Origin of the sequence: Pseudomonas sp. KD5 (assembly GCF_012932895.1) — a bacterium.
Lineage (GTDB): Bacteria > Pseudomonadota > Gammaproteobacteria > Pseudomonadales > Pseudomonadaceae > Aquipseudomonas.
The window spans coordinates 1-56,788 of record NZ_JDWJ01000011.1 but is presented as its reverse complement, the minus strand read 5'-3'; the positions used below and the strand labels follow the sequence as shown (position 1 = coordinate 56,788).

Here is a 56,788-nt window from a genome sequence, read left to right as displayed (position 1 = left end):
TCTGGCCGGCGGCGAGCTGTTCGGTTTTACCGGTGTGCTGCTGGCATTGCCGGTGGCGGCGGTGATCATGGTCCTGGTGCGCCATGTGCATGATTTGTATAAAGATTCGGATATATATGGCGGCGTCGATGACCCTGAGCTGTAAGGCTTCTTGATCGCTCGTCGCGGGCAGCCCGGTTTCACGCCGGGTTTGCCCGTATCCCTCGCGCGGCTGTCACATGCACCGCCAAAGAAACTGTCATAAAACCAGCATGTTAACGCAAACCTTTGATTTTGCTTGTGGTCTGTCGCATTGTGCCGTCAGCTTCACGGGTATAAACTTCGCAAACTTTACACAGAGGCCACTAACGGTTCCTTTGGAACTGTTCAGTCAGCATGAAACCGATTCAGCTGCCCCTAGGTGTGCGTCTGCGTGATGACGCCACCTTTATCAATTACTACCCAGGCGCCAATGCCGCTGCACTCGGCTATGTCGAGCGGCTGTGCGAAGCCGACGCCGGCTGGACGGAAAGCCTGATTTACCTCTGGGGCAAGCACGGGGTAGGGCGCACGCATTTGTTGCAGGCGGCTTGCCTGCGTTTCGAGCAGATGGGTGAACCGGCGGTGTATCTGCCGCTGGCCGAGTTGATGGACCGTGGCATCGAAATCCTCGACAACCTCGAACAATACGAACTGGTTTGCCTGGACGATTTGCAGGCGGTCGCCGGCAAGGCGGATTGGGAAGAGGCGTTGTTCCATCTGTTCAATCGTCTGCGTGACAGCGGTCGACGTCTGCTGATCGCTGCCTCGACATCCCCGCGCGAACTACCGGTGAAGCTGGCGGACCTCAAGTCGCGGCTGACACTGGCACTCATCTTCCAGATGCGTCCACTCTCTGACGAAGACAAGTTGCGTGCCTTGCAGTTGCGCGCTTCCCGTCGTGGCCTGCACCTGACTGACGAAGTCGGGCATTTTATTTTGACTCGCGGTACTCGCAGCATGAGTGCGCTTTTCGAGCTGCTTGAACGCCTCGATCAGGCCTCCCTTCAAGCTCAGCGCAAGCTGACAATCCCGTTCCTGAAAGAGACGTTGGGCTGGTAAAAGCCAGGTTTTTCGGGGGTTTCGGCATATTTAAGGCGCCAGAAAATCCGCTTTCCTGCAGGGTCGCAGGCTGCGCTAACGTCTAGAACGGGCTTAAGCGCTTAGATGGAAACGAGAAACCGATAAGTCACATAAAGATCGATTGAATTTGCAAATGAGATCGATAGCGGGCATAGTCTCGGCTTCTTTACAACTATCAGCCACGGTCGTGCCCATGCTAAATCGCTTCGCACCCCTCGTGCCTCTCGCACTCGTCACCCTGTTGTTCGGTTGCGCTGCTCACTCTCCAGTGTCCCAGCAAGAGCCACAGCATCAGGTTTCAAATTCAGTTACCGCACAGTCTTCTTCCGTTCTTTTCCAGGAAGAGCTGGCAACCAATAAAGAACTGGCAGACTTCGCCGGCGGCAAGTCGTACCAGCTTCCGGTTCTGGCTGACAGCATCCTCGAGCGTGGCATGTCCCTGATCGGTACCCGTTACCGTTTCGGCGGCACCTCCGAGGCAGGCTTCGACTGCAGCGGTTTCATCGGTTATCTGTTTCGTGAAGAGGCTGGCATGAACCTGCCGCGCTCCACTCGCGAAATGATCAACGTTGACGCTCCGCTGGTGGCTCGCAGCGCCCTCAAGCCGGGTGATCTGCTGTTCTTCGCCACCAATGGCCGTCGCGGTCGTGTCAGTCACGCCGGGATCTATGTGGGTGACAACCAGTTCATCCACTCCAGCAGCCGCAAAAGCGGTGGTGTCCGGGTCGATAGCCTGGGCGACAGCTACTGGAGCAAGACCTTCATCGAAGCCAAGCGTGCACTCGCAATGGCGCCGGCTGCAGCGCCTATCGTCACTGCGCGCAAATAAGCGGACAGTTTACAAGGCGAACTTAAAGTCTTACTTGAAGTTTGCCGCGTAGCCGCTAGAATCCTGATCTATTATTGATGGCAAACCGCCTGCGTTCTGCGCAGGCGGTTTTCTTTTCTGTCTTTGTGGCAGAAAAAAGCCGCAGCCAGATCAGGATGTTCTGTTTATGACGATGTCGGCCCGCCTCGCACTCATGTTCTTCGCAGCGCTGCTCAGCGCCTGCGCCAGCCGCACACCGCCTCCTGCGCCGGTGGTTCGCGCACCGATTGTTTTCGGTTCTCCCCAAGCCTTTTCCCCTGCGGCAGAAGACGTGCTGTTTCGCGCGCTCGGTCTGGTGGGGACGCCTTATCGTTGGGGTGGCAACACGCCGGATTCCGGGTTCGATTGCAGCGGTTTGATCGGTTACGTCTATCGTGATGTCGCAGGCATTTCCTTGCCGCGGTCCACACGCGAAATGATCGGCATGCAGGCTCCGAACGTCGGCAAGGAAGGCCTGCAAACCGGCGACCTGATTTTCTTCGCCACCAATGGTGGCTCTCAGGTCAGCCATGCCGGGATCTATGTCGGCGAAGGGCGCTTCGTCCATGCACCGGCCACGGGCGGCACGGTGAAACTGGACAGCTTGTCCAAGGCTTATTGGCAGAAGGCTTATCTGAGCGCCAAGCGCGTCTTGCAACCTGAACACTTGGCACATAATCCCTAGGGGTTTGTCATGATCGCTCTGGCGGAGTTGTAGGAGCGAGGCTTGCCCGCGAAGGCGGCAGCACAGTCAACATTGATGTCGACTGACACACCGCTTTCGCGGGCAAGCCTCGCTCCTACGGACAGACTTTACTTGGCCGCGGAAACGCGCCACACCTTGTTCCCCACATCATCCGCCACCAGCAAGCCGCCCTGCTGATCGATCACCACGCCCACCGGCCGACCCATGGCTTTTCCCTCGTCGTTGAGGAAGCCGGTAAGCACATCCAGCGGCTGCCCGCTCGGTTTGCCGGCGCTGAACGGCACGAAAATCACTTTGTAGCCGCTGTGCGGTTTGCGGTTCCACGAGCCATGCTGGCCGATGAAGGCGCCTTGGGTGAACGGAGCGGGCAACTTGCTGCCTTCGGCGAATGTCAGGCCCAGCGATGCGGTATGGGGCCCCACTGCGTAGTCCGGTGCAATGGCCTTGGCGACCAGATCAGGGTTTTGTGGCTCGACGCGAACATCGACATGTTGCCCGTAATAGCTGTAAGGCCAGCCATAGAACCCGCCGTCCTTCACTGACGTGATGTAGTCCGGCACCAGGTCGCTGCCGATTTCGTCACGCTCGTTGACTGCGGTCCACAGAGCACCGCTTTGCGGCTCCCAGGCCAGGCCGTTCGGGTTACGAATCCCCGAGGCGAAGATTCGATGGTTGCCGGTGGCGCGATCCACTTCCCAGATCGCCGCGCGACCTTCCTCCTGATCCATGCCGTTTTCGCCGACGTTGCTGTTCGAACCCACGGTGACGTACAGCTTGCTGCCGTCCTTGCTGGCGATGACATTTTTGGTCCAGTGGTGATTTCGCGTTCCGCCCGGCAAATCGACCACTTTGATTGGCTGTGACTTGATTGCTGTCTCGCCGTTTTCATAGTGAAAACGCAGCAAGCGGTCGGTGTCGGCGACATACAGGTCTTTGCCAACCAGGGTCATGCCGAAAGGCGAGTTGAGGTTTTCCAGGAACACCGTGCGGGTTTCGGCGACGCCGTCGTGGTCCTTGTCCCGCAGCAGAGTGATGCGGTTCGGGCTGGGGACGCCGGCTCCGGCGCGGCCCATGACTTTGCCCATGATCCAGCCGCGAATGCCATTGCTGTCATCGGATTTGGACGGCGCGTTGGTTTCGGCCACCAGTACGTCGCCGTTGGGCAGCACGTAGAGCCAGCGTGGGTGTTCGAGGCCTTCGGCAAACGCTACTACTTGAGTGCCTGCGGCGGCGACGGGTTTTTTACCCTGAGGCCAGCCGATCGCCGGGGCGATGTTCACCGTCGGGATCAGGGTTTTGTTCGGTTCCGGCAGCTTGGGCGACGGTCCGGTGCCGTCCGAGACTTGCAGGCTGGAGGTTTCACCACAGGCGGCGAGCCCCCCGGCGAGCGCGATGATGAAAATGAGCTGGGGTTTGCGCATTACTGATCTTCCCTATGAATGCATTGACGTAATCATAGAGAAGCGTAAACACCCGATGGTTCAACCGGTCAGCCGCGGGCCTCCTTGAACAGCACGGCGATCCCCGGATGGTAGTTTCCGGCTTCATTGCGCAATTTGCGGTAGGCGTAAGGGAAATACCAGGCCACGGCGCAGGTGTGTTCCTTTTGCAGGTCGTCGAGCATGTCCTGGAGTTCTTCTGGGGTAGCGCTGTGCTGGGCTTTTTGTGGGGCGACAAACAGGCAGCCGAGTTTCAGGTCGCTGGCGTAGCTGATGCGCTTCGCGTCGCTGGTGATGTCCGCCAGTGCCTGGGTCAGGTTCAAGCTATTGACCCGTGGCCAGCGCTGGGTGGCCTGCAGGTAAGCGCGTTCTTCGCTGGTAGCGATAAACAGATCGGCGCGGGCGTTGCGTTCGCCTTCTTCGGTCTGTTTGCGCGACGGTGTTTGCTGCAGCGTGACCATTTCCGCCATCCAGGCTGCGGCAGAGAGCAGGCCGAGGTTGGCGTTTTCGTCGTACCAGTAAGGCGTATCGTTATCGCCGCGCACGGCGTTGTAGCGGTCGATACAGTCAAACCAGCGTTCCAGCACCGGGCGCAGGAATTCCAGCTTCGGATTGCTGATGATCATGCCTTGCATGTGGCTCACCCTTGTTATTGTGTTATGAGGTTGTGGCTCTTTGATATCACTGCTGGCAGTGTGGCACAAGATTGGCGTCAGATAATTGATCGGCGGCAGTTATTCGCCGCAAGGCGTCCCGTCTTTAATTGACGCTCCACCCCCAACCCTCTAACCTTCGCGGCTTGTTTCAGGTGCTCTGTGGCCTTGGTCGACAGAGTGAAACAGGGAAGCCGGTGAGTGGATTTCTTCCAGCGAAGAATGATCACGATCCCGGCGCTGCCCCCGCAACGGTAAATGAGTGAAGACTGCGCATTGAGCCACTGTGTCTATTTTTGGCATGGGAAGGCGCGCCGTCGGGCCAATCGCCGCTCATGAGCCCGGAGACCGGCCTGATCCATTCAGCGGCATCACGGTGGGCGATGCCAGGCTTCTTGCCGTCTATTCTTGTGCCTGCCCGCCGTTATCCAGCCTCAACGGAGAGCTCCCCCATGACTGATACCCCTGATCGTGACGAACGCCATCTGGCGCGCATGCTGCGCAAAAAAGCCGTGATCGACGAACGCATCGCCAATTCGCCGAATGAATGCGGCCTGCTGCTGGTGCTGAGCGGCAACGGTAAAGGCAAAAGCAGTTCGGCGTTCGGCATGCTGGCGCGCTCCATGGGCCACGGTATGCAATGCGGCGTGGTGCAGTTCATCAAGGGGCGCAGCAGCACCGGCGAGGAATTGTTCTTCCGGCGTTTTCCGGAGCAAGTGCGTTTTCATGTGATGGGCGAGGGCTTCACCTGGGAAACCCAGGACCGCCAGCGTGACATCGCCGCCGCCGAAGCTGCGTGGGCGGTGTCCCGCGAACTGTTGAGCGATCCGTCGATCGGCCTGGTGGTACTTGATGAGTTGAACATCGCCCTCAAGCACGGTTACCTCGATCTCGATCAGGTGCTCAGCGACTTGCAGGCCCGTCCGCCGATGCAGCATGTGGTGGTCACTGGCCGTGGCGCCAAACCGGAGATGATCGAACTGGCTGACACCGTCACCGAAATGGGCATGATCAAGCACGCTTTCCAGGCCGGGATCAAAGCGCAAAAAGGCGTCGAGTTGTGAATCAACCACGTCAATGCCCGGCGGTACTGATTGCCGCGCCGGCCTCCGGTCAGGGCAAGACCACCGTCACCGCCGCGCTCGCCCGTTTGCATCGCAATCAGGGGCGCAAGGTGCGCGTGTTCAAATGCGGCCCGGACTTTCTCGACCCGATGATTCTCGAGCGCGCCAGCGGTGCGCCGGTTTATCAGCTGGACATGTGGATGGTTGGCGAGCAGGAAAGTCGTCGTCTGTTGTGGGAAGCCGCTGGTGAAGCTGACCTGATCCTCATCGAAGGCGTCATGGGGCTGTTCGACGGTACACCGTCCAGTGCCGACCTGGCGCGGCATTTTGGTGTGCCGGTGCTCGGCGTGATTGACGGCACCGCGATGGCGCAGACCTTTGGCGCACTGGCCCTGGGGCTTGCGTGCTATCAGCCGGATTTGCCGTTTGCCGGTGTGTTGGCCAACCGGGTTGGCACCCTGCGTCATGCGCAATTGCTCGAAGGCAGTCTGACAGAAGGCTTGCGTTGGTACGGCGCGTTGTCCCGGGAGACCGGCATCGAATTGCCGAGTCGGCACCTCGGTCTGGTACAGGCCAGCGAATTGAATGATCTCGATCTGCGCCTCGATGCAGCCGCCGCCTCGCTGGCCAGCAGTTGCGACGTGGCGTTACCGCCGGCCGTGGAATTCGCCGCACCTGAAATGATCGCCGCTGAACCGTTGCTGGCCGGTGTGCGGATTGCCGTGGCCCGGGACGAAGCCTTCGCGTTTACCTACGGCGCGAGCCTGGATCTGCTGCGGGCCATGGGCGCCGAGTTGTCTTTCTTCTCGCCGATCCGCGACCGCGAGTTGCCGGCGGCAGACAGCCTTTATCTGCCGGGCGGTTACCCTGAATTGCACCATGTGGCGTTGTCACAAAACACGCCAATGCTGACCGCCATTCGCGATCACCACGCGGCGGGCAAACCGTTGCTGGCCGAGTGTGGCGGCATGTTGTACCTGCTGGACTCGTTGACCGATGTCGAGGGTACTCGCGCTGAACTGGTTGGCTTGCTGGCCGGTGATGCGGTGATGCAGAAGCGTTTGGCGGCGTTGGCTTTGCAGGCGGTGGAACTGCCTGAAGGTTTGCTGCGTGGACACACTTATCACCACTCGCTGACCAGCACCGAGCTTGAGCCGATTGCGCGTGGCCTGAGCCCCAATGGCGGGCGAGGGGCGGAGGCGGTTTATCGTGAGGGGCGGATGACGGCCTCTTATGTGCACTTTTATTTTCCGTCCAACCCGGCGGCGATTGCTGCGTTGTTGGCGCCCGATCGTGAAGCCGCCATCGCGAGCAGGCCATGACAGAAAACGCCTTTTCCGAAGCCGAGCGCGATGCGGTCTACCGAGCCATCGGCGAACGCCGTGACATGCGCCACTTCAGTGGCGGTACAGTCGAGCCCGAGTTACTGAGGCGCCTGCTCGAAGCCGCGCACCAGGCGCCGAGCGTCGGCCTGATGCAGCCCTGGCGGTTCATCCGCATCAGCGACCGAGCGCTGCGCGGCAAGATCCAGCAACTGGTGGAGGAAGAACGCGTCCGCACCGCCGAAGCCCTCGGCGAGCGCTCCGACGAATTCATGAAGCTCAAGGTCGAAGGCATCCAAGACTGCGCCGAAGTGCTGGTCGCCGCGCTGATGGACGATCGCGAGCGGTATATCTTCGGCCGTCGTACGTTGCCGGAAATGGACATGGCCTCGCTGTCCTGTGCCATCCAGAACCTTTGGCTGGCGTCCCGCGCCGAAGGCCTGGGCATGGGCTGGGTGTCGCTGTTCGATCCGCAAGCCCTGGCAGACTTACTGGGTTTACCGGTCGGGGCCAAGCCCTTGGCTGTTCTTTGCCTGGGGCCGGTCAAGGAATTCTATCCAGCGCCGATGCTGGTACTCGAAGGCTGGGCGCAAGCGCGTCCGCTCAACGAGTTGCTGTATGAAAATTATTGGGGAGTGAGTCAATGAGTGTGGCGTTGTTGAGTGTCGCCGCGGTCGCGCTGGATGCGCTGCTGGGTGAACCCAAGCGCTGGCATCCGCTGGTGGCGTTCGGTCGTTTTGCCGATCGCATCGAACAACGTTTCAACTCCGCTGGCCGCGGCTGGCGCAGTCACGGGGTGACGGCTTGGGTGATGGCGGTCGTGCCGCTGACCTTGCTGGTCACCGCGCTGTCCTGGGCACCTTACGTTGGCTGGATCGTCGAGATTCTCGCGCTCTATTGCGCGCTTGGCATGCGCAGCCTCGGCGAGCATGTCGAGCCGGTGGCCAAGGCCCTGCGCAGCGATGATCTGGTTGAGGCGCGCACACGTGTCGGTTATCTGGTCAGCCGCCAGACCAGCGAACTGGACAAAACCGAAGTCGCCCGCGCCGCCACCGAATCGGTGTTGGAGAACGGCAGCGATGCAGTGTTCGCCGCGCTGTTCTGGTTTGCTGTGGCGGGTGCGCCCGGTGTGGTGCTCTATCGTCTGAGCAACACCCTGGATGCGATGTGGGGTTATCGCAACGAACGCTTCGAGCGTTTCGGCTGGGCTGCCGCAAAGATCGACGATGTCCTGAACTACATTCCTGCACGCCTGGTGGCGTTGACCTACGCACTGTTGGGCAAAACCCGACTGGCGCTGAAATGCTGGCGCACCCAGGGGCCGACCTGGGACAGCCCGAATGCCGGGCCGGTGATGGCGGCTGGTGCCGGTGCGTTGGGTGTCGAGTTGGGCGGAGCGGCGATTTATCACGGCGAACTGCATCAGCGTCCGCAGTTGGGCGAAGGCGTGCCGGCGGATGCCGATTCCATCGACCGTGGCTGGCAATTGGTCCAGCGCGGGGTATGGTTATGGCTGCTGATTCTCTGCGTGGGGGCTGAATTCTATGCTTGAACACGGTGGCCGGTTGCGCAAGGCAGCACTTGAATACGGTATCGCCGAAGCCGATTGGCTCGACCTGTCCAGTGGACTTGCGCCCTGGCCATTCCCGGTCCCGGACATCCCGCTGCGGGCCTGGGCACGTCTGCCGGAAACCGATGACGGTCTGGAGCAAGCCGCCTGTGACTATTACGGTGCGGCCCAGGTGTTGCCAGTGGCCGGTTCGCAAATGGCGATTCAGTTGCTGCCGCGTTTGCGCCGGGCCGGCAAGGTCGGTGTGCTGTCACCGTGTTACGCCGAGCACGCCGAAGCCTGGCGTCGCAACGGTTATGTCGTGCGTGAAGTCCTGGAGTCGGAAGTCGATTTCTTTCTCGACAACCTCGACGTGCTGGTGGTGGTCAATCCGAACAATCCCACAGGCCTGAGCCTGACCCCGGCCCGCCTGCTGGATTGGCATGCGCGGCTGGCCCAGCGCGGTGGCTGGCTGGTGGTGGACGAAGCGTTCATGGACAACACACCGCATTTGAGTCTGGCACCGTTCACCAACCAGATCGGCTTGATCGTGCTGCGTTCCTTCGGCAAGTTTTTCGGCCTGGCCGGTGTGCGGCTAGGGTTTGTGCTGGCCGAGCGCAAGTTGCTCAAACTGTTGGCCGAGCAGGTCGGACCCTGGGCGGTCAGTGGGCCGACCCGCGTACTGGGCCAGGCTTGCCTGACGGATACGCACGGGCACACCCGACAGCGCATTCGCACTGACGAAGCTGGCGAGCGTCTGGCGTTGCTGCTTGAGCAGTATGGTTTCAAGCCACAGGGCGGTTGCGCGTTGTTCCAGTGGTTGATCACCGAGCGCGCCGAAGCGCTGCATGAATTCATGGCCCGGCGCGGCATTCTGCTGCGGTTGTTCACCCACAACAGCAGCCTGCGTTTTGGTTTACCTGCGGATGAAGCGGACTGGTCGCGCCTCGAACAAGCCCTGCAAATCTATGCCAAGGAAAACCCATGACAACGTTGATGGTGCAAGGCACCACATCCGACGCCGGTAAAAGCACACTGGTGACGGCACTGTGTCGCTGGGTCACGCGCCAAGGCGCGAGGGTGGTGCCGTTCAAGCCGCAGAACATGGCCCTCAACAGTGCGGTGACCGCCGACGGTGGCGAGATCGGTCGCGCTCAGGCGGTGCAGGCCCAGGCTTCAAACCTTGAACCGCACACCGACATGAACCCGGTGCTGCTTAAACCCAACAGTGATACCGGCGCCCAAGTGATCATCCATGGTCGCGCCGTCACCACCATGAATGCCGTGGCCTATCACGACTACAAAGCCATCGCCATGCAGGCGGTGCTGGCCTCCCATGAACGGCTGAGCGCGGCGTATCCGCTGGTGATGGTCGAAGGGGCGGGCTCGCCGGCCGAGATCAACCTGCGTGCCGGCGACATCGCCAACATGGGGTTTGCCGAGGCGGTGGACTGCCCGGTGGTGCTGATTGCCGACATCAATCGCGGCGGAGTTTTCGCGCATTTGGTCGGTACGCTGGAGCTGCTGTCGCCGAGCGAACAGGCGCGGGTCAAAGGCTTCATCATCAACCGCTTTCGCGGCGACATCGCCTTGCTGCAACCGGGGCTGGACTGGCTGGAGGCGCGCACCGGCAAACCGGTGATCGGCGTGTTGCCTTATGTGATGGACCTACACCTTGAGGCCGAGGACGGCCTCGATCAGCGTCAGACCGACAAGGCCGATCAAGTGCTCAACGTGGTGGTGCCGGTACTGCCGCGCATCAGCAACCACACCGATTTCGATCCACTGCGCCTGCATCCGCAAGTGGACCTGCAATTCATCGGCCCCGGCCAGGCAATTCCGCCGGCCGACCTGATAATTCTCCCTGGCTCGAAAAGCGTGCGCAGCGACCTCGCGTACCTGCGGAGCAACGGCTGGGACTCGGCGATCGCGCGGCACTTGCGCTACGGCGGTAAAGTGCTGGGAATCTGCGGCGGCCTGCAAATGCTCGGCGAACAGGTGCATGACCCGTTGGGCCTCGAAGGCGCGCCGGGTTCCAGTGCCGGTTTGGGTTTGCTGGCGTTCGAAACGCAGCTCGAAGAAGAGAAGCAGTTGCGCAACGTACGTGGGCGTCTGGCGCTGGAAGATGCGCAGGTCAGCGGCTATGAAATTCATGCCGGCGTGACCACCGGGCCGGCGCTGGAAAACGCCGCCGTGCAGCTGGACGATGGTCGCTGCGATGGTGCGCAAAGTGCCGATGGGCAGATTTTCGGTACGTACCTGCATGGCCTGTTCGAATCACCGGCGGCGTGCAGTGCACTATTGCGCTGGGCTGGTTTGCAGGAGGTGCAGGAGGTGGATTACCACGGGTTGCGCGAGCGCGATATCGAGCGGTTGGCGGATCTGGTGGAGAAGCATCTGGATACCTCGCTGTTGCGTGAGCTCTGCGGTTTTTGAGGTGGCTGCACTGGCCTCATCGAAGATTTTAAGGAATGAACCATGCTGCAACTGATCCTCGGCGGCGCCCGCTCCGGCAAAAGTCGTCTGGCTGAAAAGCTGGCGACGGACAGTCAGCTCCACGTCACTTACATCGCCACCAGCCAACCCCTGGACGGTGAAATGAACGAGCGGGTGGCCCATCACCGTGCCCGTCGTCCGGCCGAATGGGCGTTGATCGAGGAACCGCTGGAGCTGGCTCGCGTACTGCGCGAAAGCGCCAATGCCGATCGTTGCCTGCTGGTGGATTGCCTGACGCTGTGGCTGACCAATCTGCTGATGCTCGATAACGCCGAGCGCCTGTCGGCCGAGCGCGAAGCCCTGCTGGACTGCCTGGCGTCGTTGCCGGGTGAAATCATTTTTGTCAGCAACGAGACCGGAATGGGTGTCGTGCCGCTGGGCGAATTGACTCGCCGCTATGTCGATGAAGCCGGTTGGCTGCATCAAGCCTTGGCCGAGCGCTGCCAACGTGTCGTCCTGACCGTCGCCGGCCTGCCCCTGACTTTGAAAGGAACTGCGTTATGACTCACACCTGGTGGCTGAACCCGTGCAAGCCAATCGATACGCAAGTGGTCGAACTGGCGCAGGCACGTCAGCAGCAATTGACCAAGCCCGCCGGTTCCCTCGGCCAGCTCGAAGCGGTGGCGGTGCAACTGGCCGGGTTGCAGAGGCAGGTCAAGCCGACCCTCGATCAGCTGTGGATCGCGATTTTTGCCGGTGACCATGGCGTGGTCGCCGAAGGGGTGTCGGCGTTTCCGCAGGAAGTCACCGGGCAGATGCTGCACAACTTCGTCAGCGGCGGTGCGGCGATCAGCGTGTTGGCGCGGCAGTTGGGGGCGTCCCTTGAAGTGGTCGACCTCGGCACCGTTACGCCGTCGTTGAATCTGCCGGGTGTGCGTCACCTGAACATCGGCCCGGGCACGGCGAATTTCGTCCAGGGCCCGGCGATGACTCAGGCCCAGGGCGAACTCGCCTTGCAGGCTGGTCGCGACAGTGTGCAGCGCGCCATTGCAGCAGGCGCGCAGTTGTTCATCGGTGGCGAAATGGGCATCGGCAACACCACGGCGGCCAGCGCGTTGGCTTGTGCTTTGCTCGATTGCCCGGTGGTGCACCTGGTCGGGCCGGGCACCGGATTGAACGCGGCGGGTGTCAGCCACAAAGCCCTGGTTATCGAGCGCGCCTTGGCGTTGCATGGTGCTCAGCGTGACGATGCGCTGCAAACCTTGTTCAACCTCGGTGGTTTCGAAATCGCTGCGCTGGTTGGCGCGTACCTGGCTTGTGCTCAGGAAGGTGTCGCGGTGTTGGTCGACGGGTTTATTTGCAGCGTCGCCGCGCTGGTGGCGGTGCGTCTGAATCCGGCCTGTCGTGAGTGGTTGCTGTTCGGTCATCGTGGTGCCGAGCCGGGTCATCGCCATGTGCTGGAAACCTTGAACGCCGAACCGTTGCTGGACCTCGGTCTGCGGTTGGGCGAGGGCAGTGGTGCAGCGTTGGCCGTGCCATTGCTGCGCCTGGCCTGCGACCTGCACGGGCAGATGGCAACATTCGCCGAAGCCGCAGTGGCGGATCGCCCGGCATGACCTTGCACCTGGACCTGTTGCGTCATGGCGAAACCGAACTCGGTGGCGGCCTGCGCGGCAGTCTCGATGACGCGCTGACCGGCAAGGGCTGGGAGCAGATGCGCGCTGCGGTGGTCGAGCAGGGCCCTTGGGATCGCTTGGTCAGCTCGCCGTTGCAGCGTTGCGCACGCTTTGCCGAAGAACTTGGGGCGCAACTGGGGTTGCCGGTGCAGCTGGAAAAGGATCTGCAAGAGCTGCACTTCGGCGCCTGGGAAGGGCAGAGCGCCGCGGCACTGATGGAAACCAGTGCCGAGGCATTGGGCTTGTTCTGGGCCGATCCCTATTCGTTTACGCCGCCTGATGGTGAGCCGGTTGCCGACTTTTCGACGCGGGTGTTGGCGGCCATTGAGCGGTTGCACGCGGCCTATGCGGGTGAGCGGGTCCTGCTGGTCAGCCATGGCGGCGTCATGCGATTGTTGCTGGCGCAAGCGCGCGGATTGCCGCGTGAGCAGTTGCTCAACGTTGAGGTCGGCCATGGCGCGTTGTTCTCGTTGACGGTTGAATCCGGCGCCTTGTTAAGGGAAGCGATCTGATCATGTTGCCGTTCTGGATCGCCCTGCAATTTCTGAGCAGCCTGCCGATTCGCCTGCCGGGCATGCCGACGCCCGAGGAGTTGGGCCGGTCGCTGCTGTTTTATCCGCTGGTCGGCGTGCTGTTCGGTGCCATTCTGTGGGCGTTGAACGGGCTGTTGCAGGGTGCGCCAGTGTTGCTTCACGCGGCGTTGCTGCTGACCGTGTGGGTGTTGCTCAGTGGCGCGTTGCACTTGGATGGCCTGGCCGATAGCGCCGATGCGTGGCTCGGCGGTTATGGCGACCGTGAGCGCACTCTCACGATCATGAAAGACCCGCGCAGTGGGCCGATCGCGGTGGTGACGCTGGTGCTGGTGTTGCTGCTCAAGTTCGCTGCGTTGCTGGCGTTGATCGAGCAGCAGCACAGCGTGGTGTTGATCATCGTTCCACTGATTGCTCGCAGCGCGCTGTTGGGATTATTCCTGACCACACCTTACGTGCGTCGCGGTGGATTGGGGCAGGCGCTGGCCGATCATCTGCCGCGTTTGGCCGGGAAACAGGTGTTGGTGATCGGTGCGGTGGCCTGTGTGTTGATCGCGGGCCTCAGCGGTGTGTGGGCGCTTGCGCTGGCAGCGGTGGTGTTTGTCTGGTTGCGGCAAGTCATGATGCGGCGATTGGGCGGGACGACTGGCGACACTGCCGGAGCGTTGCTGGAGTTGCTGGAAGTGGCGTTGCTGGTGGGATTGGCACTGCTCTGAATTTTCGTAGAGGCGAGGCTTTAGCACACTCTTTGTAGCAGCTGCCGAGCTCGCGAGGCTGCGTTCGGCTGCGAAGCAGTCGCGAGTTCGGCTGAGGCGGTCTGCCTGATGCACCGCAAGTTCTGATTTTACGACTGCTGCGCAGCCGAACGCAGGCTTCGCCAGCTGCTACAGGTAAAATGCGTCGAAATATTTGCTTTCATTTAACCGCGGGTATATACACGCACCATGCTTCCTTCTCAATGTTTGTGCACTAACCTGCGTCGCGCCGCTCGTGGCGTCAGCAGGCATTACGACGGCGCGCTCGACGGCTTCGGGATCAACGTTGCCCAGTATTCTCTGCTGTGCAACCTGCAGCGTCTGGATCAGCCGAGCATCTCGACACTGGCCGAGGCCATGGGCCTGGATCGCAGCACCCTGGGGCGCAATCTACGGGTGCTGGAAGGTGAAGGTCTGGTGACGCTGGTCGAGGGCGAAGACATGCGCAATCGCATCGTCCTGCTCACCGAGACAGGGCGCGAACGTCTGGCAGCGGCCTTGCCGGCCTGGGAAGCGGCGCAACAGCGGTTGATCGACCGTCTGGGTGCCGAGAAGCGTGAAACCTTGCTGAAACTGCTGGACGAACTGGCTTGAGGCCAGTTTTTTCGATCTTAAGCGGGTATATACCCGCTACCGGAGAACAACAATGACATCGATGTGGCGTACGTGCGGTTGGGTGCTGTTGGGCAGTGCGCTGATTCTGGCGTTGTCTCTGGGGGTGCGCCACGGCTTCGGGCTGTTTCTGGCGCCGATGAGTGCCGAATTCGGCTGGGGCCGCGAAGTGTTTGCCTTCGCCATTGCCCTGCAGAACCTGATCTGGGGTTTGGCTCAACCGTTCACCGGCGCATTGGCCGACCGCTTTGGCGCCGCGAAGGTGGTGTTGATCGGTGGTGTTCTGTACGCCCTGGGTCTGGTGTTCATGGGGTTGTCCGATTCGGCGGTGACTTTGTCCTTGAGCGCCGGGTTGTTGATCGGTATCGGCCTGTCCGGCACCTCGTTCTCGGTGATCCTCGGCGTGGTCGGCCGTGCCGTACCACCGGAAAAACGCAGCATGGGCATGGGGATCGCCAGTGCTGCCGGTTCCTTTGGTCAATTCGCCATGTTGCCCGGCACACTGGGGCTGATCGGCTGGCTGGGCTGGTCTGCGGCATTGCTGGTGCTGGGGCTGCTGGTGGCGCTGATCGTGCCGCTGGTGAGCATGCTTAAAGACAAGCCGTTGCCGGTGCTCGGGCATGAGCAAACCCTCTCTGAAGCGCTACACGAAGCCTGCTCCCATTCAGGGTTCTGGTTGTTGGCGTTCGGCTTTTTTGTCTGCGGTTTTCAAGTGGTGTTCATCGGTGTGCACCTGCCAGCGTACCTGGTGGATCAACACCTGCCAGCCTCCGTCGGCACCACGGTATTGGCGCTGATCGGGCTGTTCAATATCTTCGGTACCTATACCGCCGGCTGGCTTGGAGGGCGGATGTCCAAGCCGCGTTTGCTCACCGGTTTGTATCTGTTGCGGGCGGTGGTGATTGCGCTGTTCCTCTGGGCGCCGGTCACTCAGGTCACGGCCTATTTGTTCGGCATGGCCATGGGCTTTCTCTGGTTGTCGACGGTGCCCTTGACCAACGGCACGGTGGCAACCTTGTTTGGTGTCCGAAATCTGTCCATGCTCGGCGGGATTGTTTTCCTGTTCCACCAGCTGGGCTCGTTCCTCGGCGGCTGGTTGGGCGGGGTGGTGTATGACCGAACCGGGAGCTACGACTTGATCTGGCAGGTGGCGATTCTCTTGAGTCTGATGGCCGCAGCCCTGAACTGGCCAGTGCGCGAGCAGCCGGTGGCGCGCCTGCAAACTCAAGTGAGTGCCGCATGAACAGTCTTTGGCCGCGGATGGCAGCCATCGCCGTCGGCGTATTGCTGCTGGCCCTGGTTTGGTGGGGCTGGCATCAGGGTGGGCTGGCATTGATGCAGCTGGGCATGGGTGCTTGCTAGCGAGCTGCTTGCTAGCGAGCGGCGAAGGCGAGTAGTTTCGCGTTCTGACGATTGCTCAAGGATGCACCGACATGCCGATGCGCTGGCTTGCAGTTCCTGCGTTGCTGATGTTTTTTTCCGGGCTGGCTCAGGCAGCAGAATGCCCGGAGCTGTTGCAAGGCTCATTGCCGAAGCTGCGCGCCAAGGAATCCATCGATTTGTGCCAGCGCTTCGCCGGCAAACCGTTGGTGGTGGTCAATACCGCAAGCTTCTGTGGCTTCGCCCCGCAGTTCAAAGGTCTTGAGGCGCTGTATCAGCGTTACAAGGATCAAGGGCTTGAAGTGATCGGTGTTCCATCCAATGACTTCAGGCAAGAGGCCAAGGATGGCGCAGAGACTGCCAAGGTCTGTTACGTGAACTACGGCGTGACCTTCACCATGACCGAACCGCAGAAAGTCCGCGGCGATGACGCCACGCATTTGTTCAAGGTCCTTGCCGAGCAAAGCAGTTCCCCAAAGTGGAATTTCTACAAATACGTGGTCGATCGCCAAGGCAACGTGATCGCCAATTTCTCCAGCCTGACCAAGCCCGACAATCCCGAGTTCATCGAGGCGGTGGAGAAAGCCCTGGCCTCGAAGCGCTGATCGACGCGCACTAAAAAGCCCCGCCTCTGTACAAGAGTGCGGGGCTTTTTCAATTCAGGCGGCGAGGGGTTCAGGTTCGCCGTGAATGATCAGAAACGGTAGGTCGCGCCTACACCGAAACCGTTCGCCCAGTTTTCATACTTGGCGTTGTAGCTCTGGCGGCCGTTGCTGTTGTTGACCTTGACCGACTCTTCGCGCAGGTACGAGTACGCTACATCGATGGTCAGATCGTCGGTCGGGCTCCAGCCTGCACCAATGCTGAAAATCTTGCGATCACCAGTTGGAATGCGCGGGGAGCGGTTTTCGTTGTTGGTTGGTGCCTGGTCGACGGACAGACCGGTACGCAGAACCCATTGTTTGTTCAACTGGTACGAAGCACCGATGGCGTGAGCCCAGGTGTCATGCCAGTTCTGTTCTTCGGTGATGGTACCAAAACGGCCGTTCAGGGCAGCAGGAACGCCACTGTTCTCAACGGAGATTTCTTTCAGGCGGCTCCAGCGAGTCCAGGTGCTGCCCGCGTAGAGGGTCCACTTGTCATCCAGTTGATGAGTGAGCGAGATATCAACCGATTCAGGAGTCGTTATGTCCAGGGATGCATCGTACTTCTGGTTAGGGTTCTGACCCAGAGCCCCGAGGAGGCTGTAGTTGACCTTGGTGTCACCTTCGAGCTTGTACTTCACTTTCGAGTGGTAGGTCAGGCCAACGCGAGTGCTGTCGGTCGCTTGTACCAAGATGCCGATGTTATATCCCAGCGCGGTGTCGTCACCTTTGATCTTGACGTTACCGTCCGCTGCGCGCGGGTTTAGCGACAGGTTCGATTCCAGGGTGCCGTCAATGCGGTTGATGGTCGGACCGAAACCGATCGACACCTTGTCGTTGAAGGCGTAGCTGATGGTTGGCTGGAGAGTCACGATTTTGACTTCGCTTTTACTGCCAAAGTAACGGCCGGCGAAGCCGTTCTCGTAGTCGGTCACCAGACCGAATGGAGCATAGACGCCGAAACCGACTGCCCACTGGTCATCGAGTGGCTTTACGTAGTAGCCCATGGGCACGCCCATGAAAGGGACCATGTCACCTTTGTTGGTACCACCATTCGGGCGGGAGCTGGCATCACTGATGTCAGCGTGCGCGTCGATAAATGCAACACCACCGGTCACTTGTTCGCGCTTGAGGCGAGACATGCCGGCAGGGTTACCAAAAACAGTGGATGCGTCGTCGGCAGAAGAAGATCGCCCGGCAAAACCTGTCCCCATCCCGCTGATGCTTTGTTCGTTGAGGGCAAAGCCACTGGCGAAGATCTGGGTGGATGCCAAGGCAACGGCGAGGCTAAGGGTGGTTTTGAGCATTACTTTTTTCATTATTAGAACTCCTGGTGATCACCGGAGCGAAAATTACCAACATTTTCGTCCGGGCGCCATAGCCTGTATCGCTTGATTTAGAGCGGTTTTGTAGGACAATCCGACCAAAATCGCGACATGTTGGGCGATCTTCGGAAATGGGTGGATCAGCAGGCGACCTGATTCAACGATGAAACACAGGTTTGCCAGGCGTAGGTGAAGTCTCGCAAACGACCTTGGGGCTGGAAGGTCTGGCGCCAAATTCGGGCCATTCCCAGCAGGTCATCGGAGGCGGGGAGGGGAGTGTTCTGTTCTTCTACCAGCAGCCAGGCGATGGCTGTGGCGTAACGCAGGTTGACGGTCAATTCCAGGTGCGGTCCGCTGAGAAAAGCATGCTGGCTGGCCAGGCCGCGAACCAGGCTCGCCCGCTCCGGGTCCAGGGCCAGGTAGTGATCCCAGAGGGCCTGGTGGCGGGGTTCGGCGATTCGGTACAAGCCGTGTCCACGGCGGTCATGCAGGGCTGAACCAAGGGCTGACTGGCTGGCGGCGATGCCCAGCAGCAGGGATTCGGCAGTCGCGCTATGGCGTCCGAGGTAGATTAATGTCGGACGGATCACATAACGGCACAGTTCGCTGGCAGCGATACCCATAACGCCCTCGAAACATCAAGTGGTCGGCGATACCTGAAGGGGGCCTTGGCAGCTGTGGATCGAATCAGGCTCGCCGGAAGCGGATCAAGCCGCTTGAGTTGAAGTGTAGTGTCATTATTTTGCTGTAAAGGACTGTTTTTAAAATATTTCCGGCTTCGAGTTATAACCGTTATATCGGTTGGTGCTTAGGCAATAGGGACTAAAAGAGAAATATCGGGCAATAAAAAGCCCCGCTTTTAAGCAGGGCTTTTGAGGTTTTCAGCCTTTCTGGCGTCTCAGGCAACCAGTGCCTGGCGAGTACGCTCGATCACAGCCTGCAGCGGCTCGGCGCTGGAGTATTGATCGGGGTACAGGCGTTCGCTGTGACGAGCGATGCCGTGTTCGTTGACCAGGGTAAAGCTGAAGCAGCCTTTGCGAGCGGCCATGATCAGGCAGTTCATTGGTGCAAAAGCGTTGGTTAGGGTGCGGATGGCATCCTGAGTGTGGATTTGAGTAGACATAATCGGGTGTTCCTACAAGCGACACGGATAAGAACCGTGCAAAATTAAAACGTTCCAGTGACGACGACCACCATTGGTCGAACGAAGAACCCGACTGGAACAAAGCAGCCAGTTTGAAGCGCTGATAAGTTGGCGCGCTTGGGCTGGCAGGTAGGTACTTAGGAGGGCAGGCAACACATCAGGGGCAAAGGTTCTGGGCCCGGGGTGAAGATCCTGATCAATTTGCAGGTTGGTTCGGTCAGAGTAAGTGAACTTCGCAACACCCTTTGCTTTCGATTCAAAGGCTGTGTTGACGCAAGATTTACCTGGAAACCATCGAGGTGGTCGATCCCGCTTTGTCGGTGAAGGCTTCTCTCAGGGAAGGCTGACCGGGGGGATTTGTTCGACCAGAATTGACTTTCAGCTTGGTACTAACGCCGCGGATACTAACGGATTGAATGGCCGAAGGGAAGCCTGTTCGCAAAAAAACACTGAAGTGCCGGCCGACCACATCCGCAAGTGCTGTCGGAAAATATCATCGGCCGACACGTGCCCCGCAATAGCCCAAAAAACGGCCGTTGATCCGAGAGGGCGATCGAGCCAGGATCAATCTGTGGCGCGGGTTGCCGGGTTTATCCCCAGGCGTTACCGGAAAAACGCGCCGAAAAAGCGCACCGATATAACCGCCTCGCAGGTACTTGTGCACATTAGTTGCGCGGACTGTCATCCCACTGTCATCCTCGCTTCACCGGGGGTGGGTGCCTGTAACGAAAATTTAAGTCAATGAAAAACATCGCTTTTTTTTACTGGTGAAAAAATCGTCAGTTTGACTGCGAGCCCCATTCCACACGGCTTTGCGCGACTTCAAGGGCGGTTGTCCACTGAGTTATCCACAGCTTCTGTGGATTGTCCCGAGCGCTTGCTCTAGGACGGGCGTGCAGGCTTTTTTCGACTTTACCTGTGCGAAAAAAAGAGTAGAGTGCGCGCCTTCCGATTTGCCCCACAGTGCTTTATGAAGTTTCGCTCAGTACCAGTCTCCGCTGCTTCAACATCCTCCAGCATTAACCCACCCAAGCGCTTTTCAATGCGTGTGGCCGAGTGGCTACTGGACAGCCCGCGCCTGGGCGAAAACCCCAACGTCAAACACTTCGCCGGACGTTTACTCAAGCAACCTGCCCGTGAAGGCGTAGTGGCCGCGCAAAGCCGCCTCGGCCAATTGATGTGCCGCGAATGCGGGAATGCCCGGGATCGCCGTATCGGCCAGGACCTGTTGCGCCAGGCTGCGCGCGCCGGGGACCGACGCGCCCAGCAGGAACTCGGGCTGATCGAAGACTGAGCTGTCCAAGACCTGACGCCTTGGTTAACCTTCACGCTTTATCTAATCGGCAGGAGTGGCTATGGCGATGGATTTGACCAGCGCATTGCTGGGGCTGGCGGGCGCTGCACTGCCGTTGCTGGTACTGGCCTGGCAACTTCAGCGTCGGGCGAGTACAGGGCAGGCCGAACTGGCATTGCTGGAAGAGCGCCTGGCCATGGCCCAATTGACGCAGGATGGCTTGAACGCCCAGCTCGACACCTGCCGGGATGAAGTCGCTGACTTGAGCCAGGCCAACGCCGCCAAGCAGGCCGATCTGGCCGCCCTGCGCCGTGAAGTCGAATTGCTGCAGATCGAACGCGACGATGCGCGCGACGCAGCCCACGCCTGGAACATCGAACGTGCCGGCAAAGAAGCTGAGTTGCGTCGCCTGGACGCCCAGGCTGCCTCCCTCAACGCCGAGTTGCGTGAGCAGCAGGAAAGCCATCAGCAGCGTCTCAACGACCTGCAAGGCTCGCGAGACGAACTGCGAGCGCAATTCGCCGAGCTGGCGGGCAAGATCTTCGACGAGCGCGAGCAACGTTTTGCCGAAACCAGTCAGCAGCGTCTGGGGCAATTGCTCGATCCGTTGAAGGAGCGCATTCAGTCATTCGAAAAACGCGTCGAGGAAAGTTATCAGGCCGAAGCCCGCGAGCGCTTTTCCCTGGCCAAGGAACTGGAGCGTCTGCAACAACTGAACCTGCGCCTGAGCGACGAAGCCACCAACCTCACCCGCGCCTTGAAAGGGCAGAAAACCCAAGGCAATTGGGGTGAACTGATTCTTGAACGGGTGCTTGAACACGCGGGCCTGGAGAAGGGGCGCGAGTACCAGACCCAGGTCAATCTAAAGGGGCCGGACGGCGAGCGATTCCAGCCGGATGTGATTATTTACCTGCCTGGCGACAAGCAGGTTGTGGTCGATTCCAAGGTCAGTCTCACGGCTTATCAGCAATATGTAGCCGCCGAAGACGATGGCATCGGCCAGATCGCCATCAAGCAGCACGTGCTGTCCCTGCGCAATCATGTCAAAGGCCTGGCCGGCAAGGACTACAAGCGGCTCGACGGGCTGCACAGCCTGGATTTCGTCCTGCTTTTCGTCCCGATCGAAGCGGCGTTTTCCGCAGCGTTACAGGCAGAGCCGACGTTGTTTCAAGAGGCCTTCGACCGCAACATCGTGATCGTCAGCCCGACCACGTTGCTGGCCACTTTGCGGGTCATCGACAGCCTGTGGAAGCAAGAGCGCCAGAGCCAGAACGCTCGGGAAATCGCCGAGCGCGCCGGGTGGCTGTACGACAAGTTCGTGTTGTTCATTCAGGATCTGGACGAGGTCGGCAATCGCTTGCAGCAACTGGACAAGGCCTACAGCTCTGCCCGCAATAAGCTGACAGAAGGTCGTGGCAACCTGGTCAGTCGCAGCGAACAGCTCAAATTGCTTGGCGCGCGGGCCAGCAAGAGCTTGCCGGCGGACCTGCTGGAGCGGGCCATGACGGATGTCGATGGCTTGGCCGAGTTGCCCGAATAAGCCATCTTTTTCGATAGCATCTGTGGCGAGGGGGCTTGCCCCCGTTCGGCTGCGAAGCAGTCGCAAAGCAGGCAGAGCGGTATGCCTGAAACACCGAAGCTGCACAAATCAGGGCTGCTGGCAGCCCAACGGGGGCAAGCCCCCTCGCCACAGTGGTGTGTACCAAACTTGCCGTACTACAGCGGCAAATGCCGACTCAACAACGCCCGCAACGCCGCCGGCTTAACCGGTTTGGCCAGGTAATCCAGACCCGCTGCATGCACCCGGGCCACGGTCTCCGGCCGTCCATCGGCACTGATCACCACCCCCGGCACCGGCTCGCCCAGCTGCGTGCGCAACCACGCCATCAAGTCGGTTCCGGTCTCGCCATCGTCCAGGTGGTAATCCACCAGCGCCAACTGCGGGCGCATCCCGTCGCTGAGCAGCGTCGCGCATTCATCACGGTTGCGCGCGGTCCAGACCTGGCAACCCCAGCGCGTGAGCAGGCTGTTCATGCCGATCAGGATGCTGTCCTCGTTATCGATGCACAGCACCTGCGCGCCGCCGAGCAAATGGCCATTGAGTTCGGCAACCTTGGCCGGCACCGCGGCTTGTGCCCGAGCCAATGGCACGCTGACACTGAATACACTGCCGCGCCCCGGCCAGGAGCGTACGCGCAAAGTGTGACCGAGCACGCGGCACAGTCCATCGGCAATCGCCAGTCCCAGGCCCAGGCCTTTCTCGGCCCGGGTCTGGTGGCTGTCTAGGCGTTTGAACTCCTCGAAAATCACCTGTTGTTTGTCTTTCGGAATGCCCGGTCCACGGTCCCAGACCTCCAGGCACAGCTCGCCGTTGCGCCGCCGAACGCCGAGCAGCACGGGGCCTCTGGCGTAGCGGAAGGCATTGGTCAGGAAGTTCTGCAAGATCCGTCGCAGCAGTTTGATGTCGCTGTCGACCCGTAGCGTGCTGCCCCGGACGCGGAATTTCAGCCCCTGTTCCTGAGCCAGTGCCTTGAACTCGGCCCCCAGCGTGTCAAACAACTCATTGAGCACGAAGGGCTTGCGATCAGGGTTGATCTTGCCGCTTTCCAGACGGGAAATATCCAGCAGATCACTGATCAGGTCTTCAGCCGAACGCAGTGAGCTGTCCAGGTGATGAACCAGCTTCTGCGCTTCGCTGGACAAACCCTCTTCCTGATGGGAGAGGGCGGCAGAGAACAGCCGCGCGGCGTTCAGCGGTTGCATCAAGTCATGGCTGACGGCGGCCAGGAAACGGGTTTTCGACTGGTTGGCCGATTCGGCGGTGCCCTTGGCTTCGGTCAGGGCAAGGTTGAGTTGCGACAGTTCGTGGGTCCGTTCGGCGACGCGCCGCTCAAGGCCTTCATTGGCTTCGGTCAGCGCCTGCTCGGCTTCGCGGAACGCGGTGATGTCGGTGAAGCTCATGACGAAACCGCCGCCGGGCATCGGGTTGCCGATCAGCTCGATCACTCGGCCGTTGGGGAACAGTCGCTCGGAGGTATGGGCGCGGCCCTGACGCATCCAGTGCAAGCGGCGGGCGACATGCACTTCCGCTTCGCCGGGGCCACACAGGCCGCGTTCGGCGTTGTAGCGAATGATGTCGGCAATCGGCCGGCCGACGCTGATCAAACCGTCGGGGTAGTTGAACAGCTCCAGGTAGCGCCGGTTCCAGGCCACCAGTTTCAGCGACTGGTCGATCACGCTGATGCCCTGGGTGATGTTCTCGATGGCGCCTTGCAGCAGGGCGCGGTTGAATTGCAGCACTTCCGAGGTTTCGTCGGCGATCCGTACGACGTCCTCCAGTTGCATTTCCCGACCTTCGATGGCGGCTTTTACCACCGCCCGAGTCGAAGAGGCGCCGAGTACACCGGCCAGCAAGCGTTCGGTATGGGCGATCCATTCACCGTCGGCGTTCTGGTTCGGGTTGAAACCTTTGCCCTGGCGGTAGGCGAAACGGATGAAGCTCTGACGGGCCCGTTCTTCGCCGACAAACCGGGCAGCCAGTTGCAGCAAATCGTCGATCTGTACCGCCAGCATCGAGCGGGCGCTGGGGCGGGGGCTGATTTCCTGGCCGATGAAACGACCGGCCTGCCAGTGCTCCGAAACCCGCGTGCGTGACAGCACCGAGACCCAGGCGAACAAGGTGAAGTTGCCCGCCAGGGACAACACCACGCCTTGAGTCAGCGGCGTGATCGGCAGGTTCAGCGGATTGCTTTGCAGCCAGGCCAGGCCCGGAAAACTGCTCAAGGGCAAGCCGAGGCTGTTGGCGGCAACCGGCAACACCAGGGTGTAGAACCAGAGGAATGTCCCGGTGGCCAGCCCGGCGAATACGCCACGGCGGTTAGCCTGTTTCCAGTACAGCGCGCCGAGCATGGCCGGGGCCAGTTGGGTCACGGCGGCGAATGCTATCTGGCCGATGGTCGCCAGGCTCGCGGTCGAGCCCAGCAGGCGATAGCTGACGTAGGCCAGCAGCAGAATGACCACGATGCTCACCCGGCGCACCGAAAGCATCCACTGGCGGAACACTTCGAATGGCCGTTCAGCGTTGTTGCGCCGCAGCAACCATGGCAGCAGCATGTCGTTGGAGAGCATGGTCGACAGCGCCACGCTGGCGACGATCACCATGCCGGTCGCCGCCGAAGCGCCGCCGATGAACGCCAGCATTGCCAGGGCAGGGTGAGATTGGGCCAGAGGCAGGCTGATGACGAATGAGTCCGGCAGCACCGAACTGGGCAGCAACATCTGACCGGCCAGGGCAATCGGAACCACAAACAGCGCCGCCAGCGCCAGATACGTCGGGAACACCCACTTGGCCAGGCGTAAATCCTGGGGGTCGATGTTTTCCACCACGGTCACGTGGAACTGCCGGGGCAGGCAGATGATCGCCATCATCGCCACACCGGTCTGCACCACCATGGACGGCCAGTTGATGGTTTCCTTCCAGTACTCTTCCAGGCGCGGTGCGAGCATGGCCTGGTCGAACAGGTCGTCGAAACCGTCGTACAGGCCGTAGGTCACGAACGCGCCGACCGCGAGAAAAGCGAACAGCTTGACCAGCGATTCAAAGGCAATCGCCAGCACCATGCCGCGGTGGTGTTCCGTGGCGTCGAGGTTGCGGGTACCGAAAACGATGGTGAACAGCGCCAGTACCAGGGAGACGATCAGCGCCGTGTCCTGCGCGCGCGTGCCCATGGCGTCGGCGCCGGCGCCGATCAACAGGTTCACGCCCAGCACGATGCCCTTGAGCTGCAAGGCGATGTAGGGCAGCACGCCGACCAGGCAAATCAGCGCGACGACTACCGCCAGGGACTGGGATTTACCGTAACGGGCGGCGATGAAGTCGGCGATGGAGGTGATGTTCTCCTGCTTGCTGATCATCACCATTTTTTGCAGGACCCACGGCGCGCACACCAGCAGCAGGATCGGCCCGAGGTAGATCGGCAGGAAGGACCAGAGTTGTTCGGCCGCTTGGCCCACGGCGCCAAAGAACGTCCAGCTGGTGCAATAAACCGCCAGCGACAGGCTGTACACCCAGGCACGCACCCGTGGCGGCAACGGCGTGCTGCGACGGTCGCCGTAAAAGGCGATGGCGAACAGGATGGCCATATAGGCCAGGGCGACAGTGGCGATCAGCCCGGTGGACAGCGACATGGGAACTCCAGACAAAAGACATCCGGGACTGCGCCCGATCCAGACAGTCTCGCATGACCGCCTGAGTTAGTCAGTGTCGACCAAGGTCGTGGCGTGGCGGGGTGTCGCAGGTTGTGTATCCGTCAGATCCTGGTCGTCATTGCGGGAGCGAGGCTTGCCTGCGAAGGCGGCGTTACTGACTCAACGCAATATCGATCAACCGATGCAACTCTTCAACCTCCAGCGCCTGCGCCGCAAACAGGATGCGAAACACCGTCGGTGCCACCACCATATTGATCAGCCGGTCGACACTTGGCCGTGGTTGATCGGGATAGCGATCCAGAATCGTCTGCAACTGCCCGCCAATGATCGTCACGCAATAGCCCGGCGTGGCACTGGATTGCACGTCGCGCATCATGTTGCGCCCGGGTTCGGAACTCATTTCGTCCAGATACTGCTCCGCCCAGGCTCGCACGTCACCGCGCAGGCTGCCGGTATTGGCCGGCTCACTGTCGGGGCGCATGCGGGCGAGAGCGACATCGGCCAACAGTGCCGAAAGATCACCCCAGCGCCGGTAAATGGTCGACGGCGTCACTCCGGCCCGTGCGGCAATCTGCGGCACCGTCACGCAGGCGCGGTCTTGCTCTTCGAGGAGCGCGCGGACGGCCGAATGAATCGACTCTTGAACCCTGGCACTTCTGCCACCAGGGCGTAAACCTTCTTTAATAGCCATGCGATGGACCTTAACACAAAGAATTTGCTTTAAGAGAAAGCCAGTAGCACACTCCGCAAAAGCAAAAAATTAGCTTTTGCGGAGTGTGCTCATGTCTCTTCCAGCGACAAATCGTTCCAGCCTGTGGTTTCTGGCGATCACCTTACTCAGTTTTCTCGCCGCTTCCACCGCGCCGACCCCGTTGTATCACCTCTATCAGGAACACCTGCAGTTCTCGGCCGCGACCCTGACCCTGATTTTCGGTGTCTACGCCCTCAGCTTGCTGGCGGCGCTGCTCACGGTCGGTTCGCTGTCGGATTTTCTGGGGCGCAAACCGGTGATTTTTACCGCCGTGTTGCTGAATATGCTGGCGATGTTGCTGTTCATCAACGCCGACAGCGTCGCCTGGTTGATCGGTGCGCGAGTACTTCAGGGGTTTGCGACGGGAATGGCCACCGCCGTTTTGAGTGCGGCGTTGCTGGACAGCGATCGCCAGCAAGGGCCGATGGTCAACAGTGTTGCGCCGTTGTTGGGCATGGCGCTGGGGGCTATGGGTTGCGGATTATTGGCCGAGTTTGCGCCCCTGCCGCTGCAATTGACCTATTGGGTGTTGTTCGCGCTGTTTGTGATGCAAGCGCTGTACGTCTGGCGCCTGCCGGAAAGCGTCAGTCGACAACCGGGTGCCTGGGCCTCGCTGCGCCCGACCCTGCATGTGCCGATTCAGGCGCGGCGAATGTTGTGGCGGGTGCTGCCGATAGACCTCGCGGTATGGGCGCTTGGTGGCTTTTTCGCCTCTCTGGCGCCGTCCCTGGTGCGGACTGCCACCGGTTCCACGTCGAACCTGATTGGCGGTGCGACGGTGGCCGTGTTGACGGTGACCGGTGCCTTGATGATCTACACCTTGCGCAATCGGCCGGCCGACAAGGTCTTGCTGCTGGGCGCGAGCTTGCTACCCGCAGGCGTTGCGCTGATTCTGCTGGCGGTCCACAGCGCCAGCCTGCCATTGTTTTTCTTCGGCACGCTGGTGGCGGGCAGCGGATTCGGTACGGGTTTCCTTGGCGCCTTGCGCAGCATCGTGCCGCTGGCCTTGCCTCATGAGCGGGCCGGGTTGATGTCGGCGTTTTATGTGCTCAGTTATCTGGCGTTCTGCTTGCCGTCGTTGCTGGCCGGTAATCTGACCCGCAGCTTTGGGCTGGTGGCGACCACCGACGGTTACGGCGCGGTACTGATCATCCTGTCGCTCGGTGCGCTGATCGGGTTGCTTCGTGAGCGGTCTGTCAAAGTCTGTGGCGTCGATGTCAGATGACCGTTAGCCTTGGCACCGCCATTCATTTCGACGGACCGACCCATGAAAATCATCCGCAGCAAATCCTTCACCGGTGACCGCGCCTGGGCGGCGCTGGACATCGCCAACATGAACGGTATCACCACCCGTTTGCACTGGACCGATCAGCCGTATAAATGGCACGTCAACGATGGCCAGGAAGTGTTCGTGGTGCTCGACGGTCAGGTGCAGATGCGTTATCGCGAAGCAGGCCTCGAAAGGGAAACCCTGCTGGAGGTCGGCGATATTTTTTATGCCTCGGTGGGCACTGAACATGTGGCTCATCCGCAGGGCGTGGCGAGGATACTGGTGATCGAGACTGAAGGCAGCGTCTGATGCTATATCTGCAAAACAGATAACAGTTAGAGATATTACCCGTTATATCGATATTCTATTCGGATCTACCATGAGCGCCTACCTCATCAGAGGACAGGAGTTCACCATGACCTGCACCCATAGCGTTAAACCCGGTATCAAACCGCTCAGTCATCTGCAGCACCCAAGAGAAGCCATCCGCCAATTCACCCCGAACTGGTTCGCCGCGACCATGGGCACCGGGGTATTGGCACTCGCGCTCGCGCAACTGCCCGTCGCAATACCCGGCCTGCGTGGGTTTGCCGAAGGTCTGTGGCTGTTCAATATTGTTCTGTTTGTGTTGTTCACGGCTATGTATGCCGCGCGTTGGGTCATGTTCTTCGACGAGGCGCGGCGGATTTTCGGCCATTCCACGGTTTCGATGTTTTTCGGCACCATTCCCATGGGCCTTGCGACCATCATCAATGGCTTTCTGTTGTTCGGCCTGCCGCGCTGGGGCGAAGGTGTGATTCATGTCGCCGAAGTGCTGTGGTGGCTGGACGTGGTGATGTCGCTGGCCTGCGGCGTACTGATTCCCTACATGATGTTCACTCGTCAGGAGCACAGCATCGACCAGATGACCGCTGTCTGGCTGTTGCCAGTGGTGGCAGCGGAAGTGGCGGCTGCCAGTGGTGGCTTGCTGGCGCCGCACCTCGCCGATGCTCATTCGCAGTTAGTGGTTCTGGTGACCAGCTACGTGCTTTGGGCTTTTTCCCTGCCAGTGGCGTTTAGCATTCTGACCATCCTGTTGCTGCGCATGGCGTTGCATAAATTGCCCCACGAAAACATGGCCGCCTCGAGCTGGCTGGCGCTTGGGCCGATTGGCACAGGTGCGCTGGGCATGTTGCTGCTGGGCGCCGACGCGCCGGCGATCTTTGCCGCGAACGGTCTGCCGGGGATCGGTGAAATAGCTGAGGGCCTTGGGTTAGTCGCCGGTATCACGCTGTGGGGCTTCGGGTTCTGGTGGATGCTGATGGCGCTGCTGATCACCGTGCGTTACTTGCGCGCCGGTATCCCGTTCAACCTCGGCTGGTGGGGTTTCACGTTCCCGCTGGGTGTCTATTCCCTGACTACGCTGAAACTGGCCAGCACCTTGAACCTGACGTTTTTCAGTGTCTTTGGTTGTGTATTGGTAGCCATGCTGGCGGCGATGTGGCTGATTGTCGCCAAACGCACGGTGCAGGGCGCGTGGCGTGGCGAATTGTTTGTCTCGCCGTGTATCGCAGGATTAAAGAAATAACCGGCCAAGATTAGGTAATGTGTGTGGCCTGGATCGACGTTCGATCATTCCAATAACAGTATCCACGCCACCCTTTACCAAAAAAATCAGGGACACATGGAAGATGAGTCACCCCTCGCAGTTCACCTTGCTTCGCACTCGGCGCTTCCTGCCTTTTTTTGTCACGCAGTCCCTTGGGGCCTTTAACGACAACATCTTCAAGCAGTCGCTGATCCTCGCCATTCTGTACAAGCTGACCATCGAGGGGGACCGTTCGATCTGGGTCAACCTGTGTGCGCTGCTGTTTATCCTGCCGTTCTTCCTGTTCTCGGCGCTGGCCGGACAGTTCGGGGAGAAGTTCGCCAAGGACGCGCTGATCCGTCTGATCAAGCTCGGGGAAATCGTCATCATGACGGTGGGCGCGGTCGGTTTCATGTTCGATCACCTGTCGCTGATGCTGTTGGCGCTGTTTGCCATGGGTACCCACTCGGCGCTGTTCGGGCCGGTGAAGTACTCGATCCTGCCGCAGGCCTTGCGCGAAGAAGAGCTGGTGGGTGGCAACGGGTTGGTGGAAATGGGCACCTTCCTGGCAATTCTCGCCGGGACGATTGGCGCCGGCATCATGATGTCCGCCAGCAATTACGCGCCGGTGGTGTCCACGGCAATCATCGGCATCGCGGTGCTCGGTTACCTGGCCAGCCGCAACATTCCCCGGGCCGCGGCTGCGTCGCCGCAAATGCGCCTGAACTGGAATATCTTCAGCCAGTCCTGGGCCACGTTGAAGCTGGGCCTGGGGCAAACCCCTGCGGTATCGCGTTCGATCGTCGGCAACTCATGGTTCTGGTTTGTCGGGGCGATTTATCTGACGCAGATCCCGGCGTATGCCAAGGAATGGATGCACGGCGACGAGACCGTGGTGACGCTGATTCTTACCGTGTTCTCGGTCGGTATCGCACTGGGTTCGATGCTCTGCGAGAAACTCTCCGGGCGCAAAGTCGAGATCGGTCTGGTGCCGTTCGGCTCATTCGGCCTGAGCGTGTTTGGCCTGTTGCTGTGGTGGCATTCCGGCGGAATTCCGGACAGCGTTACCGGCCATGGCTGGCTCGAAATCCTTGGGTTCGGTCACACCTGGCTGGTGTTGATCGACATCCTCGGGCTTGGGGTCTTTGGCGGTTTCTACATCGTGCCGCTGTATGCGCTGATCCAGTCCCGCACCGTCGAGAACGAACGGGCCCGAGTGATCGCCGCCAATAACATCCTCAACGCCCTGTTCATGGTGGTGTCGGCGATTGTGTCGATCGTCTTGCTGAGCATCGCCAAGCTGTCGATCCCGCAGCTGTTCCTGGTGGTGTCGCTGCTGAATATCGGCGTCAACGCCTACATCTTCAAAATCGTCCCGGAATTCAGCATGCGCTTCATGATCTGGCTGCTCGGCCATTCCATGTACCGCGTGGAGCATCGCAATCTGGAGCTGATTCCTGATGAGGGCCCGGCACTGCTGGTTTGTAACCATGTGTCGTTCGTCGATGCGTTGCTGATTGGTGGCGCGGTGCGTCGGCCGATTCGTTTTGTGATGTATTACAAAATCTACAACCTGCCGGTGCTGAACTTCATCTTCCGCACGGCCGGCACGATTCCGATCGCCGGGCGTCAGGAAGACATTCAAATCTACGAAAAAGCCTTCACCCGCATTGCCCAGTATCTGAAGGATGGCGAGCTGGTGTGTATTTTCCCCGAAGGCAAGTTGACCGCTGATGGCGAGATCAACGAGTTCAAGGGCGGGCTGACGCGGATTCTCGAAGAAACGCCGGTGCCGGTGATTCCGCTGGCGTTGCAGGGTTTATGGGGGAGTTTCTTCAGCCGCGATCCGAACAAGGGCTTGTTCCGTCGGTTGTGGTCGCGGGTGACCTTGGTGGCAGGGCCGGCGGTGGCCGTTGAAGTGGCTGAGCCAGCTAAGTTGCAGGCGATGGTGGGGGATTTGCGTGGGGCCGTCAGATAGTTGGTGACTTTGCGGGCCTCATCGCGGGCAAGTCGGGTCGCCGCATCGCTCGCTCCCACAGGTTTTATGTTGTGCCACGTATTGTGGACACACCATCAATCCCTGTAGAAGCGAGGCTTGCCCGCGAAGACGGTAGCGGTCTAAGCGCTGACCTTGAGCCCGACCAACCCGGTAATGATCAGCACCACACTGGCCAGCCGAAACAGTGCCATGGATTCACCAAACAGAATGATCCCGGCGATCACCGTGCCCACCGCACCCACGCCGGTCCAGATCGCATAGGCCGTGCCCAGCGGCAATTCCTTCATGGCAAAGCCCAGCAGGCCAAGGCTGATGGCCATGGCGGCAACGGTCAATGCGGTAGGGAGAGGGCGGCTGAAGCCGTCGGTGTATTTCAGGCCAACGGCCCAGCCGACTTCGAACAGGCCGGCGAAAAACAGAATGATCCAGGACATGGAAGACCTCCATCGATGGATGGGGTCGTCCCCGGATTAATCACTCGATCGAGCCGCGAGGTCGTCCTCGCGTTGCGCGATAGAGTGCCCATCATTAACCCGAGGATCAAGTTTTCGGATCAGTCAGCCACTTGCTGAGCAGCGATTTTCCGATCCTCTTTTTCGCTCATGCGACGGAAATACGTCGAGAGCAGCGCCCCGGAAATGTTGTGCCAGACGCTGAACAGCGCGCTCGGCACCGCCGCCAGCGGCGAGAAGTGCGCACTGGCCAGTGCCGCACCCAGGCCGGAGTTCTGCATGCCGACTTCCAGTGCCAGGGATTTGCGCTGGGCCAGCGGCAGGTTGAACAGGCGCCCGGTGAAGTAACCCAGCAAGTAGCCGAAGCTGTTGTGCAGCATCACCACGGCCATGATCAGCAGACCGGATTCGGCAATCTTCGCCTGGCTGGCAGCCACCACGGCCGTGACGATGATTACGATGCTCACCACCGACACCAGCGGCAACACTTCTACCGCGTGACGAACCCGATCACCGAGCACGCGTTGGGCAACCACGCCAAGTACGATCGGCAACAGCACGACTTGCAGGATCGACCAGAACAGCTCCATGAACGACACCGGCAACCAGGCCGAGGCCAGCAGCCAGATCAGCGCCGGTGTCAGCAATGGCGCGAGGAGGGTGGTGACGGCGGCAATGGCCACCGATAACGCCAGGTCGCCGCGAGCCAGCCAGGTCATCACGTTCGACGAGGTGCCGCTCGGGCAGCAGCCGACCAGAATCACACCGACAGCAATCTCTGGCGGCAGGTGGAATACCTGGCAGAGCAACCATGCCATGCCGGGCATGATCACGAAATGGGCGACCACGCCCAGGGCCACGCGCCACGGATGGCGAGCGACTTCGGCGAAGTCTTCGAGCTTGAGGGTCAGGCCCATGCCGAACATCACCAGCCCCAGCAGCGGCACAATGGCGCCTTTCAAACCGATGAACCAGGCCGGCTGCAGAAACGCCACGATGGCGAAAATCAGTACCCAGTAAGCGAAGGTGTTGCCGACAAAACGACTCAATGCAGCGAGTGCGCGCATGGCCTGATCCTTGTTATTCATATTCGAAAATTGCGCAGATCCAATGTGGGAGCGGGCTTGCTCGCGAAGGCGGTCGGACATTCAACAATGATGTTGTTTGTCATGACGCCTTCGCGAGCAAGCCCGCTCGCACATTTAGACCGCGCGTCGGTTTAGATCCCTTGCGGCATCTCTTCACCACCCAACGCTTCAACCAGTGCCGGCAGGAAGTCGCCGAAGGTCAGCATCATCAGGGTGAAGCTGGCGTCCAGTTGGCCGAGTGCTTCGTCGCCACCGTCCTGCTCCGCCTGATCTTGCAGCAGGTCTTCGAACTTCAGGCGCTTGACCACCATTTTGTCGTCGAGCACGAACGACAGTTTGTCCTGCCAGGCCAGCGACAGTTGAGTGACCACTTTGCCGGTGCTCAGGTGCAGCTGGATTTCTTCGCTGGTCAGGTCCTGACGCTTGCAACGCACGATGCCGCCGTCTTCGTGGGTGTCGCGCAGTTCGCACTCGTCCAGCACAAAGAAGTCGTCCGCAGCTTTCTGAGTGGTAACCCACTCGGTCATGGTCGCGGTCGGGGACATCTTCACCGTCAGCGGACGTACCGGCAGCGAGCCGATCACTTCACGCAGGGTGGACAGCAGGTCTTCGGCGCGTTTCGGGCTGGCCGAGTTCACCAGGATCAGGCCCTGTTTTGGCGCAATGGCGGCGAAGGTCGACGAGCGACGGATAAAGGCGCGGGGCAGGAAGGCCTGGATGATTTCATCCTTGATCTGATCGCGTTCCTTTTTATAGACCTTGCGCATTTGTTCGGCTTCGATCTCTTCGACCTTTTCCTTCACTGCGTCACGCACGACGCTGCCCGGCAGAATGCGTTCTTCTTTACGGGCGGCGATCAGCAGGAAGTCTCCGCTGACGTGTACCAGCGGTGCGTCTTCGCCCTTGCCGAATGGCGCGACGAAACCGTAGGTGGTCAACTCCTGGCTTGCACATGGACGCGCCAGTTTGGTGGCCAGTGCAGTTTCCAACGCCTCGGCATCAAAAGGCAGATCTTGGGTCAGGCGATAGATAAGCAGGTTTTTGAACCACATGAGGTGAGTCTCTCCTTTATACAAAGGGGGGCATTATTGTCTTCGCCGGGTCATAGGCCAACCCTTCTCTAAGCCTTTGGAAGGCCTGAGAAAATTAATTAAAAAAGTGCTTGCCAGAGGTTGGGTCGCTCCGTAGAATGCGCGCCACACCGAAGCGAAGGGTGATTAGCTCAGCTGGGAGAGCGTCTGCCTTACAAGCAGAATGTCGGCGGTTCGATCCCGTCATCACCCACCATTCGTTTCAAGTGTTTAGCGCAGCGGTAGTTCAGTCGGTTAGAATACCGGCCTGTCACGCCGGGGGTCGCGGGTTCGAGTCCCGTCCGCTGCGCCATATTCGGTAACCTGGACCACTGAACGCCAGGTCACCACGGAAAAACCCGCTGAGGCGGGTTTTTTTCTGTCTCAAGTTTGTACCTTGTTCCATCGGGTTGTGTCGTTTCACTGGTTTTCGGATTTTTTTGAAAAAAACTTCAATTAAATCAACACTTTACGAAAACTTGTGGCATAATGCGTCCCGTAACGAAGCGAAGGGTGATTAGCTCAGCTGGGAGAGCGTCTGCCTTACAAGCAGAATGTCGGCGGTTCGATCCCGTCATCACCCACCATTCGTTTCAAGCGTTTCGCGCAGCGGTAGTTCAGTCGGTTAGAATACCGGCCTGTCACGCCGGGGGTCGCGGGTTCGAGTCCCGTCCGCTGCGCCATATTCGGTATCTGGAACACTGAACGCCAGATCACCACAGAAAGCCCGCTTAATGCGGGCTTTTTGCTGTCTGGGATTTGGCTTTTTGCCGGATTCACTGAAGAAAGCGACCTGTTCGGGTCGCTTTTTTCGTTTCTGCCTTACTTATTGTTCGGCATTGCGGCTGTGTCGATAGTCGCTGACGGCCTCGTACACCGCTTTGCGCAACCGGTTGATCCCACCAATCGGCCGATGGGCTTCAAGGCCGAACCATGGATTGAACGACAGGTTGTCGCATTGCAGGTTCAGCGCCGGGGTGTCGAAATCCTGGGCAGGCAGCTTGATCTTCGCCACGGTTTCGAAAGGCGCGTCGTGTTCACGCCACTCGATGCTAGTGTCTTCGATCGGCATATATTGGCTCGGATCCTGGCGCTGGACCTGTAACACGAAGCAGGCCGGCACCCGATCAGTCGACAGCTGCTGGTTCAGCGCACTGCGCAGGAAGTTCGGCAGGTTTTGATTTTGCGTGGGCAGCGTGTAGGTCGGGCAGCTCTCCGGATCCGGTATTACCCGGAATTTGACGTTGGCCTCACCAAACTTGTACGGCGAAACCGAAAAGTAGGTGGTCTGGGTCGGACTTGCCGGGGCAGGGGAGAGTGTCGCCAGCGCAATAAACAGATGACGAACCTGCCAGGTGCGCGGGTCCCAGCCCGGGAAGAATGCCATTATCTTTTTGCCGTCAGCCTGAGCGGCCACATTCTGACGATACTCGGCGACATCACTGACAAAGAAGTTCGGATGGTTGAACATCACGAAATCCTGTTCGCTGCGCCCTTGTCGATCATTCAGCAACTGTTTACCCGGCACATCGAACAACTTGATCGCCATGCCCCGGGCATCGCGGATGCTGTCGAACTGCGGATAGGCATTGCCGTTGGACAGCCGCATCGTCGCTTGCCAGGTTTTGCCGGGTTCGCTGAACACGCCTTGGCGCAACGTCGTCGCCAGATCCGGCAGCACCTGAACCTCGGCCTTCACGCAACCATGGGCCTTGGCGTGAGCGTCGCGCAGATAGCGAGTACTTTCGCGGTGTTGATCGACGATCCGCACCGCTGTCTGGATGATGTCCCGGGTCATCGCCGCTTCGCCGTCCGGAATCAGTTCTTCAGCCGATACCGGGCCGCGATGTTGCCAGGCGAGCCATGCCATGGTCAGCGCCCAGCCGAGGACCCCCAAACCCAACATCCAAAGCAGGGTTTTACCAAGGAAGGCACCCAGACGTAGCCAGAGCGTGATCAGCATGGGTCAATCCTTTTGACTGATGAGGTGGTCTGGCAATTGCGACTCCAGCGGGCCGCCCAACACTTTCAGGTATTCCAGCAGCGCCCAGCGCTCCTGCGGTTGCAGCAGGCGACCGATCACGCCATTACCGCGCTCGCCGGCGCGGAATTCGTGGCCGCTGTTGTGATTGCCGGTAATACGCGTGTCGAACACAAAACCGTTGGTGAAGGCTTCGGTGCGATAGCCCAGGTGTTTGGGATCGTATTCGAAGGTGCCCTTATAGAACGTTGTTGCGCGTTCATCCTGGGGCGAGAGCAGTTGATAGATGCTCGGCACCGAACCGTTGTGCAGAAACGGCGGCGTGGCCCAGACGCCTGCCAGTGGTCGGGCTTTATAGCTGCGTAACTCCTGGACACCGATAGGCAGGCCGAAACCGTCCAGGTTCGGCCGCTCCGCCGGTGTCACATTGGCAGCGCGATAGGCCTGGTTCCCCACAAAAGCAGTGACGTAGGCCAGCCCCTTGGCCACTGACAACTGGCTCAAATCCAAGGGTTCCGTGGGTTTTGGATGCAGTTGCACGTCCAGTTGCGCAAGCTCTGCCGGATCCCACTTCAAGGCTGTCAGATCGAAGCGATGGTCGGCAATATTGTTGGCGGCGCCGGGGTCTGTGCCAATCATCTCCACGGGCAGTAATTTCAGATGTTGCACCTGTCTGCCGTCGCTTTGGGTGACGCGGGGGACGTGGCACCCGGCGCAGTTTTCAGCGAATAGAGCGCGGCCTTTTGCGGCCAACGGCTTGTCGATGGTGCCCAGCAGGGCTTCCGGCCAGGTGGGCGGCTTGAGTCGTTGCAGGGTTTGTTCGATCCGGTGCAGATCGCGCACCCGGACGCTGGACGGGTAGCGATCGTCGCCCTTGAGGGGCTGCCCGCTGGCGTCGAAGAAATTCAGCGTCGCGCCGACACCCAAAGCCTCGCCGATGTTGCGGGCCATTGGCTGCTGCGCCGAACCGTTCCACTGCACCCAGTCGAAGGTCCACATGTCCCACAGTTGCGGGTAGTCCACCGGCGCGTTGGCCACGCGGTAGTTGGCCGGCGAAATGGCGTCGCCGAAGCTGGCGTTGGCAATGCGCCCGAAGGCGTCGGTGCGGCCGGGGCCTTCTTCGGTGGGGTAGAGCCCGCGATGGGTGTCGTTCCAGGCCACTTTCAAGAAGGTATCGAGTGAGCTTTTAAAGTCCCGGCGTAGCTGTTGATGCCGGGCGTCATAGTCCTGGCCCAGGACGTTGCGCGCGAAACGTTCGAATTTCCACGGGTTGTAGTAAGTCGAGGCGAGGCTGGCCACCAGTGCCTGGCCGAAGCTGCCGCCACGCAGGGTCGGGACGCTGGACGGCAACACATGCTGGGCCGAGCCGCCGTCGATGCGCACGGCCTGGCCATTGAAGCGTAATTCGCCGGTGTGGCAGGCGGCGCAGGTGATGTCCAGAAACTCTTCCTGGCTACCCGCGTTTTGATGACGGGCAAAACCGACGGGCAGGTTGCCGGGGTTGTTCGGTGTGGCTTTCTGGCTCGGATCGATCAGAAAACCAAAGCGTGCGAGGTATTCAGGCGCGGCGAATCGTTTTTGCGAGAAGGGCAGTTCGAGGGCGTTGAACCAGTCATAGCGCAAGCCTTTGACCTGGGTGCCTTGAGGTGTGAAGTAGTAGGCCTGGCGGTCTGCGGCGCTCCATTGCTCCAGGTAATGCACTTGTTGCGCCGGTGACCAGGCCGGTAATTTCGGGTTGGCGACGTAGTACAGCACCACGGCGAGGCCCAGCCCCAGCAGTACTGCTATCAGAATCAGCAAGCGGATTATGAGGCGCACGATAAACATCCTTGTCAATTTGTAGCTCTCTTATGCCTCAGCTGACGAGGGGCGGCAAGAGGCCATTACGCCAGGGGCTGTGGGAATCGGTCTCCGGGTCTGTGGGGGCCAGATGACAGAAGCTTCATCCTTCTAACCTCGAAATGCGTTTAAACACCTGAACTTATCGGAAGTTTCCTGCTCTCATGCCGGTAGCCATTGGTCGTGGCCGCCTGATAAGCTCGCGGCTTTACTCGATTGCCCTTTAGGCGCATGAACAAGGAAATAGCATGAAACAGCATCGGTTGGCGGCGGCGGTGGCCCTGGTTGGCCTGGTACTTGCGGGTTGTGATTCGCAGACCAGCGTAGAGCTGAAAACCCCGGCGCAAAAAGCTTCCTACGGCATTGGCCTGAACATGGGCAAAAGTCTGGCTCAGGAAGGCATGGATGATCTGGACTCCAAAGCCGTAGCCCAAGGCATCGAAGATGCCGTCGGCAAGAAAGAACAGAAACTGAAGGATGAGGAACTGGTTGAAGCCTTCGCAGCGCTGCAGAAGCGTGCCGAAGAGCGTTTGGCCAAGATGAGCGAAGAGTCGGCAGCCGCCGGCAAGAAATTCCTCGAAGAGAATGGCAAGAAAGCCGGTGTCGTCACCACGGCTTCCGGCCTGCAATACGAAGTGGTCAAGAAGGCCGATGGCGCACAGCCTAAGCCGACCGACGTAGTGACTGTTCACTACACCGGTAAACTGACCAACGGCACCGTTTTCGACAGCTCCGTCGAGCGCGGCAGCCCGATCGATCTGCCGGTCAGCGGTGTGATTCCGGGTTGGGTCGAAGGCCTGCAACTGATGCACGTTGGCGAGAAGTACAAACTGTACATCCCTAGCGACCTGGCTTATGGCGCCCAAAGCCCTAGCCCGGCGATTCCAGCCAACTCGGTGCTGGTATTCGACCTGGAGCTGCTGGGCATCAAGGATCCAGCCAAACAAGACGACGCCAAGTAATCCGCGTCTGCTCGAAAAAACAACGCCTCGCTTATGCGGGGCGTTGTTGCATCTGGGGTTTGGTGAAGGTAAACAAAGCGAACGGATGCGGTACGCTGCAGTCATAGCCAGTGAGAGTGCCCGAGCTAGACGTACCGATGCGCCAAGTCAATGAAATCTTGGGTTTTTTTATGTGAGTAAAAAACGCCCGATCTGAGCAAGACCCTTGTGAAACGGGGCTTCCAGCGGTGAAATGCAGCTCTGTTCACAAGGTTATCCACAATTTGTGTGGATAACATTTCAGTGGGAGGAAAAGATGAAAATGCCCTGGAATTTCGCCCGCTTCCTGCCAATGGCCGGGCGCCTGCTCGCCCGTGGTCGTTTGCCGACCCTGCTGTTTGCGGTTGCCAGCAAAGGCGCGAGCCAAGGTAATCGTCTGGGCAAACTTAAAGACGATCTGCGCTTGTTACAGGCACTCTGCCTGGCCTACTGGCGTGGCGAGTACCGAGCCATCAGCCCGAAAGCGATGGTTTCGGTGGTGGCCGGCCTGATGTATTTCCTGAGCCCGGTGGATGCGATCCCGGATTTCATCCCGGTGTTCGGCATGCTCGACGACATTGCCGTCCTGGCCTGGCTGATGAAAGTCCTCGATGACGAACTCAACGCCTTCCGCGCCTGGCGCAAACGTCAGGCACCGGAAAAACTCGCGGTGGTTGAACGCCTGCCCGATACCCCGGAACAGCTGCAACTTCAGGGCCCGAAAAAAAACTGAACCGATTCAGGATCATCCATATTCATACCCCCCGCGACCTTGGCCGCTGTTAGGATTACACTTCTAAGGAAAAGTGCCGACTCGCTACGTGTCGTTGTCCTACGGGGTAGTCATGGATATTCAGATAATTACACGCGAAGGCGAACCAGAATATGCGGTTCTGCCATGGGCTCAGTATCAGGCTCTACTGAAAGCAGCAGGCATCAACGAACAACCACCGCGCGAAGCCACAGTGCGTCCCGCGGCCACATCAGACCAGACTCTTCCGGGTCTGGATCAACTACGCAGTTTGCGCGAAGGGAAGGGCATCGCCATTGAGGCGCTTGCCCGCACGGTAGGCATCAGCCCGTCATATCTCGCCTTGATCGAAAGCGGTGAGCGTCAACCTGACGCTGCTATTCGCCGCAGCCTCGCCTGGGAATTGACGGTGCCGGGATGGAGGGATGAATCGTGAGCGTACGCATCAGTCGTCAACATTGGGATGGATTGCTGGGGGAACTGGATCAGGCGCGCCGTCAGCGCCATCTTTTGACTTATCGGGCATTGCTGGAGCGATTGCAGCTACCCACGCCCGCCATGCAAACCCTGACCGCCGCCCTTGAGCACCTGGCCGCGCTGGACGCCAGGGCCGAGCAGCCACTGCGCAGCTCGCTGGTGATCAGCCAAGGCGCCAGTCGCTTGCCGCGCACCGGCTTCTTCGAATGTGTCGAGCGCCTCGGGCGCTTCTCCGGACCGTCCGACGGCGTGGCTGCCGCATCCTGGCATGCCTCGGAAGTGGTGCGGGTGTTCGAATACGAGTACCCCGAATCGGCGGAAGCCTGAGTGTTCCTACGACTCAAGGCGCGGACTGGTTACTGGCTGGCCCGCCGGTTGTTCCACTGGTCGTGGTTCGTGCGCCAGCCGCGCGGCTGGCGCTGGCTCGAGGGCCAGTTCGCGCGCATGGCCAACCTGGGCGATGTCGGCGCCCAGAGCTTCTACGGCCACATCCTGACCTTTCGCGGCGTCGGTCTTGGGGCTCGCGAGGAAGGCGTACGACTACTACGCCTGGCCGCGTTGGCGGGGGATGGCAAGGCGGCGTATCAGGTGGGCGTGATCTGCCTCGCGGGGACGCCGAGCAAGGCGCCGGATCCGGTGGAAGCGGCGCGGTTTTGGCGTATTGCCTTGAAGGCGGGGCATCCGTTGGCTGAGATCAAGTTGAAAGGGTTGGCGAGTGGCGATACTGCGCAGTGATTCGATGTCCTTCGATGAGCAAGCGTTGTGGGGGGGATCTAACGATGGTCAATTGTAAATTCTGTGGCGAGCTGCTTCGAAAAACGGCGGTGGGCCCGTTACCTATTGATCAACAACCCCGTTATAAACAACAGTCCCGGCTCCCTCCTTCTTAACCGTAAGCTTATTCCCCTCCGCCACGGCCTCAACCAACTCAGAACACCCATCCACCACCCGCGTTCCATCAACACGCTCAGCCTTGCTGTCAAAACTGAAAACATAAGTAGATGCCGGACAACCATTCCCTCCCTCTCCCGTGGAAACCACCACCACATATTTACTCGGCCCAAACGTATAAGCCTTTTCAATAGACACGTAACCGGTGTACTCAGCCTGCTCCACAATTGATTCCATGAGATTCACCACGCCAGCCCGCGATTGATAATTCAGAGCGGTCCCCATCTCCTTGGTCTCGGTAGTGAAAGGCCCTGCTCGCTCGGCACTCACGGGCAAGGTTTCATAGGCAACACCGGGAGGCGCAGGTGGTGCAGGCTGCGCGATTTGCGTCGTGGCGATGGGCTTTACAATGGGGCTTTGCAGGGGCTCAGGGATATCGCATTGGCCATTTTTGCAAATGAAATCCCCTTGGCAGTCGATATCTTCCGAGCACTGGTTCGTTTCTTCGAAGGTGCTCTGGTCAGCCTTGGCGTAGCTGACGACGGCCAGAGCCAGGAGGGTGCAGGCAAACAGACGCTTCATCTGTGAAGTCCTTTTCTTGGATGGTGGCCTGATGATAACTGCAAATCTTCGGGGATTGTCCCCTGGTTGCGTTCTTGCGAATCGTTTAGTGGCTCCTGGCATTCAGGAAAAAGGGATACGATCAATTTCGTGCTGACTCATTGCTCGCCAGTCGCTCGGGACAATGCCGTACTCGGCCTCTGCGCACTTCATGGTCTCCTCCAGAGTCAGCATGAGGTGGTCGCCTTCGATTTGCAGTGCCTGGTAGTCCTCGAAGCGGATTTCAAGATAAACCGGGGCGTCACCTTCGACCTCCAAGCCGAACAGCACGATGGCAGTGACCCAGGGGCGGGAGTTGTGGGTCTTACGGACATTTGCAAAAAGGGGTCGAGCGGTTGCAAATCGGAAAAAGGGACTGACTTTTTTGAGGGAAATAAATCAGTTCCCTTTTTGCTGCTTCGGGTCGGTCCGCATGACTTCAAAATTCCTCCAGTCCGTCATGTTTTCGCAATGAAAGCATACGAGTCTTGTCGGAAGAAAATTGGGCATAACAGAGTTTTTCGGCACGCTAATGTGCTGTTTAGTGCTTATGAGTGACTGCATTTAGCCGATTGCATCCAGGGGCACGAGCGCTGTCGATCAATATGTCCCTCTTTACTTACAGGTCATTCTGCAATACGGGCTACGCTGTCGCTGCGGATGAGTCCTGCCGCGGCTAAGTTCCGGAGCTTTTGCGCCAGTGTTTCTCGCTCGGCCTTTGAGGTGACCGGATCGACGATTTGATATTGGCGATCGCACCACATCCCAACCTGACGTAGCCAAAAAGCCTGTGCACCTGTTTCAGTGCTCAGCCGCCCCAGTAGGTACGCCACCTGCTGCCAACCCGGCCTCAATTGAAGTATCGCTTGGCGGCGTGCCGTCGACAGTTCATGCCAATCCCGATCTAATTTGTCGCCTGATCCAGGGGTCACAGATTTCCAAGGTTGCTTGTTCAGTTGAGCGACTGCGGCGTAAAACACTTTGTCTGATGGGTCGTCAAGCGCCCTCAGCAACTCGGTCAATTGGTTGTCGCCAAGCAGGCGTATGGCCGCTTGCCGCACGGAGGAATAGTGAGAGCGCATCGCTTCTGTTAGCCACCGCTTGTCCAGAGGGACTTTAAGTTCGGTTGCCAAGCCAATAATACCGAGCCAATCCTGTTTCCGTGGTGGAAAGCCCAGATTCAATTTCTCCGTCAGGATGGCGCTTGCATCGACGTTATGGCGTACTGCTGCCCAGCGCGCCAAACTACGGATCGAGGTCGATGCATCCAGCAAGGCCTGGCGCAACAATGGCTTCGGATCGTCGACCAACGGCAGTAGGGCGCGCAGCACGCAAACACGCACTTTGGCGCCGGGTCGTGATAGGGCTTCAAGTAACAGTGGTGATGCTTGCGCAGCTGGTAAATCTTGACATGCTGACACGGCAGCTAACCGTACGGTCAGCTCGCGATGGGCCAGGGCGTCCCTTAAAAGCGTCTCCGGCGCTGAGTCCTTTTCCAGCAATAGCGCAAACAGATAGCGCGCAGCTTTACCTTGTTGCGAAAGGAAATTGGCGTAGACCTCAGTCTTGATCTCGGGTGACTGCAGTACAGAGCGAGCGGCCATGAGCGTGGGACCATGATCGGCTCTTCGGCGCGCGGCCAACGCTATGAGAGGTTCCAGCGCGAACAATAGCGCCTGAGCCTGGGATGGAGTCATATAGTGATTCAGCCCCTCCAACGCTAGATCGCGAATCTGGGGTACCCAGTCGTTCAAACGCTGTATCAAAGCTACTAACGCTTCAGGAGAAGGATTATTGCACAGCCCCCTGACAGCGACTTCTCGAATGAAGCCGTTGTAGTGAGTACTGACCTCTATCCATTTTCCATTGTCCTCTGCATTCCCTAGCAGTTCCAACGCTTCGTTTCGCCGCTGTTCCGCCAATGAGGAAGCCGGCATTTGCTGGTTCTTCAGTCTACCCAGCCATTCCCTTATTAAGTTCATTTTTTAATCCTTTTAATGCTCGTGCGGGCTGTCTTGTTAACACTTTAACCAATTTCTCAGGTCGACTGCATTCAGTTGGAAAGGATGCTTCCGGCCGATTTCTGCCTGTCGTGAAGGGGGCAGTCGACCCAAACCTGTCATCTGAATTGCGTTCATTGACATGCACGTCAGCCGCCACGCTTAAAATCGTGCCGATGATTTACTGATCTCAGACACAGGCTGATCGGTTGGGTAAGCTGGGAGGTTACGGTCGCACCGCTAGTGGAATCTGACAGGATAAGTGGATTCAGGTGCGTGGGGGATTTTTGTTTACCTTATGAGGCACCATGGACTCTTCTTTTGACGAATTGATCGACAGGGCGATGTATCTGGGCGTACATCAAGTTGCATACCCAATTGATATCTTAGGTACTGCTAGGTTGTTAGCAGAGCACGCATCCGACGATGCGGACTTTGAAAAGATACTTTCACTGGTTTCAGACCCAGAGAACCATTTTACTCGCTGGGCCGCCATACGAGCCATTGTGATCCTGGGGCCTGCATCGGTGGCCAAAGCCCGCGAAACGCTGAGCGTCCGGATGACGCTTGAGGATTTTCCTCTCGCCCGACAAGAACTACACAATGCGCTGGCTTCGACGACAGGGTGATGCGGTCACCCTGAAAACGGGATTAGCTGTCAGCGACTATGCTATATGGGGCCCTTGAGACAATGAGTCTCCTTTTTTCGCAGACTATTATACTGGCGGAAAATCTTCATACGATTTTGGGAAGTATCCCCAAATTCTCAGAACGTCGGCGCGCACGTCAAACTCGAAGCCAATTTGTGCGACCACCTTCGATATTTCGTCTGTATGGTCAATGGTTGTACTTGCAAGCAGCCTTCCTTTTGAGGGGGCGGCTTCTGACAAGCCAATGTCGAACCATTCGACGGACGCAAATGGAAACGGCAGATGGTAAAACCACTCGACATCCCACCCTGAGACATATCCAGTGACGGACTTGGATCGGTAAGACGGACGCCAACCCTGACACTGGCGGAAATGGTTGATCAGCTCATCCCACTTGGTATTGTTCGATGCACTTGCCAAGTTTCTCGTAGCTATGGCAGCATGGATTTTCTTCCGTATTGCATCATCATGGCCCGCACCGGACCTCGGTAGCTCGCTCATATTCAGTTCTATCGATTTTTTAGTCTATGGAAAAGGGGACTGATATATTTTTAAGGAAATAAATCAGTCCCCTTTGTCATGCTTTGTCATGGTCAATTATAAATTCTGTGGCGAGCTGCTTTCGCCTGTGGATTCAGCCGGTCGATGCAAGCCCGCTTCCAGCCCAAAAGCGATAAACTCTCAATTTGTGAAAGCTAACCTCTAAGGGTACGCATTATTTCCTGGACCACCGGCTTCGTGTATTTCTCACTCGGGTCAGTCTCCGGAGGGTCGTTACTGCGGATCCATTCACCTTGATCGAATGCTTGGTAAAGCGAGAAAGCGGGCTGAGGCATTTCGTTAGTCATGCCCACTTCAATCACGGCATTTATGATCCCGTTCATGACGCCGTCGCAAAAATCATAGATCAAAGATCCCTGTAGATAGCCTTCCGCAACCGTGACGGACAGCTCGTTCAGCACATCTTGCGGTGCTACATCAAACTTCTCGCAAGTGGCGGCAAGATTACTCAGCGTTAAACCGTCTGCTTCAGCTTTCACCGAAAGCTCCTTGAGTTCATTCTTAGGTAACACCCTGATCATGAGCTTCTTCCGGTTAGGTGCGAAGGTAACGCTTGCATCACTCATAAGGCTTTCCGGCCAACAGGATGGCCGCACAGCGCTGCCACACGTTCAATACCATGCTGCAATATGGCTTCATGGACGGTCAACTTCGGCTACAGGCAATGTTCGCTTCGGGTCGGTCCGCATGACTTCAAAATTCCTCCAGTCCGTCATATTTTCGCAATGAAAGCATACGAGTCTTGTCGGCAGAAAATAGGGCATTACAGAATGTTTCGGCACGATAATGTGCTGTTTTAATTATGGAAAATGGATTTTAAGGACAGCCGATGTCGATGTCTTGTCAGATCATGGATAAATCTGAGAGTGGTGGATGCGGGTGCAAGATCCAGAAGATTCTGTTGCAAACTGCAACAGCCAATACGGTTTCGGATGACAAGGTGGTATTGGGCTTTGAGTCTTTTGATGATTGCGCCGTCTATGACGCAGGTGAGAAATATCTTTTATTCATCACCGATTCTTTCTCCCCGCTAGTCAACGATCCTTATGTCTTCGGCCAATTGGCAGCCCGCAATGCGGCCCACGTGTCATGAGGGTGGTGACCTCCGGCTCGGCGTATCTGGACATCGACGCGTATGCCTGTTGCATTGCGTACGCCGAGCTGTTGAATCACCAAGGCATTGATGCTCGGGCCGTCAGTAGCGCCCCGCTCAATGTCAGCATCTCCAGGACCGTGCTCGGATGGCAATCATCTCTGGACGATTATCTGCCGAGAACGGGTGATGAGTTCGTGTTGGTGGATGTCTCCGATTCCCACCATTTCGACCCGGTTGTGGTTCTTGAGCAAGTGGTGGAAGTCATTGACCATCACCCAGGCTTTGAAAACTATTGGGCGCAAAAGCTCGGATCTGCGGCAGACATCCTGCCGATCGGCGCAGCGGCGACGCTGATTTTTCAGCGTTGGGAAGCGGCAGAGCTGTTGCCGCTGATCAGCGAAAAAAGTGCCGTGTTGCTGGCCACGGCAATTCTGGACAATACCCTGAATTTCACAGGGCAGCTGACCACCCAATCGGATATCCGGGCTTATGAAGTCCTCGCACGGCGGGCGAAACTGGAAGCGGACTGGCCCGAGCGGTATTTCTCCGAGTGCCAAGCCACTATCGAGTCAGATCTGATCGGCGCGTTGGCGGTTGATATGAAGCGGCTGAAAGCCGATAGCAACCTGCCGCAGGTTTTCGCGCAGATGGCGGTGTGGGATGCCAGTGCGCTGATCCAAACGCATCGTTCAACGATCGGTCGCTGGCTGGCGGCGCAGGGTGGAGACTGGCTGTTGAACGTCATCAGCATCCGCGAGTGCAAAAGCTACTTTCTGGCTGAGCCCTTGGTCAGCCAACAAAAGTTGAGCCATTTGCTGTCGATCGAATGGCAGGCCGGAATGGCTGTGCTTGAGCGCTCGCTGCTACGTAAGGAACTGTTGAAGTTGGGGTTGGCCCGCATTTCTGTTGTGAGTAAACCGTTTCTGGTTTTGTAGCTACATCGAAGTGGGGCTTTTGGCTTATTGCTGTCTATCATCAAGAGCCGCTTCCCAATAGTGGACGGTGAACACGGGATGGCTGTCGCCGCAAAACCGCATGCTCCAGGAGGCCTGCTCCGCAGCTTTGAGTCATCAAGTATTTATACGGCTGGCGCGCCATCGGTGACGCAGCCTAACATGCGGCTCAAGTCGCTCGCTAAGCTCGCTCGGGACCGGCTAAAGAAGGCCCCAAACGTTAGGCACTGGTCCAACCTTACCGTTACGGAGCATATAAAATATGTCAAACATCGTCGCATGGACGCTGTTCGCCTTGGGCGCCTTCCATATTCCATTCGGTATTATTAAGTTCAAAGCAGCATTCGCCGCCGCTGTAGACTCTGGCTTCGTTGACCAGTTCAGAGTGCACGAAGATCGGCGTACCGCCCTCTGGTTTACCCTGCTAGGGCCGCTTTTTATGCTCGCAGGGCATACAGCGATTCACGCCGTAGCAGTTGGCGATCTCGCGCTACTTAAAATTGTTGGCATCTATGTGCTTATGATCTCGATCATTTGCGTCATTGCTGTTCCAAAATCGGGTTTCTGGGCAACGCTGCTGGTTTCACCGCTGATCATCGCGGCAGGGTATGGCTTGTACTCCTGACAAACGGTTCATGTCGTTCGCGAGGGCTTCAATGTCCACTCGGGGTCGTTTTCAGCCGGACGCGATAGGCAGAAAGCGGCCCGACTTTTTCAACAGAATCGGCCAAAAGCTGCCACTCGGAAGCGTCTCAAGCGTTATCCACTGGCGAGATTCATAGTCTATCTCGCCTCGGCGCAGCACAGTCTGTATGTAACCGCGATCATTCGCATTTCTCTGTTGTAGTTTCTGACGTGTCTTGTGAGACGCGTCTCTTTTGTGTGTAGAAAATTCCCGCTCTCTTGAACCAAAAGCGATATGCCGGGTCTGGTGTGCGCGTGGTTTTGCGCATCAGCAGCGTGAGTGTTTTTCGGAGTACGCCTGGGTCTTCAGGTGCTGCCCAAGATAAAGGTAAAGGCCAATATTCGGCTCTTTGTCCGCTCGCGAGCTTGCTGTCATTTCCGTATCGAGGGATCGAACATGTTCTCACCCGCCCATTGGGCGAGGTTGTGCCTGGCTTTGCTGTGCCTTTCTCCGCTAACTCTTGCTCACGCCGCCCCCACCCCCGGTGAAACCGATCTGATCCGCGAACGTCAGGATCGCTTGCTTGACGAGCAGCGTCGACGTCTCGAAGAGCTCAAGGAATTACCCGGCAAGGCAGCCAAGCCCGCGCCACCGACGGCCCCGGCCGACGCCCGTTGTTTCCCCATCAAGGACATCGAGCTCAAAGGCGCCGACAGTCTTTCGGACAGCGAGAAAAATCGCCTGCTCAAGCCTTATATCGGCCAGTGCCTGGGCGTCACGCAGCTCAACGAGTTGCTGAAAGTCATCACCGATCACTACATCGACAAAGGCCTGGTCACCAGCCGTGCCTATTTGCCGCAACAGGATTTGTCCGGTGGGCATCTGCAAGTGCTGGTCGTCGAGGGCCGCTTGGAAGGCCTGAAAGGCGCCGAAGGCAGCGGTCTCTCCGAGCGGGAACTGGCGATGAGCTTTCCCGGCAAGCCGGGTGAGTTGCTCAATCTGCGGGACATCGAACAGATGGTCGATCAACTGAACCGTTTGCCGTCCAACCATGCGCAGACGGAGCTGACGCCGGGGCAGAATATCGGTGGCAGCGAAGTGCTGGTCAAAAACACCCCGCAGAAGCCCTGGCGTGTTGGTTTATCGCGGCATAACGATGGCCAGAAGAGCACTGGCGAGCAGCAATGGGGCACCTCCTTCGACTGGGACAGTCCCTTGGGCCTGGCCGATCAATTGGCCTTGCGCGGCGGCCACGATGCCGTCAGCGATCATCAGAAAACCTCGCGCAATGCCATGCTCTATTACAACCTGCCCTTTGGCTGGTGGAACCTGAGCTACACCTACAGCCAGAGCGAATACCGCGCCTTGGGCCAGGCCAACGGTTTCAATTTCAAGCAGAGTGGCGACAGCCAGAACCATCAGTTGCGCCTGGAACGAGTGATCCATCGCGATGCCCTGAGCAAGACCTCCCTCAACACCGGCCTGGCTTACCTGCGAACCAATAATTTCATTGAAGACAGCAAGCTCACTGCCAGCAGCAATCGCATTAGCGAGGCGCAGTTCGGCATCAACCATGGGCGACGGGTTGGCAATGCGTTCGTCAACCTCGACCTGGGCCTGCAGAACGGTATTGGTGCCCTCGATGCCCAGGGTAATCACGACCCGGGACCGGGCCTTCCGGATGCGCGCTATCGCAAATACACCGCCACTCTCAGCTATTTGCAGCCCTTTGTGCTGGGTGGCGAGTCCTTCAGTTTCAGCAGCCTGATGACCGGTCAGCGCAGTGAAGACGTGCTATTCAGCCCTCAGCGCATGAGCTTGGGTGGACAATCGTCGATCCGTGGTTACAAGGACCAGTCCTTGTCCGGCGACAGCGGTGGCTACTGGCGCAATGATCTGCGCTGGAGCCGTCCCGTGACCCTGGAATGGCTACGCCCGGTGTTCGCCGAATATGGCACCAGCCTCGGTTACGACCAAGGCGTGATTCGCGGTGATCGCTACAACGGCAACCAGCATGGGCGCCTGTCGAGCAACTCGCTGGAGTTGTTCGCCCGCGGTGAGCACCTCAGCGCCAGCGTGACCTTCGCCCACTCCCTGGAACGCCCGGATGCCCTGACCGAGCGCGAAGCGCCGATTTATTTCCGCGTGGATTTCTTCCTCTAAATTCTGCTTTAAACGAGATTCGATCATGGACGTTCGCCACTCTGCCTTCCTCGCTGGCCAGCCCTCTGCTGCCGTCAAAAAACGTGAGCACTTCTGGGGCATGCCCAAGCGCGGCCTGGCATTCCTGTTGGCCAACGTCATGTTCTGGCAACCGATGTGGGCCCAGGCGGACGGGATCGTGGTCAGCGCGCCGGGCACCAGTCTCGGTCAGGCAGGTAACGGCGTGCCCATCGTCAACATCGCCGGCCCCAACGGCAGTGGCCTGTCCCACAACCAGTTCAAGGATTACAACGTCGGCAGCAACGGCGTGATCCTCAACAACGCCACCAACGCCGCCCAGCCCACTCAACTGGGGGGGATCATCCTCGGTAACCCGAACCTTAACGGCACGGCCGCCAGGACCATCCTCAACGAAGTCAACGGCGGCAATCCCAGCCAGTTGCGTGGCTACACGGAAGTGGCGGGGCAATCGGCCCACGTCATCGTCGCCAACCCTTACGGCATCAGCTGCAACGGTTGCGGCTTCATCAACACCCCGCGAGTCACGTTGACCACCGGCAAACCGGTGCTGGATAACGGTCGGCTGGATCGCTTTCAGGTCGATCAGGGTAGCATCGCCATCGAAGGCGACGGGCTGAATGCCAGCAACGTCGACCGCTTCGAAATCATCACCCGCAGCGCCAGGATCAACGCCGAGATCCAGGCCAAGAATCTGACCATCATCGCCGGTCGCAACGACGTCAACGCCGACAGCCTCAACGCGACCGCGCGCGCCGATGACGGCAGCGCCAAACCGGGGTTGGCCATCGACTCCTCGGCCTTGGGTGGTATGTACGCCGGGGCGATCAAACTGGTGGGCACTGAGGCCGGGGTTGGCGTGAAGCTGGACGGCAAGATGGTTGCCAGTGGGGGGGATATCCAGCTTGATGCCAATGGGCATTTGAGTTTGGCCGAGATGGCCGCTGCCGGTGCTATCGATATCCAGGCGAAAAGCCTGGAAACCCGTGGACAGGTGTACGCCGGTAGCCGGTTGGAGGTGAAGACCCAGGGTGACCTGACCAACCAGAAAAACCTGGTGGCGCGCGACAGCATTCGCCTGGACAGCGGCGGCACGCTGAGCAACAACGCAATCATCGAAGCCGGGGTCAATGCTGACAACAGCCGCAACACCTCGGGCGATATCACTCTTACTGCAAAACAGCTGAACAACGGCGGCAAAACCGTGGTCGCCAGTCGCGACCTGAATGTCACGACGACCGCCGCGCTGAACAACCAGGGCGGTACGCTCAGCGGGCAGCGCATGACCACGGTCACAGCCGACGTTGTGGATAACCGCAACAAAGGCCGAATTCTTGGCAACACCGAACTGCATCTGAACGCCAACCAGGTACTGAACGCCCAGGGCGGCCTGATCAATAGCCAGGGCATTCTGACTGCCAACCTGGGCCATCTGGAAAACAATGCAGGCGAATTATCCAGCCTGAACAGCGCGACCCTGATCCTCGGCAGCCTGGACAACCTGACCGGCCTGGTCATGGCCGGCAAAAACCTCGATATCACCAACACGGGCGCGATCAACAACCAGGGCGGTGAATTGTCCAGCCAAGGCGTCATGACCGTGCGCACCGGCAGCCTGGATAACCGCAACAAAGGCACCGTCGCCGCCAATGGCAAGTTGGTGGTCAGTGCGACTGGCAAGGTCAACAACGCCGACAACGGCCTGATCGCCAGCCGTACAGCCGACGTTGAGTTCGATGCCGCCAGCCTGAATAACGCCAAAGGCACATTGCAAGGCAAAGGCTTGGTGACGGTGGATGTATCGGGCGATATCGATAACCAGGGCGGCAGCATCATTGCCCAAGACGCCAAGTTGAGTGTCTTCGCGACCAACCTTGACAACCGCGGTGGCGTGCTCTCCAGCGTCAAGGCCGCGCTGGAGGCACGCACCACCGGCGTCTTGAAAAACGGCTACGACGTGAATCGCGTGGGCGGCACGATCCAGGCTCAAGGCCTGAACATCAAAGCCTTGAGCGGGTTGTTCAACGACGGCGGGCGCATGGCTGCACAGGCGGGCGATATCGTCATCACCCAGGCCGGGGCCGACATCGACAACCGCAACGGCGGGATGTATGCCACGGGCACGGTCCAAGTCATTGGCCGGCAGATGGACAACAGCGGCGGCGGGCAGGTCAGCGCCAGGCGCATCGACCTGGATCTCAGCGGCGCACTGAACAACAACGCGGGCATCATCGAAAGCCAGGACAGCCTGGACATCCTGGCCGCCAGCCTGAGCAACCAGGGAGGCCAACTGCGCACCCTGGGCCGCAACAGCACCACGGCGTTCGACATCGGCGGGCTGTTCGACAACAACGACGGCACCCTGGAGACCGCCAGCCAGGACGTGAAACTCGACAGCGGCAGCGTCCAGAACGTAGGTGGCAAGTTGTTCCACACCGGCCTTGGGCTGTTTGGCATCAGCCAGGCCAACCTGGGGCAGGCGGGTGGTCGCCTGGTGACCTACGGCAACTTGAACGTGACGGCTGACCGCTGGACCAACAACACCGCGATCCAGGCCGGGCATCTGGTCTTGAATGTCGGTCAGTTGACCCAGACGGCCACCGGCCAATTGCTCAGCACCAACGGCCTGGTTGGCCGGGGGAACAACTGGCGTGTCGACGGCCTGATCGGCAGCGATGGAGCCATCGACCTGCAACTGACCGGCGAATATGCAGGTAGCGGCCGCTTGAGCAGCCTGGGTGTCCTGGGGATCAAGGCCGCGCTGATCAATCTGGAGGCGAGCGGCAGTATCGCTGGCGGCGGCAGCACAACCGTCGTGGTCGATGGCGTCCTCAACAGCTACGGTCGGCTGACCTCGGCGGCGGACATGAGCGTCACTGCCGCCACGATCAACAACTACGGCACGCTGGGCAGTGCCGAGGCGCTTGGCGTATCGACCGGCGCCCTGCTCAACGAACACGGATTGATCTTCAGCGGCGGCAATACAAGCCTGCGCGTCGACAGCCTGACCAACCGCTATGCCGATATCTACAGCCTGGGTGATCTGAGCATCGATCGCGACGGCCTCGGCACGCGTGCCAGCCGCATCCTCAACAGTTCCGGCACGCTGCAAAGCGACGGCAACATGCGCCTGGCGGCCAGCACGATCGACAACGTCCGCGAGGTCTTGACCACCAACGATGCTGGCATCTACACCGCCTCGATCAGGGAAGTGGCCTGCATCGGAGGGGTCAATGCCGGTGATTGCGACGGCCCCAAGGTAAACCACGTCTGGCAGATCATTCAGCGCGATAAGTTCGAAGTCACCGCGGCCAGCGCCGCCTCCAGCATCACCACCGGCGGAAACCTGGATATCCAGGGCGACACCCTGACCAACCGGAGCAGCAGCATCGGCGTCGGCGGTGCATTGACCGCCAATCTGGTCAGCCTGAACAACATCGGCATCGAGACCGGTGAGATCGAAACCTCGCGCACCTTCATGTCCGAACGCACGCGCCACCCGAGTGGCTGGCGCGCCGCCGCGAATGACTTCACCAACAAATATTGGCTGCAGAGCCCGGGTTACACCCCCAACGATCTGGGTGGCCTTGAAGGGGCGATGAGCCGTTTCATCGGCATGACCGAGCGTGAGGTGCCAGAGTTTCGTACTCAAACGGCCTCCATCGATAGCCAGACCTACGCTGCGATTATCCAGGCCGGCGGACCGGTGGCTGTTAGCACCCAGAACAATGTCGACAGCAGCGTGGTACGCCCAGGCTACACCTATGTCGGCGCCGGCCCGCGCACCGATACTCAGGCTGACAACGTTTTCTCCACCCGCATCAACGTCAATCGGCAGCTATCCCCGGACCTGACCCAGCAACAGGTCGATCCGCTCGCCTTGCCGGGCTTTGACTTGCCCACCGGACAAAACGGCCTGTTCCGCATGAGCGGCAACGGCTCGACTACGCCGACCCAGGGCGCTGGCCTGCTGCAGGTGCGCGGGCTGGCTGACCGTTCGATGAGGTCCAATCCGCACAAGTACCTGATCGAGACCAACCCGGCGCTGACCGACATGCGCCAGTTCATGAGCTCGGACTACCTGCTGAAAAACCTGGGCTACGATCCGGACCTCGCCGCCAAGCGCCTGGGGGACGGCTTCTACGAACAACGCCTGATCCAACAGGCCGTGATCGCCCGCACCGGCCAACGCTTTCTCGACGGCCAGACCTCCGACGACAGCATGTTCAAGTACCTGATGAACAATGCCATCGCCAGCAAGGACGCCCTCCACCTGTCCCTGGGCGTCAGCCTGACCGCCGAGCAGGTCGCGGCCCTGACCCATGACATCGTCTGGATGGAAACCCGGACCGTGAACAACCAACAGGTGTTGGTGCCGGTGCTCTACCTGGCCCAGGCCAACAACCGCCTGGCGGCCAATGGCGCGTTGATCCAGGGCACCGACGTCAGCCTGATCGCCGGCAAAAACCTGAACAACGCCGGCACCCTGCGCGCCACCAGCAACCTGAGGGCCACGGCTGGCGACAGCCTGGTCAACAGCGGTTTGCTGGAAGCGGGTAACCGCCTTGAGGCGCTGGCGAGCAATAACCTGAGCAACCGGGCCGGCGGCATTATCGCTGGGCGTGATGTCAGCGTCGTCGCCTTGGCCGGTGACGTGAGCAATGAACGCACCATCACCCGCCACGCCAGCAGCACCGGCTACAAGACTGAACAACGCGACTTTGCCGACAACGCAGCGCGGATCGAGGCGAGCAATGACCTGACGCTGGGCGCCGGACGGGACATCGCCAACACCGGTGGCGTGCTCAAGAGCGGCAATGACATGAGTTTGCGGGCGGTGCGTGATGTAAATATCGCCTCCGCCGAGCAGGTGGACAGCAACACGATGGGCAGCAGACACCGGGACCAAACCATCACTCAAAATGGTTCCAGCGCTACTGCGGGCCGGGAGATGAAGGTGACGGCCGGGCAGGATCTGCGGGTCGTTGCCAGCAACATCATCGCCCAGAGCACCCTGGCGCTGACTGCCGGGCGCGATATCGCGATCACGTCTGCCGCCAACGAAAGCCATCGCTCGTCCCAGAGCAAAAAAGTCAAAAGTAGCAGCGACCTGGTGCGCCAGCAGTCTTCGGTTATCCAGTCGGGTGGGGACCTCAGCGCCAAGGCGGGGCAAGACCTGAGTCTCGTCGCCAGTCACCTGAAAGGGGCCAAGGACGTTGCGCTCGACGCCACGCGCGACATCAGTCTGCTGTCCGCAACGGACGAAACCGCAGAGTTCTACTCGAAGAAAAGCAAAGGCTCCTTTGGTCGCAGCCAAAGCGAGCAACGGGAAAGCTATGACAGCACCAACGTCGCGTCGGTGGTTGAGGCGGGGCAAGACCTGACGGTCAATACCAGCCAGGCCACCAGTGGCGGTGTCACGCTGGACGGCGGTCGCAACGTTACGGTGATCGGCAGCCAGTTGAACGCCGGCAATGATTTGGTGGTGGGGGCCACCGGTGATGTGGCGGTGCTCTCGGGTATCGAAGAACACGGCTCCTACAGCAAGAAAACCAAATCGGGTTTCCTCGGCTTGTCCAAGAGCGGCAAAAGCGAGTTGAAAACCACGGCTTCCCAAGTGGCCAGCGAGCTGGAAGCAGGCAACGATGTGGTGCTGGTCGCGGGCAACGACTTGCGTTTGCGCGCCAGCGAAACCACCGCCGGTAATGACGTGGAACTGCGTGCGGGCCTGGTCAAGGATAGCGGCGACATCAACCTCGTCGCGGCCAATGACACCGCTTACAGCCATAGCGAGCAATACAAGAAGAAAACCGGGCTCTCGGTCTCGGGTGGCTTCCTGTCGTTCTCCTCGGCCAAAGAGTCGGGCCGGATCGCGCAAAGCAGTACCAGCGTCGGCAGTCAGGTGACGGCGGAGCGCGACGCGACCCTGCAGGCTGAGCGTGACATCAACCTGGTGGGTAGTGGTATCGATGCTGGGCGTAATGTCAGTTTGAATGCCGGGCGTGATGTGAATGTTCTGGCGGCGCAGAACAGCCGATCCGAGCGGGATTGGGAGAAGAATAAGAAGGCTGGGATTGGTGTTTCTTCGGATGCCAACGGCATCAATTTCTTCGCTGGCGTGGATCGCACCAAAGAGAAAAACCGGCTTGAACAGCAAACCGCTGCCGCCAGCCAGATCAGTGCAGGGCAAGATGTTGCCATCAACGCTCAGCGCGATATCAACCAGACGGGTTCCGATCTGCGTGCCAGCCGTGACATAGGCCTCACGGCTGGACGCAATATCAACATTGATGCCGCGCGTGAAACACAACTAACCGAGCAGGAGCGTGAAGCCAGTCGTAATGGGCTTGGCATTTCGTTCAATCATAATTACGGCAACACCAAGGATGCGGTCAGCGGCGCAGGGAAAGGGGAGAACGGCGTCAGCAAGGCATCCAGCACCCTTAAAGGCATCGATGCCGTCACCCAATTCGTCAACGGACCGACCGTTGACGTCAAGTTCGGCAACAGCACGCAAACCAGTACTCAGCAGGTCATTGAGCAGACCAATCGCGCGTCGACGTTCGATGCGGGCAACGACCTAAATTTCAATGCCGGTAACGACGTCACGGTCAAAGGTGGTCAGCTAAAGGCCGGGCGGGATATCAACGTCAAAGGTCGCGACGTCACGCTGGATGTAGCGAAGGGAAGTGTCAGCCAGGAAAGCACTGATCGCCAAAGCTGGAGTGGGATTCATGGTGGCACCAGTGGTGGCTTCAAGCTAGGCGCCGGCGGCAGCTACGGTGTTGCCACCGAGGACGGCGTTCACGGCAGTTCGACGGCCACTCAGGTTGCCGCTGGAAGGGATGTCACCGTGGACGCCCGCCACGACATCAACCTGGTAGGCACTCAGGTCAAGGCTGGGCGAGATATTGCGCTCGATGCCGGTAATGAGCTGAACATCAGGTCGGCGCAGAACGCCAGCGACAGTGAGAGCAATCGACACAACGGTGGTGGCGAGGCAGGCCTGACGTTCGGCTCTCAAGGCGTAGGCGTCTACGTCAGCGTGAATATCGGCAAGGGCAATCTTGATCGGGAAGGTAACCGACAGCAAGAAGCCTACCTCTACGCGGGCAACCGNCTGGGCTTCACCAGTGGNNAAGACACCAANATNAGCGGTGCNACCCTGCGCGGCGATGAGGTCGTTGGCCGTGTCGGCGGCGACCTGAACGTCTCCTCGGTGCCTGACACCGGTGAAGTCAAAGGCAAAGAGTTCGACCTCAGCGTCACCGCGACCTTTGGTCCAGGGGCTGGTCTCAGTGGCTCTGTGGGGTATGGACAG

Annotated in this window: 52 protein-coding genes, 4 tRNA genes and 1 riboswitch (1 of these 57 cut by a window edge); of the genes, 39 read left to right on the top strand and 17 right to left on the bottom strand. The window is 59.3% G+C overall.

All coding sequences use genetic code 11. The features are described 5' to 3' along the window. From AF70_RS22970 to AF70_RS22955, 4 genes are all read left to right on the top strand, one after another. A protein-coding gene (locus tag AF70_RS22970) for an AI-2E family transporter (protein ID WP_019579633.1) crosses the window boundary here: on the top strand, positions 1-145 show its final stretch. The gene continues 929 nt to the left of window position 1, outside the view; only the last 145 of its 1,074 coding nucleotides appear in the window; its start codon lies off the left edge, out of view; its stop codon occupies positions 143-145. 230 nt (positions 146-375) lie between these two features. Continuing rightward, a complete protein-coding gene (gene hda, locus AF70_RS22965) occupies positions 376-1,080 on the top strand; it encodes a DnaA regulatory inactivator Hda (protein ID WP_007936072.1) in 705 nt (234 codons plus the stop codon). A gap of 214 nt (positions 1,081-1,294) precedes the next feature. After that, entirely contained in the window at positions 1,295-1,930 is a 636-nt protein-coding gene (locus AF70_RS22960) for a C40 family peptidase (protein WP_019579634.1), read from the top strand. Positions 1,931-2,096: 166 nt separating this feature from the next. Beyond that, a complete protein-coding gene (locus AF70_RS22955) occupies positions 2,097-2,633 on the top strand; it encodes a C40 family peptidase (RefSeq protein ID WP_019579635.1) in 537 nt (178 codons plus the stop codon). A 128-nt stretch (positions 2,634-2,761) separates the two neighbouring features. Here the strand turns inward: AF70_RS22955 and AF70_RS22950 are convergent, their stop codons facing one another. Beyond that, on the bottom strand, positions 2,762-4,075 hold the full coding sequence (locus AF70_RS22950) for a sorbosone dehydrogenase family protein (protein ID WP_028940024.1): 1,314 nt from the start codon (positions 4,073-4,075) through the stop codon (positions 2,762-2,764). 68 nt (positions 4,076-4,143) lie between these two features. Next, positions 4,144-4,728 (bottom strand): hypothetical protein, encoded by a 585-nt coding sequence (locus tag AF70_RS22945; RefSeq protein WP_019579637.1) that lies wholly within the window; start codon positions 4,726-4,728, stop codon positions 4,144-4,146. Positions 4,729-4,882: 154 nt separating this feature from the next. Next, positions 4,883-5,118, top strand: a riboswitch (cobalamin riboswitch). Positions 5,119-5,198: 80 nt separating this feature from the next. Between AF70_RS22945 and cobO the strand changes: the two genes are divergently transcribed. From cobO to AF70_RS22880, 14 genes are all read left to right on the top strand, one after another. Further along, on the top strand, positions 5,199-5,810 hold the full coding sequence (gene cobO / locus AF70_RS22940; protein ID WP_007936078.1) for a cob(I)yrinic acid a,c-diamide adenosyltransferase: 612 nt from the start codon (positions 5,199-5,201) through the stop codon (positions 5,808-5,810). Beyond that, entirely contained in the window at positions 5,807-7,132 is a 1,326-nt protein-coding gene (locus AF70_RS22935) for a cobyrinate a,c-diamide synthase (protein ID WP_028940025.1), read from the top strand. Before cobO ends, AF70_RS22935 begins: the two co-directional genes overlap by 4 nt. Beyond that, positions 7,129-7,779, top strand: coding sequence for a 5,6-dimethylbenzimidazole synthase (gene bluB, locus AF70_RS22930; RefSeq protein WP_019579639.1), 651 nt, complete (start codon positions 7,129-7,131; stop codon positions 7,777-7,779). The genes AF70_RS22935 and bluB overlap by 4 nt, the downstream gene beginning before the upstream one ends. Continuing rightward, positions 7,776-8,684 (top strand): adenosylcobinamide-phosphate synthase CbiB, encoded by a 909-nt coding sequence (gene cbiB, locus AF70_RS22925; protein WP_018925130.1) that lies wholly within the window; start codon positions 7,776-7,778, stop codon positions 8,682-8,684. The genes bluB and cbiB overlap by 4 nt, the downstream gene beginning before the upstream one ends. After that, positions 8,677-9,669, top strand: coding sequence for a threonine-phosphate decarboxylase CobD (gene cobD / locus AF70_RS22920; protein ID WP_019579641.1), 993 nt, complete (start codon positions 8,677-8,679; stop codon positions 9,667-9,669). The genes cbiB and cobD overlap by 8 nt, the downstream gene beginning before the upstream one ends. Then, positions 9,666-11,117, top strand: coding sequence for a cobyric acid synthase (locus AF70_RS22915; RefSeq protein ID WP_028940026.1), 1,452 nt, complete (start codon positions 9,666-9,668; stop codon positions 11,115-11,117). The genes cobD and AF70_RS22915 overlap by 4 nt, the downstream gene beginning before the upstream one ends. A gap of 42 nt (positions 11,118-11,159) precedes the next feature. Next, entirely contained in the window at positions 11,160-11,681 is a 522-nt protein-coding gene (gene cobU / locus AF70_RS22910) for a bifunctional adenosylcobinamide kinase/adenosylcobinamide-phosphate guanylyltransferase (protein ID WP_019579643.1), read from the top strand. Then, positions 11,678-12,733: a nicotinate-nucleotide--dimethylbenzimidazole phosphoribosyltransferase gene (gene cobT / locus AF70_RS22905; protein WP_028940027.1), complete on the top strand. Its 1,056-nt coding sequence runs from the start codon at positions 11,678-11,680 to the stop codon at positions 12,731-12,733. Before cobU ends, cobT begins: the two co-directional genes overlap by 4 nt. Then, entirely contained in the window at positions 12,730-13,305 is a 576-nt protein-coding gene (gene cobC / locus AF70_RS22900) for an alpha-ribazole phosphatase family protein (RefSeq protein ID WP_019579645.1), read from the top strand. The genes cobT and cobC overlap by 4 nt, the downstream gene beginning before the upstream one ends. A gap of 2 nt (positions 13,306-13,307) precedes the next feature. Next, complete coding sequence (locus AF70_RS22895; protein ID WP_019579646.1) at positions 13,308-14,039, top strand: adenosylcobinamide-GDP ribazoletransferase; 732 nt, start codon at positions 13,308-13,310, stop codon at positions 14,037-14,039. Positions 14,040-14,267: 228 nt separating this feature from the next. After that, positions 14,268-14,672, top strand: coding sequence for a MarR family winged helix-turn-helix transcriptional regulator (locus AF70_RS22890; RefSeq protein ID WP_007898923.1), 405 nt, complete (start codon positions 14,268-14,270; stop codon positions 14,670-14,672). A gap of 52 nt (positions 14,673-14,724) precedes the next feature. Then, positions 14,725-15,933, top strand: coding sequence for an MFS transporter (locus tag AF70_RS22885; protein ID WP_019648170.1), 1,209 nt, complete (start codon positions 14,725-14,727; stop codon positions 15,931-15,933). Next, positions 15,930-16,052 carry a hypothetical protein gene (locus AF70_RS29905; RefSeq protein ID WP_007936107.1) on the top strand — a complete coding sequence of 41 codons (123 nt, stop codon included), beginning with the start codon at positions 15,930-15,932 and terminating at the stop codon, positions 16,050-16,052. The genes AF70_RS22885 and AF70_RS29905 overlap by 4 nt, the downstream gene beginning before the upstream one ends. Before the next feature lie 71 nt (positions 16,053-16,123). Continuing rightward, a complete protein-coding gene (locus tag AF70_RS22880) occupies positions 16,124-16,675 on the top strand; it encodes a glutathione peroxidase (RefSeq protein ID WP_028940028.1) in 552 nt (183 codons plus the stop codon). An 89-nt stretch (positions 16,676-16,764) separates the two neighbouring features. Here AF70_RS22880 and AF70_RS22875 read toward each other — a convergent pair whose 3' ends face one another. The 3 genes from AF70_RS22875 to AF70_RS22865 form a co-directional block, all read right to left on the bottom strand. Then, positions 16,765-18,033 carry an OmpP1/FadL family transporter gene (locus AF70_RS22875; protein ID WP_028940029.1) on the bottom strand — a complete coding sequence of 423 codons (1,269 nt, stop codon included), beginning with the start codon at positions 18,031-18,033 and terminating at the stop codon, positions 16,765-16,767. A gap of 146 nt (positions 18,034-18,179) precedes the next feature. Continuing rightward, the gene (locus tag AF70_RS22870) at positions 18,180-18,662 is read right to left on the bottom strand and encodes a hypothetical protein (protein ID WP_007936111.1); all 483 of its coding nucleotides are present in this window, start codon (positions 18,660-18,662) and stop codon (positions 18,180-18,182) included. Positions 18,663-18,937: 275 nt separating this feature from the next. After that, positions 18,938-19,162: a hypothetical protein gene (locus AF70_RS22865; protein WP_007898912.1), complete on the bottom strand. Its 225-nt coding sequence runs from the start codon at positions 19,160-19,162 to the stop codon at positions 18,938-18,940. A gap of 991 nt (positions 19,163-20,153) precedes the next feature. Here AF70_RS22865 and AF70_RS22860 point away from each other — a divergent pair. Beyond that, positions 20,154-20,477, top strand: a complete 324-nt coding sequence (locus tag AF70_RS22860) for a hypothetical protein (protein ID WP_081625697.1) — start codon at positions 20,154-20,156, stop codon at positions 20,475-20,477. A gap of 175 nt (positions 20,478-20,652) precedes the next feature. Then, the gene (rmuC, locus tag AF70_RS22855; RefSeq protein ID WP_169342498.1) at positions 20,653-22,017 is read left to right on the top strand and encodes a DNA recombination protein RmuC; all 1,365 of its coding nucleotides are present in this window, start codon (positions 20,653-20,655) and stop codon (positions 22,015-22,017) included. 176 nt (positions 22,018-22,193) lie between these two features. Here rmuC and AF70_RS22850 read toward each other — a convergent pair whose 3' ends face one another. Both AF70_RS22850 and AF70_RS22845 read right to left on the bottom strand, forming a co-directional pair. Then, positions 22,194-25,664, bottom strand: coding sequence for a PAS domain-containing hybrid sensor histidine kinase/response regulator (locus tag AF70_RS22850; RefSeq protein ID WP_028940030.1), 3,471 nt, complete (start codon positions 25,662-25,664; stop codon positions 22,194-22,196). Positions 25,665-25,836: 172 nt separating this feature from the next. Beyond that, complete coding sequence (locus AF70_RS22845; protein WP_019648184.1) at positions 25,837-26,376, bottom strand: TetR/AcrR family transcriptional regulator; 540 nt, start codon at positions 26,374-26,376, stop codon at positions 25,837-25,839. Positions 26,377-26,467: 91 nt separating this feature from the next. On the opposite strand from AF70_RS22845, the gene AF70_RS22840 reads away from it, so the two are divergent. The 4 genes from AF70_RS22840 (at position 26,468) to AF70_RS22825 (ending at position 31,251) form a co-directional block, all read left to right on the top strand. Further along, entirely contained in the window at positions 26,468-27,661 is a 1,194-nt protein-coding gene (locus AF70_RS22840; protein WP_028940031.1) for an MFS transporter, read from the top strand. 42 nt (positions 27,662-27,703) lie between these two features. Next, complete coding sequence (locus AF70_RS22835; protein WP_019579656.1) at positions 27,704-28,015, top strand: cupin; 312 nt, start codon at positions 27,704-27,706, stop codon at positions 28,013-28,015. Between the two features lie 106 nt (positions 28,016-28,121). Then, on the top strand, positions 28,122-29,273 hold the full coding sequence (locus tag AF70_RS22830; RefSeq protein ID WP_028940032.1) for a TDT family transporter: 1,152 nt from the start codon (positions 28,122-28,124) through the stop codon (positions 29,271-29,273). 103 nt (positions 29,274-29,376) lie between these two features. Then, entirely contained in the window at positions 29,377-31,251 is a 1,875-nt protein-coding gene (locus AF70_RS22825; RefSeq protein ID WP_028940033.1) for an MFS transporter, read from the top strand. Between the two features lie 140 nt (positions 31,252-31,391). On the opposite strand, the gene sugE is transcribed toward AF70_RS22825, so the two are convergent. From sugE to rdgC, 3 genes are all read right to left on the bottom strand, one after another. Then, the gene (sugE, locus tag AF70_RS22820) at positions 31,392-31,706 is read right to left on the bottom strand and encodes a quaternary ammonium compound efflux SMR transporter SugE (protein ID WP_028940034.1); all 315 of its coding nucleotides are present in this window, start codon (positions 31,704-31,706) and stop codon (positions 31,392-31,394) included. Positions 31,707-31,825: 119 nt separating this feature from the next. After that, positions 31,826-32,791: a bile acid:sodium symporter family protein gene (locus tag AF70_RS22815; RefSeq protein WP_018925159.1), complete on the bottom strand. Its 966-nt coding sequence runs from the start codon at positions 32,789-32,791 to the stop codon at positions 31,826-31,828. Positions 32,792-32,943: 152 nt separating this feature from the next. Continuing rightward, positions 32,944-33,864: a recombination-associated protein RdgC gene (gene rdgC, locus AF70_RS22810; RefSeq protein ID WP_019579659.1), complete on the bottom strand. Its 921-nt coding sequence runs from the start codon at positions 33,862-33,864 to the stop codon at positions 32,944-32,946. A 159-nt stretch (positions 33,865-34,023) separates the two neighbouring features. Between rdgC and AF70_RS22805 the strand changes: the two genes are divergently transcribed. From AF70_RS22805 to AF70_RS22790, 4 genes are all read left to right on the top strand, one after another. Then, positions 34,024-34,099: transfer RNA gene (locus AF70_RS22805), tRNA-Val, on the top strand. 19 nt (positions 34,100-34,118) lie between these two features. Next, a tRNA-Asp gene (locus tag AF70_RS22800) sits at positions 34,119-34,195 on the top strand. Between the two features lie 198 nt (positions 34,196-34,393). Continuing rightward, positions 34,394-34,469, top strand: a tRNA-Val gene (locus AF70_RS22795). Between the two features lie 19 nt (positions 34,470-34,488). Then, positions 34,489-34,565: transfer RNA gene (locus tag AF70_RS22790), tRNA-Asp, on the top strand. 143 nt (positions 34,566-34,708) lie between these two features. Here AF70_RS22790 and AF70_RS22785 read toward each other — a convergent pair. Both AF70_RS22785 and AF70_RS22780 read right to left on the bottom strand, forming a co-directional pair. Continuing rightward, positions 34,709-35,845: a catalase family protein gene (locus AF70_RS22785; RefSeq protein ID WP_019579660.1), complete on the bottom strand. Its 1,137-nt coding sequence runs from the start codon at positions 35,843-35,845 to the stop codon at positions 34,709-34,711. A 3-nt stretch (positions 35,846-35,848) separates the two neighbouring features. Next, entirely contained in the window at positions 35,849-37,681 is a 1,833-nt protein-coding gene (locus AF70_RS22780) for a di-heme-cytochrome C peroxidase (RefSeq protein WP_028940035.1), read from the bottom strand. 269 nt (positions 37,682-37,950) lie between these two features. On the opposite strand from AF70_RS22780, the gene AF70_RS22775 reads away from it, so the two are divergent. The 5 genes from AF70_RS22775 (at position 37,951) to AF70_RS22755 (ending at position 40,645) form a co-directional block, all read left to right on the top strand. After that, positions 37,951-38,664: an FKBP-type peptidyl-prolyl cis-trans isomerase gene (locus tag AF70_RS22775; protein ID WP_018925162.1), complete on the top strand. Its 714-nt coding sequence runs from the start codon at positions 37,951-37,953 to the stop codon at positions 38,662-38,664. A gap of 295 nt (positions 38,665-38,959) precedes the next feature. Next, positions 38,960-39,415 (top strand): YkvA family protein, encoded by a 456-nt coding sequence (locus AF70_RS22770; protein ID WP_028940036.1) that lies wholly within the window; start codon positions 38,960-38,962, stop codon positions 39,413-39,415. Between the two features lie 112 nt (positions 39,416-39,527). Then, positions 39,528-39,869 (top strand): helix-turn-helix domain-containing protein, encoded by a 342-nt coding sequence (locus AF70_RS22765; protein ID WP_026286335.1) that lies wholly within the window; start codon positions 39,528-39,530, stop codon positions 39,867-39,869. Next, entirely contained in the window at positions 39,866-40,237 is a 372-nt protein-coding gene (locus tag AF70_RS22760) for a hypothetical protein (protein ID WP_007898892.1), read from the top strand. Before AF70_RS22765 ends, AF70_RS22760 begins: the two co-directional genes overlap by 4 nt. After that, positions 40,238-40,645 (top strand): hypothetical protein, encoded by a 408-nt coding sequence (locus AF70_RS22755; RefSeq protein ID WP_028940037.1) that lies wholly within the window; start codon positions 40,238-40,240, stop codon positions 40,643-40,645. A 102-nt stretch (positions 40,646-40,747) separates the two neighbouring features. On the opposite strand, the gene AF70_RS22750 is transcribed toward AF70_RS22755, so the two are convergent. The 3 genes from AF70_RS22750 to AF70_RS22740 all read right to left on the bottom strand — a co-directional run bounded on the left by AF70_RS22750 (position 40,748) and on the right by AF70_RS22740 (position 43,383). After that, positions 40,748-41,383: a hypothetical protein gene (locus AF70_RS22750; RefSeq protein ID WP_019579664.1), complete on the bottom strand. Its 636-nt coding sequence runs from the start codon at positions 41,381-41,383 to the stop codon at positions 40,748-40,750. Positions 41,384-41,485: 102 nt separating this feature from the next. After that, entirely contained in the window at positions 41,486-41,692 is a 207-nt protein-coding gene (locus AF70_RS22745; protein ID WP_019579665.1) for a hypothetical protein, read from the bottom strand. A 335-nt stretch (positions 41,693-42,027) separates the two neighbouring features. Beyond that, complete coding sequence (locus AF70_RS22740) at positions 42,028-43,383, bottom strand: HEAT repeat domain-containing protein (RefSeq protein ID WP_028940038.1); 1,356 nt, start codon at positions 43,381-43,383, stop codon at positions 42,028-42,030. Between the two features lie 326 nt (positions 43,384-43,709). Between AF70_RS22740 and AF70_RS22735 the strand changes: the two genes are divergently transcribed. Further along, entirely contained in the window at positions 43,710-44,030 is a 321-nt protein-coding gene (locus AF70_RS22735; RefSeq protein WP_028940039.1) for a hypothetical protein, read from the top strand. An 87-nt stretch (positions 44,031-44,117) separates the two neighbouring features. Here the strand turns inward: AF70_RS22735 and AF70_RS22730 are convergent, their stop codons facing one another. Further along, the gene (locus tag AF70_RS22730; RefSeq protein ID WP_028940040.1) at positions 44,118-44,552 is read right to left on the bottom strand and encodes a DUF6678 family protein; all 435 of its coding nucleotides are present in this window, start codon (positions 44,550-44,552) and stop codon (positions 44,118-44,120) included. A gap of 194 nt (positions 44,553-44,746) precedes the next feature. Next, positions 44,747-45,178, bottom strand: a complete 432-nt coding sequence (locus AF70_RS22725) for a hypothetical protein (RefSeq protein WP_028940041.1) — start codon at positions 45,176-45,178, stop codon at positions 44,747-44,749. A gap of 269 nt (positions 45,179-45,447) precedes the next feature. On the opposite strand from AF70_RS22725, the gene AF70_RS22720 reads away from it, so the two are divergent. The 5 genes from AF70_RS22720 to AF70_RS22700 all read left to right on the top strand — a co-directional run. Then, positions 45,448-45,705, top strand: coding sequence for a hypothetical protein (locus tag AF70_RS22720; protein ID WP_231508969.1), 258 nt, complete (start codon positions 45,448-45,450; stop codon positions 45,703-45,705). Then, complete coding sequence (locus AF70_RS22715) at positions 45,702-46,643, top strand: bifunctional oligoribonuclease/PAP phosphatase NrnA (RefSeq protein WP_028940043.1); 942 nt, start codon at positions 45,702-45,704, stop codon at positions 46,641-46,643. The genes AF70_RS22720 and AF70_RS22715 overlap by 4 nt, the downstream gene beginning before the upstream one ends. A gap of 280 nt (positions 46,644-46,923) precedes the next feature. After that, positions 46,924-47,286, top strand: a complete 363-nt coding sequence (locus AF70_RS22710; protein WP_028940044.1) for a DUF6463 family protein — start codon at positions 46,924-46,926, stop codon at positions 47,284-47,286. Positions 47,287-47,742: 456 nt separating this feature from the next. Continuing rightward, positions 47,743-49,449 (top strand): ShlB/FhaC/HecB family hemolysin secretion/activation protein, encoded by a 1,707-nt coding sequence (locus tag AF70_RS22705; protein WP_028940045.1) that lies wholly within the window; start codon positions 47,743-47,745, stop codon positions 49,447-49,449. A 25-nt stretch (positions 49,450-49,474) separates the two neighbouring features. Next, positions 49,475-56,788 (top strand): hemagglutinin repeat-containing protein (locus tag AF70_RS22700; protein WP_169342496.1); only part of this gene is annotated, 7,314 nt, incomplete at its 3' end.

What these genes read in the sequence shown, in the direction of transcription:
- AF70_RS22740 (WP_028940038.1), bottom strand. Translation starts at nt 43,383, where the DNA reads ATGAACTTAATAAGGGAATGGCTGGGTAGACTGAAGAACCAGCAAATG.
- AF70_RS22770 (WP_028940036.1), top strand. Translation starts at nt 38,960, where the DNA reads ATGAAAATGCCCTGGAATTTCGCCCGCTTCCTGCCAATGGCCGGGCGC.
- AF70_RS22865 (WP_007898912.1), bottom strand. Translation starts at nt 19,162, where the DNA reads ATGTCTACTCAAATCCACACTCAGGATGCCATCCGCACCCTAACCAAC.
- AF70_RS22750 (WP_019579664.1), bottom strand. Translation starts at nt 41,383, where the DNA reads ATGAAGCGTCTGTTTGCCTGCACCCTCCTGGCTCTGGCCGTCGTCAGC.
- cbiB (WP_018925130.1), top strand. Translation starts at nt 7,776, where the DNA reads ATGAGTGTGGCGTTGTTGAGTGTCGCCGCGGTCGCGCTGGATGCGCTG.
- AF70_RS22705 (WP_028940045.1), top strand. Translation starts at nt 47,743, where the DNA reads ATGTTCTCACCCGCCCATTGGGCGAGGTTGTGCCTGGCTTTGCTGTGC.
- AF70_RS22845 (WP_019648184.1), bottom strand. Translation starts at nt 26,376, where the DNA reads ATGGCTATTAAAGAAGGTTTACGCCCTGGTGGCAGAAGTGCCAGGGTT.
- AF70_RS22735 (WP_028940039.1), top strand. Translation starts at nt 43,710, where the DNA reads ATGGACTCTTCTTTTGACGAATTGATCGACAGGGCGATGTATCTGGGC.
- AF70_RS22730 (WP_028940040.1), bottom strand. Translation starts at nt 44,552, where the DNA reads ATGAGCGAGCTACCGAGGTCCGGTGCGGGCCATGATGATGCAATACGG.
- cobU (WP_019579643.1), top strand. Translation starts at nt 11,160, where the DNA reads ATGCTGCAACTGATCCTCGGCGGCGCCCGCTCCGGCAAAAGTCGTCTG.
- hda (WP_007936072.1), top strand. Translation starts at nt 376, where the DNA reads ATGAAACCGATTCAGCTGCCCCTAGGTGTGCGTCTGCGTGATGACGCC.
- AF70_RS22765 (WP_026286335.1), top strand. Translation starts at nt 39,528, where the DNA reads ATGGATATTCAGATAATTACACGCGAAGGCGAACCAGAATATGCGGTT.
- AF70_RS22785 (WP_019579660.1), bottom strand. Translation starts at nt 35,845, where the DNA reads ATGCTGATCACGCTCTGGCTACGTCTGGGTGCCTTCCTTGGTAAAACC.
- AF70_RS22950 (WP_028940024.1), bottom strand. Translation starts at nt 4,075, where the DNA reads ATGCGCAAACCCCAGCTCATTTTCATCATCGCGCTCGCCGGGGGGCTC.
- AF70_RS22725 (WP_028940041.1), bottom strand. Translation starts at nt 45,178, where the DNA reads ATGAGTGATGCAAGCGTTACCTTCGCACCTAACCGGAAGAAGCTCATG.
- cobC (WP_019579645.1), top strand. Translation starts at nt 12,730, where the DNA reads ATGACCTTGCACCTGGACCTGTTGCGTCATGGCGAAACCGAACTCGGT.
- AF70_RS22960 (WP_019579634.1), top strand. Translation starts at nt 1,295, where the DNA reads ATGCTAAATCGCTTCGCACCCCTCGTGCCTCTCGCACTCGTCACCCTG.
- AF70_RS22895 (WP_019579646.1), top strand. Translation starts at nt 13,308, where the DNA reads ATGTTGCCGTTCTGGATCGCCCTGCAATTTCTGAGCAGCCTGCCGATT.
- AF70_RS22875 (WP_028940029.1), bottom strand. Translation starts at nt 18,033, where the DNA reads ATGAAAAAAGTAATGCTCAAAACCACCCTTAGCCTCGCCGTTGCCTTG.
- AF70_RS22815 (WP_018925159.1), bottom strand. Translation starts at nt 32,791, where the DNA reads ATGCGCGCACTCGCTGCATTGAGTCGTTTTGTCGGCAACACCTTCGCT.
- AF70_RS29905 (WP_007936107.1), top strand. Translation starts at nt 15,930, where the DNA reads ATGAACAGTCTTTGGCCGCGGATGGCAGCCATCGCCGTCGGCGTATTG.
- AF70_RS22880 (WP_028940028.1), top strand. Translation starts at nt 16,124, where the DNA reads ATGCCGATGCGCTGGCTTGCAGTTCCTGCGTTGCTGATGTTTTTTTCC.
- cobT (WP_028940027.1), top strand. Translation starts at nt 11,678, where the DNA reads ATGACTCACACCTGGTGGCTGAACCCGTGCAAGCCAATCGATACGCAA.
- AF70_RS22715 (WP_028940043.1), top strand. Translation starts at nt 45,702, where the DNA reads ATGAGGGTGGTGACCTCCGGCTCGGCGTATCTGGACATCGACGCGTAT.
- AF70_RS22830 (WP_028940032.1), top strand. Translation starts at nt 28,122, where the DNA reads ATGACCTGCACCCATAGCGTTAAACCCGGTATCAAACCGCTCAGTCAT.
- AF70_RS22720 (WP_231508969.1), top strand. Translation starts at nt 45,448, where the DNA reads ATGTCTTGTCAGATCATGGATAAATCTGAGAGTGGTGGATGCGGGTGC.
- AF70_RS22835 (WP_019579656.1), top strand. Translation starts at nt 27,704, where the DNA reads ATGAAAATCATCCGCAGCAAATCCTTCACCGGTGACCGCGCCTGGGCG.
- rdgC (WP_019579659.1), bottom strand. Translation starts at nt 33,864, where the DNA reads ATGTGGTTCAAAAACCTGCTTATCTATCGCCTGACCCAAGATCTGCCT.
- cobD (WP_019579641.1), top strand. Translation starts at nt 8,677, where the DNA reads ATGCTTGAACACGGTGGCCGGTTGCGCAAGGCAGCACTTGAATACGGT.
- AF70_RS22955 (WP_019579635.1), top strand. Translation starts at nt 2,097, where the DNA reads ATGACGATGTCGGCCCGCCTCGCACTCATGTTCTTCGCAGCGCTGCTC.
- AF70_RS22775 (WP_018925162.1), top strand. Translation starts at nt 37,951, where the DNA reads ATGAAACAGCATCGGTTGGCGGCGGCGGTGGCCCTGGTTGGCCTGGTA.
- AF70_RS22825 (WP_028940033.1), top strand. Translation starts at nt 29,377, where the DNA reads ATGAGTCACCCCTCGCAGTTCACCTTGCTTCGCACTCGGCGCTTCCTG.
- AF70_RS22850 (WP_028940030.1), bottom strand. Translation starts at nt 25,664, where the DNA reads ATGTCGCTGTCCACCGGGCTGATCGCCACTGTCGCCCTGGCCTATATG.
- AF70_RS22870 (WP_007936111.1), bottom strand. Translation starts at nt 18,662, where the DNA reads ATGGGTATCGCTGCCAGCGAACTGTGCCGTTATGTGATCCGTCCGACA.
- AF70_RS22885 (WP_019648170.1), top strand. Translation starts at nt 14,725, where the DNA reads ATGACATCGATGTGGCGTACGTGCGGTTGGGTGCTGTTGGGCAGTGCG.
- cobO (WP_007936078.1), top strand. Translation starts at nt 5,199, where the DNA reads ATGACTGATACCCCTGATCGTGACGAACGCCATCTGGCGCGCATGCTG.
- AF70_RS22860 (WP_081625697.1), top strand. Translation starts at nt 20,154, where the DNA reads ATGAAGTTTCGCTCAGTACCAGTCTCCGCTGCTTCAACATCCTCCAGC.
- bluB (WP_019579639.1), top strand. Translation starts at nt 7,129, where the DNA reads ATGACAGAAAACGCCTTTTCCGAAGCCGAGCGCGATGCGGTCTACCGA.
- AF70_RS22890 (WP_007898923.1), top strand. Translation starts at nt 14,268, where the DNA reads ATGCTTCCTTCTCAATGTTTGTGCACTAACCTGCGTCGCGCCGCTCGT.
- sugE (WP_028940034.1), bottom strand. Translation starts at nt 31,706, where the DNA reads ATGTCCTGGATCATTCTGTTTTTCGCCGGCCTGTTCGAAGTCGGCTGG.
- AF70_RS22915 (WP_028940026.1), top strand. Translation starts at nt 9,666, where the DNA reads ATGACAACGTTGATGGTGCAAGGCACCACATCCGACGCCGGTAAAAGC.
- AF70_RS22945 (WP_019579637.1), bottom strand. Translation starts at nt 4,728, where the DNA reads ATGCAAGGCATGATCATCAGCAATCCGAAGCTGGAATTCCTGCGCCCG.
- AF70_RS22840 (WP_028940031.1), top strand. Translation starts at nt 26,468, where the DNA reads ATGTCTCTTCCAGCGACAAATCGTTCCAGCCTGTGGTTTCTGGCGATC.
- AF70_RS22710 (WP_028940044.1), top strand. Translation starts at nt 46,924, where the DNA reads ATGTCAAACATCGTCGCATGGACGCTGTTCGCCTTGGGCGCCTTCCAT.